Genomic DNA, 56857 nt, shown 5'->3' on the forward strand with positions numbered 1-56857 from the left:
AGACGTGAGCACCATTTCTGTCAGGAACGAGGACCGCGAGGTGCCGATGGGCCCCGTCGACCGGTTCTTCGTCTCCGGTCTCGGCGGGCAGGTCACCGACGAGACGACCATGTACATCGGCGGGATCGTCCGCATCCCCGGGACTCCGCCCGGCGTCGGCGACCTCCGCCGCCTGGTGGCCGCCCAGGCCCGGCGCGTCCCCGTGCTGAGCTACCGCGTGAACCGCGAGAAGCGCGCCTGGACCGTGTGCGACGGCTTCACACCCGGCGACCACGTGGTGGAGTGCCGGCTGCCGCCCGGGGCCGACGTGAAATCCCAGGCCCTGGAGCTGATGGCCCAGCCGTTCCCCGCCGACCGGCCGCCCTGGCGGCTGGCGCTCATCCACGGCTACCCCGAGGCGGGGGAGGAGGAGCAGTACACGCTGTGCTACGCCGCCGACCACGCCTTCCAGGACGGGATGTCGATCAGCGCGACCGTGCACGCGCTGTTCGGCGGCGGCGCCCTGCCCGTGCCGCGAGCCGACGAGTACTTCACCGCGATCCGCCCCCGCCGCTGGCCCGCCCCGTCGGACCTCGCGGTGCCCCTGCGGCGCGTGCCGGTCCTGGAGCAGTTGCGCGGCCCGTTCACCGGCCGGCGCGAGATGCTGACCTTCCGCTTCGACCAGGACGCGCTCAACGCCACCGCCAAGGTGACCGGGGCGACCCGCAACCAGGTGTGCCTGGCGGCGCTGACCGGGGCGCTGCGCGACTGGGCGCCCGCCGAGTGGGCCGCGCCGGTCGGCCCGGGCCGCCGCCGCGGCCTGCCCGTCGCCGTGCCGCTCAGCCTGCGCGCCGGACGCGGCAGCGGATGCCTCGGCAACCAGGTCACCGGCCTGCACATCCACCTGCCGTGCCACCGGCCCTCGCCGGTCGAGCAGCTCGACCGGATCGTCGCCCAGACGACCATGGAACGCCTGCAACGCCACCGCGAGCTGCACCGCGCGCTCCTGCCCCGGCTGCCCTACGCGGCGGTGCGCCCGCTCCTGGCGAGGCTGTTCGACCCGCGCTACACCGCCATGTTCATCACGACTGTGCGGATGGGCCCGCTCCGCCTCGGCGACCTGCCCATCCGGGACGTCTGGGGCATTCCGCCGCTGCTGCCCGCCCAGCCGCTGATGATCGTGCTCTTCCAGTACCGGGACGGGATCATGCCGTCGCTCCTGTTCGACACCGCCGTGCCGGGCTGCGACCGGCTCGCCGAGCTGTGGAGCCGCCACGTGGGCGTCCTGCACGACGCCGTCACCGCGCCGTCACCGCGCCCTGACGGGCGACCCCGTACTGACGAACCCCCGGAGGAGTCACCGTGGATCTGATCACGTTCGTGCGGGGCGGCCTGCCGGACGAGCCGCACGCGCGGCTGCGCGAGGCGATACCCGCCGCCTTCTTCGGCTACCCGCGCGCCCTGCCGCCGCCGGACCGCCACGCCCTCACCTACGAGCGCTTCCGGCACGCCGGCACCGCCGCGCCGCCCGCCCGGGAGCTCCTGGAGGACCCGCGGGCCCTGTGCGCGCTGCTGGAACGGGCCGCCGTCGCCGACCCGGCGCTCTTCCACGTCATGCTGCTGCACTACACGCTGACGCTGGTGCCGATCCTGCGCTTCGGCGACGAGCGCACCGAGCCCGTACGGCGGCAGCTCGAAGGCATGGAACGCTTCGGCGTCGTCGCCATGACCGAGGCAGGGCGCAGCAACAGCCACCTGATGCCCGCCACCGTCGCCCGCCTCGACGCCCGCGACGGCTCCTTCGTCCTGACCACCCCCGACCCGGCGGCCGTGAAGTTCCCCACCACGGCGGGCCACCCGGCCGTCCCCAAGCTCCTCACCGTGTACGCCCGCCTGGTCGACGACGGCGGCGACCGGGGCGTCTTCCTCTTCCTGGTGCCGCTCGGCGACGGCTCCGTGCCGGACGGCGTCACGGTGCTGCCCGCCGCCGACAACCACGCGCTGCCCCTGGACTGGGCGGCCGTGCGCTTCGACGGGCTCCGGCTGCCCGCCGGGTCGTGGCTGGCGGCGGGCGCGCGCGTCACCGACGCCGGCGTCGTCCACGACCCCCTGGCGGCGACCCGGTCCGCCCTGTCGATGTGCGCGGCCCCGTACGTGTGGCGTGGCGTCATCGCGGCGAGCGCGGCCGTCACCCGCGCCGGCGCCGCCGCGCTGACCCGGCACTCCGCGGGCCGCCCCACGCAGGGGCGGCTGGCCCGCGGCCGCCCGCTCATCGAGCACCGCAACCAGCAGGAGGCCGTGCTCACCGCGCTGTCCAGGGCGTACGCGCTGACCGCCGTCGCCAACCGCGTCAAGACCGGCGTGACCTGGACGGAAGGCGGCGCCGAGTCCGCCCCGATCTGGGCCCCGTGGGCGTCCGTCGACCTGATGCTGCCGCTGCTCAAGGCCGCCGTCACCGCGCTGGCCGAGGAGACGGCCGGCCTGTGCCGCACCCACTGCGGCGCGCCCGGCTTCGTCGCCTCCGGCAGGCTCAACGGCTATCGGGGACTCGCGCACGGCTACATCAGCGCCGGAGGGGACAACCAGCTCATCCTCTTCGACGTCGCGCGCGCCATGGTCGAACGCGACCGCTACGAGCCCCCCGAGCCCGCCCCGGGCGCCCTCGACCTGTCGCTCGGCGGCTGCCTCGACGCCGCCCGCGCCCTGGAGACCCGCCTCCTGGACGACCTCGCCGCCCGCGTCGGCGCACCCGGCCCCTCCGGCGGCTGGGACCCGCACCTCCCACAGGCCGCCAGGACCGCGACCGCGCTGGCCGACCGCGTCGTCCTGGAGATCCTCCAGGACGGCCCGCCGCGCCTGCGGCCGCTGCTGAGCTGGTACGCCCTCGACTGGGCGGACCGCCGGGCCGGTCTCCTGCTGGACGAGGGCATCGCCACGCCCCCGCTCATGTCCCGGATCAGGGCGGCCCGCGACGAGCTGCGCGCCGAGCTGATGCCGCTGACCTCCGAGCTGGTCGACGCCTTCGAACTGCCCGAACTGCACGAACCTCCCCTTTGGAGCACCGCATGGACCTCACCGGCAAGTCAGCGCTGATCACCGGCGCCTCGCGCGGCATCGGCCGGGCGATCGCGCTCCGCTTCGCCCAGGCGGGCGCCGACGTCGCCCTGCTCGCCCGCGGCGCGAGCGCGCTGGAGGACGTCGCCGCCCTGGCCGGCAAGCACGGCGTCAGAACCCTCACCCTGCCCTGCGACGCGAGCTCCGTCAGCGCGATCGACGCCGCCTTCGCCCGGGCCGTCGACGGCTTCGGCCACCTGGACATCCTCGTCAACAACGCCGGCTCCGTCGGCGGCGCGGGACCGTTCCTGGACCTCACCGACGAGGACTGGCAGCACGTGCTCGCCGTCGACCTCACGGCGGTCGCCCGGTTCCTGCGGCTGTTCGGGAGGCACGCCACGGCGCGCGGCAGCGGCTCCGTCGTCAACGTCTCCTCCGTCGCGGGGGAGCGCGGCTGCCCGATGCTGTCCCACTACGGGGCGGTCAAGGCCGCCGTGAACTCCCTCACGCGCACGCTCGCCGCCGAATGGGCAGCCTCCGGCGTACGGGTGAACGCCATCCAGCCGGGCTGGGTGGCGACCGACCTGACCGCGTCCTTCCACGGCGACCGGCAGGCGTCCGAGGCGCTGATGCGCGCCGTGCCCGCCCGCCGCTGGGCCACCCCGGAGGAGATCGGCGACGGCGCCCTCTACCTGGCCGGCGACGCCGCCTCGATGGTGACCGGGACGATCCTGACGATCGACGGCGGCATGACCGCCTACAACGGCGGCCCCGCCCTGATCGACCTCCTCGCCCTCGGCCGCATCGACATGCCCTGACCCCCGGCCCCCTTCCGCAAGCCCCGGCGCTTCCAGCTCCCCTGAAACCCTGCCCCGGAGGCGCCCCAGCCCCCCCCTGAAGCCCTGCCTCCCTCTGGAGGCGCGTATGAGAGAGGTGAACGGCTTGATCTCCCAACCGGGAATCGGCGTGCTCGGCACCGGCGCCTACGTCCCCGACGCGGTGCGCACCAACGAGGAGGTCGCCGAACGGGCGGGCGTGCCGCCGGAGTGGATCGCCGAGCGGACCGGCGTGCTCCGGCGCCACGTCGCCGCCCCCGGCCAGGCGAGCTCGGACCTGGCCGCGCACGCGGTGCGGGCGGCGCTGCGCGACGCCGGGCTGGAGCCGGGCGACCTGGACCTGCTGATCCTGGCGACGTCCACGCCGGACGAGCTCGGCCCGTCGACCGCCTGCCGGGTCCAGGCGGCGCTCGGCGCGGAGAACGCTGTCGCGTTCGACGTCTCGGCGGCGTGCGCGGGCTGGCTGTTCGGCGCCCGGGTCGCGTGCGACTGGCTGCGCGCCGAGCCGAGGGGACGCCATGCCGCCGTCGTCGGCGTGGAGACGTACTCCCGCTTCCTCGACACCGGCGACCGCGCGACGGGGGTGCTGTTCGCGGACGGGGCCGGAGCGGCGATCCTCGGCCGGGTGCCCGGCGGCCACGGGTTCGGCCCGATCACGCTCGGGTCCGACGGCACCCGCGCCGGCGACGTGCTGATCCCCGGCGGCGGCAGCCGGTTCCCGGCCTGCCGCGAGACGCTGGAGCGGGGCCTGCACCTGATCCGCATGGACGGCCGGGCGGTGCGCAAGTTCATCCTGGAGATCTTCCCGCTGGCCGCCGCCGAGGCGCTGCGGAGATCGGGCCTGACCAGGGACGACATCGCGCTGGTCGTCACCCACCAGCCCAACCCGGTGCTGCTCCGGCAGGCGTGCGCCGAGGCCGGGTTCGACCCCGCCCGGCTGGTGATCGTCGCCGACCGGGTGGGCAACATCGGCGCCGGATCGCTGCCCTACGCCCTGGCGGGCGCGCACCGGCAGGGCAGGCTGAGCCCGGGTGACCGGGTGCTCGTCGTCGCGTTCGGCGCGGGGCTGACCTGGGGGAGCGGCGTGCTGACCTGGTCCGCCGGCGGATCGGGGTCGCCTTGACCGGGGCGGCGCAGGCGGGGCCGGTGTTCCTGGTCCCCGGCCAGGGCGGCGACCCGCGCGGCGCGCTGGCGGACGTCCACGACGCATCGCCCGCCGTCCGCGCGGCCTGTGACCAGGTGCTGGACGAGATCGAGGCGGTGATCCCGGACGCCGGGGCGGGGCTGCGCCGGGTGCTGCTCGACCGGTCGCGGTCCGTGCGGATGGAGCCGGGGGTGCCGCAGCTGGCCGGGTACGCGGTGTCGGTCGTCGTGGGCCGGGCGCTGTCGGCGCGGCTGACCCCGTACGCGATCGTCGGGCAGAGCTTCGGCGAGATCGCGGCGCTCGTCTGCGCGGGCGCGTTCGACGTCGCCGACGGCGCCCGCGCGGTGCGCGCGCTCAACGCGGCGTTCCGGCAGGTGGAGGGGCGCGGGGCGATGGTCCTGCTGCCGGAGCTCGGCGAGGAGGCGTGCCTGCGGCTGCTCGCCAGCGCCCGCCTGCCCGAGCTCCGGCTCGCCTGCGTCAACGCGCCGGACCAGACGATCGTGAGCGGCCCCGTCGAGGCGGTCGAGGCGCTGCTGGCGTTCGGTGGGACGCCGATGACCCGGCTCGCCGTCCCCTACGCCTCGCACCACCCCGCGCTCGGCGCGGTCGCCGGGCGTTTCCTGCGGGGGCTGCGCCCGCTGCGGCAGCGTCCGCTGCGGGTGCCGGTCCACTCGCCGGTCCACGGGCGCGCGTACGACGACGGCGAGGACCTGCGCCGGGCCCTGGCCGCCTGTGTGACGCAGCCGGTGCGGCTCCCCGAGACGCTGCGGCGTCTCGGCCCCGGCCTGCGGTACGTCGAGCTGAGCGCCGGGGACGCGGTCACCCGCTGCGTGCGCGCGACCTTGCCTGGCGTCCGCGCCTTCGCCCCGCTGGCCGGTGACCGGGACTGGCTGCTGGCCACGGCCGCCACGGGAAGCTGACCGGCTCACCGCCCTCCGGCGAGCAGCCCGTCCAGGTGCGCGGCCAGCCGGGCGGCCGACGGGTGGGCCCAGACGGCGGCGGGCGTGAGCGTGATGCCCAGCGCCTTGGCCAGCCGGTGCGCCAGCGCGACCGCGAGCAGGGAGTCGAGCCCGAGGTCGGTGAACATCGCGTGCGCGGGCACGGCCGGGGCCTGCGTGCCCAGCAGCGCGGCCAGGACGCGGACCACCACGTCCTGAACGAGCTGCGTCCTGGCGGGCCCGGGCGGGTGCGCCAGGACGGACTCGGCGTCCACGCCCGGCTCCGCGGCCTCCTGCCCGGCGCCCAGCTCGGCCAGGAGCGGGGCCTGACCGGCGGCGGGGAAGAGCCGGAACATCAGCTCCGGCTGGTAGGCGAACATCCCGGTGTTGACCCGGCCGTGGCGCAGCAGCTCGCCCAGCGCGGCGAACCCCTCCTCGGTGCCGATCGTCGCGAACCCCCGCCCGGCCAGGTCCGTCGCCCGCCCGGCCTCGCCCCACGCGCCCCAGCCGACCGAGAGCGCGGGCAGCCCGCGCCGGTGACGCCAGTGGGCGAAGGCGTCCACCCACGCCCCGGCCGCCGCGTAGCTCGCCTGTCCCGGGTTGCCGAGCATGGCCGCCATCGACGAGAAGATGACGAACCAGTCGAGCGCGGCGCCGGCCGTGGCCTCGTGCAGGTTCTTCACGCCGGTCACCTTGGGGTGCCACACGCGTTCCAGCCGCTCGGGGGTGAGCGAGGTCAGCGGCGCGTCGTCGAGGACCACGGCCGTGTGCAGGACGCCGCGCAGGCGCTCGCCCGCGGCGGCGACCAGGCGGCGCGCGGTGGCGGGGTCGGCGACGTCGCCCCGCACCACCTCCACCTCGCACCCGGCCGCGCGGACCGCCGCCACCGTCGCGCGCTCGCGCTCGCCGAGCTCGCCCCGCCCGCCGAGGACGACCCGGCCGGCCCCCGCCTCCGCCAGCCAGCGCGCCGCCTCCAGCCCCAGCCCCCTGGTGCCGCCGGTGACGACGTACGCGCCGCCGCGCCGCACCACGTCGTCCCGCTCGGGCGCCACGACCCGCACGCGCCGCCCGGGCTCGGGGAAGGTGAGCACGATCCGGCCGATGTGGTCGCCGGAGGCCAGCCGCTTCATCGCGGCAGCCGCCTCGGCCAGCGGGAACGCCGTGGTCCGCGGCAGCGGCAGCCGTCCGGCGGCGATCTCGGCGATCGCCTTGACCGCCGGGTCCCGGATGGCCGCCGGCCGCTCGACCGCCGCCAGCGCGACGTCGACGGCCGCGTACGTGTTGCCCCGGCGGAACGTCCTCAGGTCGACGCGGGCGCCCTCGTGCAGGTCGCGCTTGCCGATCTCGACGAATCGCCCGCCGGGCGCGAGCAGTGTCAGCGACGCGCGCATGGCGTCGCCGCTGAGCGAGTTGAGCACCACGTCGACGCCGCGCCCGCCGGTGACGCGCAGCACCTCGCCGGCGAAGCCGAGGCCGCGGGAGTCGAAGACGTGCTCGACGCCCTGCCGCCGCAGGTGGCGGCGCTTCTCCTCGGTGCCGGCGGTGGCGATGACCTCGGCCCCGAGCAGCCGCGCCACCGCGACCGCGGCCTGCCCGGTGCCGCCCGCCGCCGAGTGCACGAGCACCGTCTCCCCGCGCGCGAGCCGCGCCACGTCGGCCAGGCAGTGCCACACCGTGCCGTACGTGGCGGCCACCGGGGCGAACGTGACCGGGTCGGCGTCGGCCGGCAGGCGCACGGCCAGATCCGCGTGGACGAGGCAGTGCGAGCCGAGCGAGCCGGTCCCGTGCGGCGTCAGCGCCGAGATCCGGTCGCCTGGCCGCAGGTCCTCGACGCCCTCGCCGACGGCCACCACCACGCCGGTGGCGTCGGAGCCGAGCTCCGGCGTGCTGCCGTCCTCGGTCGGGTAGACGCCCAGGGCGATCATGACGTCGCGGAAGTGCACGGTGGCCGCCTGCACCCGCAGGAGCACCTGTCCGGGCCCCGGCGACGCGGGCGGCTTCCCGGTCGCCACCAGCCGCACGCCGTCGAGGCCACGCTCCGGATCGGCGCGCAGCACGTACTCCTTCCGCCCGGCGACCGCCTCGACGGTGCGCGAGGGCGGCGCGGGCCGCGCGCCCAGCGGGGCGGGCACGAGCCGCGCCACGTACCGCTGACCGGCACGCCAGGCGACCTCGGTCTCGTCGCCGCCGGCCAGTACCTCGGCCGCTACGGCGGCGAGGCCGCCGGCGGTGTCATCGGAGGTGCCGTCGGCGGTGTCATCGGTGTCCACCCAGCTCACGGCGGCGTCCGGCTGCTCGAAGGAGGCGACGCGCAGCAGGCCGCGCAGCGCGCACACGTCGGGGTCGACCGGGTCGCCGTCGAGCACCGGGCGGGCCAGGTGGCTCACCAGCCACAGGCGCGGCGGGCTGCCGGTCCGCGCGAGCGCGCCGAGCAGCGCGGTGACCTCGGTCAGCCTGTCCAGCCCGTCGAGCCGCCCGGTGGCGCACCAGACGACGGCCCGCGCGGCCGGATCGACGTCCTCGCCCGTCGTGTGCACGCTCACCGTTTCGGGGCGTCCGCGCGACAGGGCCTCGGCCAGGCGTTCCGCGGTGCGGTCCGGGTCGCCGGGCTCGCCGATCACCGCCCACCGTCCGGTGGCCGCCTCCCTCGCGCCGGGCGGGCCGGCCGGGCGCCAGGCGAGCTCGACCAGCTTCCCGTCCAGCGTGCGGGCCCGCGAGCCGCCGGAGGCCCGGACGAAGTGCAGGCCCTCCAGCGCGCCCAGCCAGCGGCCGTCCTCGGCGTACAGGTCGGCGCGGCCCGTCGCCGTGTCGCCGTCCGCCCGCACCTCGGCCCGGACCCAGGTGATCAGGCCCGGCTCGTCCGGCAGGACGATCGCCGCGATGCGGTCGGGCAGCCACGGCCGGCCGGGGCCCGCCGCGCCCTCGTCGTCCTCCACCAGGCCGACGGCCGCCGACAGGATGCAGCCGTCGAGCAGCACCGGGTGCACGCGGGGCGCCCCGGCGCGGATGACGGCCTCGCCGGGCACCCGCAGCCGGGTCACGCCGTCCGGGGTGACGGCCGCGATCGAGCGGAAGGCTGCCCCCGACCTCAGCCCCATGCGGGAGAGCGCCTCGTACAGGGCCTCCGGCTCGTCCTCGGCCACCACGGGAGGCACGAGCGGCGGCCGGTCGCCGGGCGGTCCGGAGCGGACGACGGACGCCGACGCGACGAGCTCCCACGTGCCGCCGTGCCGCCGGGAGATCTCCACGTGCGCCCGCTCGCCCGAGACCGTCGCGCTGACGTGGACCGGCACGCTCGCCCCGAGCGGCAGCAGGCGCTCGAACCGCACCTCGCTCACGCGCATCCGCCCGTTCGGGCACTCCAGCAGCTCACCGGCGGCCGACAGGACCAGCTCGACGTACGCCGCCCCGGGCACCACCGGGCTGCCGTGCAGCGTGTGCTGGCCGAGCCAGCCGACCCGGTCCGTGCCCAGGTCGGCCTCCCACACGTGCCGGGTGCGGTCGCCGGCGTCGGGGTCGTGCACCGCCACCCGCCCGCCCAGCCACATGTGGCCGGAGGCCGCTCGGCCGCCGCCGGCCGGCTCCCAGAAGCGCGCCCGGTCGAACGCGGTGGGCGGCAGCACGACCGGCGCGCCGCCGCCGTTGACGGCGTCCAGGTCGACCGGGGCCCCGGCCAGGTGCAGGGCCGCCGCCGCCCGGCACATCGCCGTCCGCCCGTCGAGGTCGCGTTCCAGGGACGCCACGGTGGTCACCGGCGCGCCCATCGCGGCGGCGGTCTCCTCCACCGCCTGCGTCAGCAGCGGGTGCGGCGACACCTCCAGGAACAGCCGCCGCCTGTCCTCGATCAGCGCCTGGCATGCCAGGTCGAAACGTACGGGATTGCGGAGGTTCGCGGTCCAGTAGGCGGCGTCGAAGACGACGGTACGGCGCGGGTCCTCGCTCGTGGAGTAGAACGGCACCTCCGGGGCCGCCCCCGCCAGCCAGGACACCTCCGCCGCGAGATCGTCGAGGATCGGCTCGACCTGCGGCGAGTGCGCCGCCACGACCACGGCGATCCGCCGGCAGAACACGCCGCGCTCCTGCCAGCGGCGCATGAGGTCCCGGGCAGCCTCGGCACGGCCCGCCACGACGGTCGAGGACGGCGCGGTGACCACCGCCACCGACACCCCCGGCACCCCTTCGATCTCGGCGGCGACCTGGTCGGCGGGCAGCGCCACGCTGACCATGCAGCCGCCCGCCACCCGCTGCAGCATCGCCGACCTGATCAGCGTGATCCGCATGCCGTCCTCGGGCGGCAGGATGCCCGCGGCGACCGCGGCGGCGGCCTCGCCCATGGAGTGCCCCACCACGGCGGCGGGCCGCACCCCCCAGCGCCGCCACATCGCGGCCAGCCCGGTCTGCACGGCGAACACCAGCGGCTGCACCTCGTCCATCCGCTCGCCGCACTCGCCGGAGGCCAGCCGCTGCCGCAGCGAGAACCCCGCCTGCGCGGTGACCAGCGGGTCCAGGCTGTCGATCGTCTCGGTGAAGGCGGGGTCGCGGTCCAGCAGCGGGCGGGCCATCCCCGCCCACTGCGACCCGTGCCCCGAGAACACCCAGACCGGGTCGCCCGCGTGCCCGGCCGCTCCCGTCAGCACCCGGTCGTCGTCGCGCCCTTCGGCCAGCGCCCGCAGCCCGGCCACGAGGTCGTCCCGGCCCTCGGCGAGCACGCAGGCCCGCCGGGCCAGCGGGCTGCGCCGCACCGCGAGCGTGTGCGCCACGTCCGCCGGCTCCGGGGCGTCCTCCGGGGACGCCTCCAAGTGGTCGGCGAGGCGGGCGCTGGTCGCGGCCAGGCCGCCCGGGGTCGCCGCCGACACCGGGTGGACGCGTGTACGGGCGGGGGCGGCGGACCGGCGGGGCCGCCGGGCGGGGGGCTCCTCGACGACGACGTGCGCGTTGGCGCCGGTTACGCCGAACGCCGACACGGCGGCGCGGCGCGGCCCCGGCGCGTCCTCCCACGGCGTCGTCTCCGTGGGCACGTAGAACCGGGTGTCCTCGGCCCGCACGGCGGGGTTCCACCGCTGGAAGTGCAGGTTCGCCGGGATCAGGCCGGTGTGCACGGCCGTCGCCGCCTTGATCAGCCCCAGCACCCCGGCCGCGCTCTCCGGGTGCCCGATGTTGGTCTTGAGCGAGCCGAGCGCGCACGGCCGATCGGCCGCCCCGTACACGTCGTCGACCGCGGCGAACTCGATCGGGTCGCCGACCGGCGTGCCGGTGCCGTGCGCCTCGACGTACTGCACGTCGCCCGGGGACAGGCCGGCCACGCGCATCGCCGTGCCCAGCACCGCCCGCTGCGCGGCCCGCGAGGGCTGCGTGATGCCCCGCACCCGCCCCGCGTGGTTGATCGCCGTGCCGGTGATCACGGCGAGGACCCGGTCGCTGTCGCGCACGGCGTCGGGCAGCCGCTTGAGCACGACCATCCCGCAGCCCTCGCCCCGGACGAACCCGTCGGCGCTCTCGTCGAACGCCGCGCAGCGGCCCCGCGCCGACAGCGCCCCGGCGCGGGCGAACCCGATGATGCCCGCCCACTCCAACTGGATCGTGACCCCGCCCGCCAGCGCCAGGTCGGTCTCGCCGTCGTGCAGCGACCGGCACGCCAGGTGCACCGCCACCAGCGAGGACGCGCACGCGGCGTCCACCGCCAGCGAGGGCCCGTTGACGTCGAGGAAGTACGAGATCCGCCCCGGCGCCCCCGACGTGACGGCCGAGATCCCCTGGTAGATGTCCACGTCGTGCAGGGTGAACCGCTTGGCGTAGTCGGTGCTGGAGATGCCGACGAACAGGCCGGTGGCCGAGCCGCCGAGAGAGCGGGGCGCGATCCCGGCGTTCTCCAGCGCCTCCCACCCGGTCTCCATCAGCAGCCGGTGCTGCGGGTCCACGGAGGAGGCGTCCTTGACGGGGATGCCGAAGAACGCGGGGTCGAACAGCTCGATCCCGTCGAGGAACGCGCCGTTGCCGAGCATCCCGGTGGCGGCCAGGTCGGCGGGGACGACGCGCTCGTGCTCCGCCCACCGCGGGCCGGGCTCGGACCCGGCCACGGCGTCGCGCTTGTCCAGCAGCAGGCGCCACAGGCCGGCGGAGTCGGTCACGCCGCCCGGCGCGCGGCACGCGGTTCCCACGATGGCGACCGGGACCTGCCGGCGGTGCTCGTTCGGCGGGCTCACATGCGTGTCCTCTCTGTCGGCGGGCATTCAGGCCAGGCGGCCGAACGCCCGCAGGGCCGCGCGGGCCACCGGATGGCGGACCAGCGCGGGGATCGTCGTCTCGCCGTTGACGTAGCGGTCGAACATCCGCCACACCGGCGGCACCCTGGTAAGGGCGCCGTGCACGAGGCCGGGACGCCGCGTGAACAGGTCCATGACCTGCCGGGAGGCCGCCATCTCGGCGCCGAGCGTGGCGGTCACCGTACGGGTGTAGTCGTCGGCGGCCCGGGTGACGGCGGCGTCGTCGGCCGCGGCGGCGATCAGCGCGGCCGCCTCGCCCGCCCAGGCGCCGGAGCGCAACGCGAACGAGATGCCCTCGCGTGACCACGGGTCGCACAGTCCCGCCGCGTCACCGGCCACGACGACCCGGCCCCGGGCGAGCGGCGAATCGGGGTGGCGGCAGCGCGTCAGGTGGCCGGTGTCGTGCAGCGGCTCGGCCTCGGCGAGCCTGTGGCGTGTGAGGAAGTCGCGCAGGTAGGCGCGGGTGGCCTCGCCCTGGCCGCGGGAGGCCACCACGCCGGCGGTGCAGATGTCGCCCTTGGGGAACACCCAGCCGAACGAGCCCGGCAGCGGCCCCCACTCGATGAGCATCCGGCCGCGCCAGCGGGCGGCCGCGTCGTCGCCGACCGGCACCTCGGCCTCCAGCGCCAGGTCGATCTGCTCGCAGCGCACCCCGACGTGCCCGGCGATCCGGCCGGCGCTGCCGTCCGCGCCGACCAGGGCCCGGGCGCGGATCGTCTCACCCCGCGAGGTCCGTACGCTGACCAGCCCGTCGTCCTCCAGCCCGGCGATCGGCGTGCCGTCGCGGACCTGGGCGCCCGCGTCGGCGGCGGCGACGGTGAGGGCGGCGTCCAGCTCGTCGCGGAACACCATCTGGATCGGCTGCTCCCCGGCGGAGGTGAGCGCGCGGCGCCTGCGTCCCTCCCAGGTGAACTCGAACGTCCGGGCGACGTCCCGGACCCGGACCGGCAGGCCGTCGGGCAGCGCCGCCCGGGCGCCGCCGATCAGGCCCCCGCCGCACGTCTTGTAGCGCGGGATGGTGGCACGTTCCAGCAGCAGCACCGCGCATCCCGCCTCGGCCGCCACGCGGGCCGCCGTGGCGCCCGCGGGACCGGCGCCGACGACCACCACGTCCCAGACTCCGTGGATGGCGATCACCCCCTCCTTCCCGACGGTAACCGTCCGTGAGGAGCCGCCGGAACGCCCGGGAAGGCGAAGGGTTGATAACCGGAGAGTGACGAATTGATTACGAAGAGTGTTCGGAGCCCTCGCGCAGCTCCCTGGTCGCCGAGCGGTAGGCGCGGGCGACGCCACCGAGCATGCCCAGCATCAGCGGTACCTGCTCCGGCGAGTAGTGTGCGGCGATCTTCTCCAGGTGCCGCTCGGAGGCGATCCGGGTGGCGTGGTAGGCGGCCATGCCCTCCTCGATCGGCTCCACGGTGACCGTGCGCCGGTCGCGGCGGCCGCGCACCCGCCGCACGTAGCCGGCCTTCTCCAGCCGGTCGATGAGCCGGGTCGTGGAGGCGGACGGCAGGCCCAGCTCCTCGGCGATCGCCCCGACCGCGAGGGGGCCGCGCATCTCCAGCAGGATGAGGGCGGCCACGTCCACGTGGTGCACGCCGAGCCGGTCGGCGATGGCCTCGATGTGCAGCATGACCGCGATCAGGAACTCGCGGAAGACGTCCTCTTCTGGATGCTTGTCGGTCACCCGGCCCAATGTACTTCACATCGATGTATCTTTGAATCGGAGAGATTCCGGTTTGGAGAGATAATGGACGTTCTAGTCATCGGCGCGGGTGTGGGCGGCCTGGCCGTCGCCCGGAGCCTGCTGGCCGCCGGGCACCGGGTGCGGATCTTCGAACGAGCCGAGTCCATGCGGACCGGCGGCGCGGGGCTGAGCATCTTCAGCAACGGCGCCGCCGTGCTGCACGACCTCGGCGTCAGCCTCGACGGCGCGGGCGGGAGGTTCGACCGGATCGACGCGATGACGTCGGACGGCCGGCTCCGCCTCCGCTCCGACATGACCCACGCGGAGGCGCGCTACGGCTTCGCCAACAAGTCGGTCTCGCGCCGCGTCGTGCTCGAACGCCTGGCCGAGGGGCTGCCCGGCGACCTGATCCGTTTCGGCACGGGCTGCCGGAGCGTCACCCAGGACGCCGACCGGGTCACCGCCGTCTTCGACGACGGCTCGACCGCCACGGGTGACCTGCTCGTCGGCGCCGACGGCCACCACTCCGTCGTCCGGCGCGAGCTGTGGGGCGACGTGCCCATCCGGACGGCCGCCTTCGGCACCTGGCAGGCGCTCAGCCGGATCGACATCGACCTGGCCCGCACCCACGTGCACCTGATGATCACCGGCCGGGAGGGCGCGTGCGGGCTCATCCCGGCGGGCGACGGGAACCTGCAGTGGTGGTTCGACGTGCGGTGGAAGCCCGGCGACCCGCGCCCCGCCGCGCCGCTCGCCGAGCTGAGGCGGCGCTTCGGCCACTGGGCCTCGCCGGTGCCCGAGGTGCTCGCCCAGGCGTCCGAGTCCGACCTGGACTTCTTCGGCCACCACTGGCAGAAGGTGCGCCGCGAGTGGGGCAAGGGTCGCGTCACCCTGGTCGGCGACGCCGCCCACCTCATGCCGCCGACCCTCGGGCAGGGCGCCAACCAGACGTTCGAGGACGCCTGGGTGCTCGGGCGCGAGCTCGCCAAGGGCGGCGACGTGGCGCAACGGCTGCGCGCCTACGAACGGGCCCGCTACAAGCACGTCTCCCTGGTGTCCAGCCTGGCCCGGCGCAGCCCGGCCAACTGGCGGATTCCGCCGGTGATCGGGCGGCTGTTCTCCGAGACGTCGCAGAGCGGGATGCTCGCCCGGTTCAGCAACCGCCTCACGGCCGCCGCCTCCCCCTGAGCGCCGCCCTCACCGGGCCGGTCGCAGGTCCTGCGTCCCGATGACGCGCAGCAGGTCGAGCTTCTCCTTCGCGTCGGTGCCCTCGGTCGGGAAGAACGCCAGCACCTTGAGGTCCGCCTCGGGCGTGAGCAGGACCTCGCAGGTCAGGTGCAGCAGCCCGACCTCCGGGTGCGCGAACCGCTTGCGGTCGAACCGGCGCACCGCCACCTCGTGCCGCTCCCACAGCTCGCGGAACTCGGCGCTGCGCCTCAGCAGCCCGCGCACCAGCCGGACGACGTCCTCCTCGCCGGCCCGGCGCGCGTACGTCGCCCGCAGGTCGGCGACGTGCGCCTGCGAGTGGCGCGGCCAGTCCTCCTCCGGGAAGCGGTCGCGCGCGCCCGGCTCGGTGAACCACCGCCAGACGATCTGCGCCTGCCCGGGGCGGCGCGGGCCTAGCACGACGTCGGCGAGCGCGTTCTGCCACAGGACCTCGTTCAGGTCGGTGCAGATGCACACCGGCACGTCGGTGAGCCGGCCGGCCAGGCTGATCAGGCCGGGCCGGATGTGCCGGCCCGCCCGGCGCGCCGGGGGAGCGAGCCCGGCCAGATGGTAGAGGTGGTCGCGCTCGTCCAGGTCGCAGCGGAGCGCCCGCGCCAGCGAGGCCACGATCGGCTCCGACGGGTTCGCGCCGCGCCGCTGCTCCAGCCGGGCGTAGTAGTCGGCGGACATGCCGGCGAGCTGTGCCACCTCGTCCCGCCGCAGCCCCGGCGTCTGGCGCCGCACGCCGGCCGGCAGACCCACGTCCGCGGGGCGCAGCAGCTCGCGGCGCCGGCGGAGGAAGTCGGCGAGCCCGGCACGGTCGATCACGCCTCCAGTCTAGGGATGAGGCCGCGCCCAGCCAGGGACAGTCCGTCCCTGGCTGGGCCGTGCCTGGCTGCGCTGCGCGGCGGTGCGCACAGTGGGAGGCATGACGACGAAGACCCAGCTCACCGCCCGCCGCCTCGGCCGCACCGGCCCCGCCGTCTCCTCGCCCGGCCTCGGCGCGATGGGCCTGTCCGGCGCGTACGGGCCCGTGCGCGACGACGACGGCGTACGCGTCCTGCACGCCTACCTGGACGCCGGCGGCACCCTCCTGGACACCGGCGACTTCTACGGATCCGGGCACAACGAACTGCTGATCCGGCGCGCGCTGGCCGGGCGGGACCGGGACGAGGTCGTGCTCTCGGTCAAGTTCGGCGCCCTGCGCGGCCCCGACGGGAGCCACGCCGGGTTCGACGCCCGCCCCGCCGCCGTGCGGAACTTCCTGACGTACTCGCTCCGGCGGCTCGGCGTCGACCACGTCGACGTCTACCGCCCGGCCAGGCTCGACCCGGCCGTCCCCGTCGAGGAGACCGTCGGCGCCATCGCCGAGCTGGTCGAGCAGGGGTACGTGCGGCACGTCGGCCTGAGCGAGGTCGGCGCCGCGACCGTCCGCCGCGCCGCGGCCGTCGCCCCCATCTGCGACGTGCAGCTCGAATACTCGCTGTTCAGCCGGGGGATCGAGGACGAGATCCTGCCCGCGTGCCGCGAGCTCGGCATCGGCGTCACCGCGTACGGGGTGCTGTCGCGCGGCCTCATCGGCGGCGGGACCACCGGCGGCATGCGGGCGGCGTCGCCGCGCTTCCAGGACGGCAACCGCGAGCACAACGCCGCGCTGGCCGCGCGGCTGGCGGACCTGGCCGCCGCCAAGGACGCCACGATCGCGCAACTGGCGATCGCCTGGGTCGCCTCCCGCGGCGAGGACATCGTGCCCGTCGTGGGCGCGCGGCGCCTCGACCAGGTCGGCGCGCTGGTCGACAGCGTCCGCGTCTCCCTCGGCGACGACGAGCTCGCCCGGATCGAGGAGCTGATCCCGCGCGGCGCCGCCAAGGGCGACCGGTACCCCAGCCGGCACATGGCCGACCTGGACAGCGAACGGCCGCTAGGATGATGCCATCATCTGAATGTTGACAGCATTGGGCAAGGTGGGTCGGGCATGGCGACAAGGCATCTGTACGTGGCGAGGCACGGGTCGGCGGACGCGTTCGGGACGCTCACCGACGTGGGCCACCGGCAGTCCGAGCTGCTGGGGGACCGCCTCGCCGCCCTGCCGGTCGACGCCGTGTGGCACTCGCCGCTGCCACGCGCCGTCCGGTGCGCCGAGATCGTCGGCGGGCGCCTGCCAGGCGTCCCCGTACGCGAGGCCGCCGAGCTGGTGGACCACGTGCCGCACGTGCCCGAGGAGATGCCCGCCGAGTGGGCGGGGTTCTTCGACGGGTACGACCCCGCCGAGGCGGCCGAGGGCGCGAGGCTCGCGGCGGCGCTGGCCGACCGGTTCGCCAGGCCCGCCGAGACCGAGACCCACGAGGTCCTGATTACGCACGCCTACCAGGTGGCCTGGCTGGTGCGGCACGCCCTCGACGCGCCCCCGGCCCGCTGGCTGGGCCTCAACTGCGGCAACGCCGCGCTCACCGCGATCGACTTCCACGACCGCGCCGCCCCTGCGGTGCTGCTCTACAACGACATGGGCCACCTCCCGCCGGACCTCCGCTGGACCGGCTTCGGCCCCCGCATCCGCCCCTGAGCCCGCACAGCCCCGGCGGGGGCGCAGGGCTCAGGGCGTACGGGACCGGCCGGGCCTCAGGGGGTGCGGAGGGCGGCGTGGGCGGCGGCGAGGCGGGCGGCCTCGTCGCCGGCGGGGTCGCCGCCCGACACGTCGTCCGCCCAGGCGAGCAGGCGGCGCAGGTGGGGGCCGGCTTCGTCCGTGGAGACCGGGGCGGAGCCGAGGGCGACCTCGCCGCCGGAGCCGTCGATCGTGACGAGCGCGCCCTCCTCGATGACCCGGCCCCCCGCCGTCACCGAGCCGGCGCCGACGACCAGCCCGGCGACGCCGACGACGGCGGGCTTGCCCATCGACCGGGCGACGACCGCCGCGTGGCTGGCGGGCCCGCCGCGCGCGGTGACGATCCCCGCCGCGGCGGCCAGGCCGCGCATGTCGTGCGGCGACGTCTCCGGCCGCACGAGGATGACCGGCCCCGAGGCGGCCATCCGCACCGCCGCCTCGGTCGACGTCGCCACCCTCCCGGCCGCCACGCCCGGGCACGCGCCGACGCCCCGGGCCACGACGGCGGCCCGCGCCGAGGCCGCCAGGCGCGGCGTGCGCACGTGCCGGAGCTGCTGCGGCGACACCCGCAGCAGCGCCTCCCGCCGGCTGATCAGCCCCTCGCCGGCCAGCTCGGTGGCGACGCGGACGGCGGCCCCGCCGGTGAGCCCGCCGGGCCGGACCTGCAGCATCCACAGCTCCCCGGCCTGGAAGGTGAACTCGGCGTAGCACGCGTCCCGGTAATGCCGCTCCACCCGGCGCAGCGCGCCGGCCAGCGCGGCCCACACGGCGGGCTCCCGGCCGGCCAGCTCGCGCAGGGGGAGGGTGAGCGACCGGCCGGAGACGACGTCCTCGCCCTGGTGGCCGAAGAGCACGTCGCCGAACGGGGTGTTCTCGCCCGTGGTGGGGTCGCGGCTGAAGGCGACCCCGGTGCCGCTGCGGCCGTCGCGGTTGCCGTACACCATCGCCTGCACGATCACGGCCGTGCCGAGGTCGTGCGGGATGTCGTGCAGCTCCCGGTACGTGCGCGCCCGCGGCGTGTCCCACGACGCGAAGACGGTCCGGACCGCGAGCTCGAGCTGCGCGGCGGGGTCGCCGGGGATCGCCAGGCGCGCGTCGCCGGTGGCGGCGGCGAGGCTCGCCAGGAACCGCCGCCGCGAGTCCTCGGCGAACCGGACGTCGCCGGTCTCGGCCGCCAGCCCGGCCGCCGCCTCGGCGGTGAGGCCCAGGTTGAGCACGGTGTGCATCATGCCGGGCATCGACACGCCCGCCCCGGAGCGCACCGACACGGCCAGCGGCGTCCCCGGCCCGCCGAACCGGCGTCCCGTCGCCGCCTCCAGGTCGCGCACGGCGCTCGCGAGCTCGTCGGCGAGCCCGCCGGGCAGCCGGCCGTCGCGCAGGAACGCCCGGCACGCCTCGGTGGTGACGACGAACCCGGCGGGGACCGGCAGCCCGAGCCGGTGCAGCGTCACCAGGCCGTGCGCCTTGGCGCCGATGACGGCGGCGCTCTCCCCGGTCCGCGCGGAGAGCGGGCGGATCCACCTCATCGGGGGATCCCCAGCGTCACGAGCAGGTCCTCGTGCAGCTCGGCCCACACCGCGTGGTAGGAGGCGGTGCCGTCGGCCAGGTAGCGCCGTTCCCCCGCCCGGGCCCGGCCGAGCGCCTCGGCGAGCCGGACCCGGTAGCGGCCGAAGCGCGGCAGCGCCCCGGCCAGGTCGGCGCAGACTGCCTCGGCCCGCCGGTCGAGGTCCTCGAAGCGGGCGACGACGCGGGCGTCGTAGGACGGGTCGCTGTGGTCGTTGGCGGTCAGGACGCCGTCGACGGGCCGGAGCTGCCAGGCGGCGCAGAGGTCGAGCAGCTCGGGGTTGAGCACGAGGAAGCGCTCGAACGCGGCGAGCAGCGCGGGACGGGTCCCGGCCGACTCCAGCTCGGCGGCGATCCGCTCGGCGTTCGCGGCGCGGCCGGCGTCGGTCAGCCCCCATGCGGCGAAGGCGCCGGACGTGCGCGTGACCAGCCCGGCGACCGCGAGGTCGATCAGCTCGGACTCGGTGGTGGCCTCGTCCAGTCCGGTGGCCACGGCCAGCCGCTCGACGGCGCACCAGCCGGCGCAGCGCAGCGTGTGCAGCAGCACCGCGCCGTGCTCGATTCCGGGAAGCCCGGTCCCGGGGAGCCCGCTCATGCGCCGGCCCCCCGAGGGTCGTGCGCGCTCTCGCCGGTGGCCGCGGCGTAGGCGGCGCCCCGGCCCTGGCTGCGGGCGACGACCATGCCGTCGCGGACCCGTACGGCCGCTTCCGTCTGGTCGTCGTACCCGTTCACGCCGAGGGCGGCGGCGGCCACCGCGCCGTCGCTCACGATCAGGCGTACGTGCCCCCACGCCTCGGGCGGGAACACGCGGCGCAGGCACGCGGTGAGGTCGCTGACCCGGAGCCGGACGAGGCTGCCGGTCTCGGCCGGGTCGGCGGTGACGACGGCCACCGTGACCTGCTCGCCGGGCCGGGCCGAGCGCACGGCCTCCTCGGCGGCCGACAGGCGCCGCGCGCCCAGCGCCACGACGAGGCCGTCGGCGCCCAGGTCGGCGGGCCTGCCGGTGAGGTGGTCGAGCAGTCCGGTGGGCGGGTCCCACGGCTCCCGGCACCGCTCGGCGAGCCCGACGAAGGTCAGGTACGGCGGGTCCCACGTGTCGCCGAGGCCGCGCTCGCCCGCCAGCCCGGCCAGGTGCTCGCAGGCGAGCGCCCGGTCGAACGGGTCGCCGAAGCCGGGCGCCAGCTCGGCCATGAGGCCGGAGCCGTTCAGCATGGTCAGCACCAGCTCGGCCAGGCGGACGCGGCGCGGGGCGCGGGGGTCGGGCTCGCACGACTCCAGGCCGAGGGCGAGCAGCAGCGCTTCCAGGCGGGCGAGCTGCGCCAGCACGGCGCGGCCCGGCTCGTCGTCGACGACGCCCACGAGCGAGCGCAGTTGCAGGCGGCCTCCGGCGGCGGGGTCGTCGACGAGGGGCAGCCGCTCCAGCCACGTCCTGGCGAACGCGCCGAGCGCGCCCGGCAGCGACGCCGTGGGGCTGGGCGCGGCCGTGGGCGCGTTCTCCACCAGGTCGACGAGCACGGCCAGGTAGAGCGCGCGCTTGCTGGGGAAGTTCGAGTAGACGGCGCCGCGGGTCAGGTCGGTCCGCTCGGCGATCCGGTCGACCTTGGCCGCCGCGTAACCGTGCTCCACGAACTCCTCCCGCGCCGCCGCCAGCACCGCCGCGCGCGTGCGCGCCTGCTGCTGGGCGCGTGTCAGCCGGACCATCGCCACACCTCTCCTCCGACGACTGCAATTCAAATGTTCATGCAATCCAGATGATAGCGTCATCCGAGATGTGATGCGGTCATCGTGACAGCCGCAGCAGCATCACCCCGTACATCAGCTCCGCCGGGCAGAGGCCCCACTGTTTGGAGTCCTCCGAGCCCGGGTGCTCCCCGAGCAGCACCAGCGCCCCCGGCGGCACCCGGTCGGGCAGCCCGGCAGGCGCCCACGGCGGCATCGGGTCGCCGGGCGCCGCGGCGACCCGCTTGACGTACCAGCCGGTCCCGGCGGGCCCGGCCCAGCCCGTGCCCGGCGCGGGCCGCCGCACGACCACGATCCGGCCCGCCCGCACCCGGCGGCGGCCGCGCAGCACCAGCAGGACGTCCCCGTCGGACAGGGCCGGCGACATGCTGCCGCCCCGCACGGTCACCGTGGACAGCAGCAGCCGCGCCGCCACCGCGCCCCCGGCCAGCAGGACCACCGCGCAGGCCAGGAACAGGCTCACTCGGCGGCCACCGGGTCCTCGCGGTAGCCTGCCGCCTGGGTGCGAAACAGCCGGGCGTACGCGCCGTCCGGCGACGCGGTGAGCGAGGCGTGGTCGCCGCTCTCCAGCACGCGGCCGTCCTGCACGACGACGATCCGGTCGGCCCGGCGCACGGCGCTCAGCCGGTGGGAGACCAGCACGCTGGTGGAGCTCGCGCGCAACTCCCGCAGCCGGTCGTGGACCGCCGCCTCGGCCACCGCGTCGAGGCCGGAGCTGGGCTCGTCCAGGATCATCAGGTCGCGGCCCTGCCGCATCAGCCCGCGAGCCAGCGCCAGGCGCTGCCACTGCCCTCCCGACAGGTGCACGCCGCTCGCCGGGCCGTCGCCGTCGTCCTCCTCGCCCGCGTGGAAGACCCGGCTCAGCAGCGTCCCGTAGCCCGACGGCAGCCGCTCGACGACCTCGTGGACCCCGGCCCGCCGGGCGGCGGCGCGGATCCGGTCCCGGTCGCCGAGCGCGGCCAGGTCGCCCAGGCCGATGTTCTCGGCGGCGGTCAGGTCGTAGTCCATGTAGTCCTGGAACACCGCGCCGATCCGCTCGCGCAGCCGCGCCACCGGGACGTCCCGCACGTCCACGCCGTCCCACAGGATGCTGCCGCGCTGCGGGTCGTAGAAGCGGCAGAGCAGCTTGACGAGCGTGCTCTTGCCTGCGCCGTTCAGCCCGACGATCGCCACGCTCGTCCCGTACGGGATCGTCAGGCTCAGCCCGCGCAGCACCCACGGGGAGTCCTCGCCGTAGCGGAACCACACGTCGCGCAGCTCGATCCCACGTGCGAGCGGGGCGAGCCCGCGCGGCCGGGCGGGCACGGGCAGGTCGTCCGCGACCCCTGTCACCGCCAGGTAGTGATGGAAGACCAGCGCCGACTGGTGCCCGGCGGCGATGCCCTGCACCAGGGCCGCCAGCCCCGACTGGACTCCGGCCAGCGACGCGATGAAGATCGACACGTCGCCGACGCCGATGCTCCTGCCCGCCGCGGCGTGCACCGCCCACACCAGCCCGCCGGCCGACAGCAGCGCGCCGAGCACGGCGAGGGACACCTGGACGCGCACCACGCCGCCCTCCAGCCGGTCCTCCGCACGGTTGGCGGCGCGCAGCTCGGTGAGCATCCGGCCCTTCAGGAAGCCGCCCAGCCCGAACAGGCGCACCTCCTTCGCCGCCTGCAGATCCGTGAGCAGCATCTGGTAGAAGAGCTTGCGCCGCATGCCGGGGCTCGTCCGCCACATCAGGCCCGCCCGCCGCCTGCTCAGCGCCAGGTGGGCGGCCATCGCCGGGGCGGCGGCCAGCACCGCGACCCCCGCCATGACCGGGCTGATCGCCACCAGCGCGCCCAGGAACCCGAGGACGCCGAGCGCCCCCTGCACCGTGGCCAGGCCCATCTGGACGAGCTGGTCCGGGGCGTGCTCGGCCGACTGCTGAGCCAGCCGCAGCCGGTCGTGGAAGCGCGGGTCCTCCAGCCGCGCCAGGCCGCTCATCCCGTTGACGGCCTCGAACAGCCGGTCGTGCGACCGCAGCCCGATGGCCCGCCGGGCGCGCCCCTGCGCGTACGCGGTGACGGCGGAGGTCGTGGCCAGCGCCACGCCCAGGGCGCCGATCCCGGCCGCCACCCACACCAGCGCGCCTGCCCTGGGGGAGGGGGAGGCGAGCTCGTCGAGCGCGACCTTGGTCAGCCAGGCGGCGGCCACCGGCGCCGTACCGCCGACCACCGCCGTGACGCCCTGCACGAGCAGCATGCCGGGGCAGGACCGCCAGGCCAGGGCGTACGCGGCCGCCATCGCGCGCAGGATGGAGACGCCCTCCGCGCCGTCGCCGCCCCTCACCGCGCCGCCGTCTCCCCGTCCCGCGTGTCCATCCGTACGCCGTCCCGTACGTCCCGTACGTCGTCCGGGGCGTCCAGCGCGGCCAGGCCGACGCCGGCCGTCACGGCGATGCCGTCGGCGTCGTAGTGGGCGAACCCGGGGTAGTAGCGCGCCCCGAACCGGGCCCCGACCGGCGCGTCGAGGAACTCGGGCACCACGTGGTCGGCGAGGTCGCGCAGCCGGGCGGCCAGCTCGCTCCCGGCCGCGTCGACGCCGACGACCGTGGCCAGCACCCGGCCGCCCGCCTCGCGGACGCGCCGTGCGCGCTCGGCGAAGGCGGGCAGGCTGTCGTCGCAGCCCGAGCAGTCCAGCGACAGGAACGCCACCAGCGCGGGCCGGCCGATCAGCGTCTCGCGGGTGACTGCCGAGCCGTCGGCGGCGACGGCGGAGAACACGGGCATCCGGCTGCCGGGCGCGATGCCCAGATCCGGCGCGCCGTCGTGGCCTTCGTGGCCGTGGTGGTCGTGGTGGTCGTGGGCGTCCGGCGGGGAGCTCGTCAGGCTCCGCCAGCGGCGTACCAGGGCCAGGGTCAGCACCGCGTTCAGCGCGGTGATCGCCGTGACCAGGACGAGTCCTGCGGCAAGGTGTTCCACGGAGGTCCCTTCCGGCGCCGCCTCAGCGGCCCCCGGCCGACGAGGGAGAGGCGAAGAGCGAGGCGAGGTCGTCGACGAAGACGATCAGGACGGTGAGCACGCCGGCCGAGACCACGGCCAGCACGATCCCGGGCACGGTGGGCGGCATCCCGCCGCCCGCCGTGAGCGCCACGGCCGCGCCCGTGACCGCCGCCGCCAGGAGCACCGCGTTGCGGGCGATGTGCCGGACGCCGAGCGGCGCCTCGCTCGCGCCGAAGCAGGCGCAGGTCACCCGCTTGCCGCGCGCCACGACCAGCACCGGGACGGCCGTCAGCCCGAGACAGAGCGCCGTCGCGGCCACGAACCCCGCCGTGACCGTGGGCGGCAGCGCCAGCAGGAGCGCGACCAGCAGCTCGGCGGCCGGGACCAGCACGGCCAGCGGTCCGCGCAGCCGCGCCGGGACGACGTCGAAGCCCGCCAGCGAGGCGGCGAACACCCGCGGGGAGCGCAGCTTGGCCACCGCCGCGAGCGCCAGCACCGCCACCAGGGTGAGACGGCAGGCGAGCGAAACGTACAGCACGAAAGCTCCAGGAAGCTCCGGGAAAGGGGGGCACGCGCGCGGCCGCTCTGGCGGGTGCGGCCGCGCGCGTTGAGCTCACGCGGGGATCAGCAGTAGTTGTGGCTGTAGCTGTACCAGGCGCCGCAGTGCTTCACGCAGGCGCCGTTGAGCGAGCAGGTGCGGCCGAAGCACACACCGCCCTGGACCTTGTACTCCATCCACGACTCGGGGGTGCATCCGGCGTCGGCGGTGGCCTTGGGGAGCAGGGTCTCGACCGCGCGGGTGACACGCCGGGTCAGGCTCTGGATCATGCCTCTCCTCTGGGGTGAGTGGATCGGTTTTCCGCACGCGGGCTCCGGACCACGGATAGGGGGTGTTCACCGTGGCCGGCAGCCCGCGCGGGCTTGGGGGGTGGCCTCCGGGAGGCGCTAGGGGGCGACCAGCTCGGTCCGCAGGGCGGCGACGCCCGCGCCCGCCGTGGTGACCACGCCGTCGGGGCCGTACCAGGCGTAGGTCGGGTAGTTCCTGGCGCCGTAGCGTCGGGACAGCTCGGCGCGCGCGTCCTCGGCGATCACGAGGTCGACCGTGTCGCGGAGCATCGCGGCCAGTTCGCTGCCGGCCGCGTCGTCGCCGTGCACGATCGCCAGGGAGATCCCCCCGGCGGCGCGCAGCCGCTCGGCGTGCGCGGCGAACAGCGGCACCGCCGTGACGCACGCCTCGCACGTGAGCGAGAAGAATCCGACCAGGGACTCCTTTCCGAGCAGCGTGCGCTCGGTCACCGTGGCGCCGTCGAGGGCTTCGGCGGAGAAACTCGGAATTCGATCGATGGTCCGGACGATTCCCCGGCCGCCCGCGCCTCCGGCCGGTCCCAGCTCGCGCCACCGGCGGAGCAGGACCAGCAGGATCGCCAGGTTGACCAGGCCGATCACGCCGACGAATACCAGTCCCACGACAGCGAAAATCACGACAGGCGTCCTCCGAGCCTAGGGGCATCGGTGGCGGGGGCCACGCGTCGATGATCTATCAAAAAGAACGTGACCGCAATGCCCAGTTTGGGGTGGAGTTTCCGCCTGTCAAATGCAGAGTTTGGATATCGGGGATGAGTGGGTAAGAACTCTTTTCCTCATTTACGCCTGCCGTCACCCGGCGGGGGAGGCCGGGCGCGGGGCTACTTGCTGTGCGCGATCTGGATGAGGTTGCCGCAGGTGTCGTCCAGGACGGCCGTGGTGACCGGGCCCATCTCCAGCGGCTCCTGGGTGAAGGTGACGCCGAGCGCGCGCAGCCGTTCGAACTCGGCGGTCACGTCGTCCACGGCGAACGACGCCGCCGGGATGCCGTCGGCGGCCAGCGCCGCCTTGTAGGGCTTCACGGCGGGGTGGCCGTCGGGCTCCAGCAGCAGCTCGGTCCCGTCGGGCGCCTCGGGCGAGACGACGGTGAGCCAGCGGTCCTCGCCCAGCGGCACGTCGTTCTTCTTCACGAAGCCGAGCACGTCGGTGTAGAAGCGCAGCGCCTTCTCCTGGTCGTCGACGAAGACGCTCGTCAGGTGGATCCTCATGGGTTCTCCTCAGATGTGCGGGGCTTGAGCCACCGGGTCATGGCGCGCTCAAGCGGTTCGGTGTCGAGGTCGTGGAACTTGTAGCGGCCCTGGCGGCGCGTCCGGACCAGGCCGGCCGACTCCAGGACGGCCAGATGCTGGCTGATCGCCTGGCGGGTCAGGCCCGATCCGTGCTCGGTCACCAGGCGCGCGCAGATCTCGAACAGCGTCTGGCCGTCCCGTTGCACCAGCGCGTCGAGGATGCGCCGGCGGGTGGGATCGGCCAGGGCCTTGAAGACATCATCCGCCATGCACCCCACAATAGGCAAGTCGTCACTTGCCTATCAAGCGGTCAGCCGAGGAGGTCGGCGTGCAGGGCGCGCAGCACCGCGTTCGTCCGGTCGCGCGCCCCCAGCTTGAGCAGCACGGTCGAGACGTGGTTCTTGACCGTGCCCTCGGCCAGGAACAGCGCCTGCGCGATCTCCCGGTTGCTGTAGCCCTCCGCGACCAGCCGCAGCACCTCCAGCTCCCGCTCGGTGAGCGGCTGGACGGCGGGCAGGCCGGTCCCGTCCGGCGGACGGCGGCGGCGCACCGCCCGCATGAGCCGGTCGGTGATCGACGGCGAGATCAGCGTCCCCCCTCCGGCCAGCACCCGGATGGCCCCGGTCAGCCGCTCCAGCGTCACGTCCTTCAGCAGGTAGCCGCCCGCGCCCGCGCGCATCGCGTCCAGCACGAGCGTGTCGTCGTCGAACGTGGTCAGCACGAGCACCGGCGGCGCGCCGCCCGCCCGCTCGCGCAGCGCGTCGAGCGTCCAGAGGCCGTCGTGACGCGGCATGCGCAGGTCGAGCAGGACGACGTCCGGGGCGTGCTCCTCGATCGCCGCCAGCGCCGCCATGCCGTCGTCGGCCTCCCCGGCCACCTCGATGTCCTCGGTCAGGTCGAGGAGGCTGCGGATGCCCTGCCGGACCAGCGTCTGGTCGTCGACGACGATCACCCGGATCGCCTGGGTCACCCCGGTCACCGCCCCGGCACCGTGGCGGTCACGCGGAACCCGGAGCTGCCGTCGAACCGCACCTGGCCGCCCACGGCGTCGACGCGCTCGCGCAGGCCGCGCAGCCCGTTGCCGAGCCGCAGCAGCGGGCTGCCGCGCCCGTCGTCGGCCGAGGTGAGCCGGACGCCTCCGTCGGGCGCGCTCTCGATCCGGACGCGCAGCGAGGTCGCTCCGGCGTGCCGGATCGTGTTGGTGACGATCTCCTGCACGACGCGGACGAGCGTCAGCGTCACCTCCTCGCAGGGCCGCACGTCGTCGTCGATCCGCAGGTCGACGTCCAGGCCGGGGATGTCACGCACCACGGCGCGCAGCGACGCGCGCAGCTCGGGGGCGTCGGCGCGGAGCCGGCCCACGGTGGCGCGCACGTCGCTCAGCAGCGTGCGGGCCACCTCGCCGGCGCGTTCGACGTGGGCGCGGGCGGCGTCGCCCTCCTGGTGGCGGGCGACCTCCAGCTCCAGCGTGAGGGCGGTGAGCTGGTGCCCCATGAGGTCGTGCAGCTCGCGGGAGATGCGCAGCCGTTCGTGGGCGCGGGCGGTGTCGGCCAGGATGACGCTCGCCGCGCGCAGCTCGACGTGCGCCTCCGCCAGCTCGCGGCGCATCCGCTGCTCCCGGAGGATCGACAGCGAGCTGAGCAGCCCCGCCACCTGGATCAGCAGGTAGAGCAGCGTCTGCAGGCCGATCGAGGCGGCATCGGCGCCGGCCAGGCCCGCGGTCACGGCGATGACGACGCTGTTGAGCGCGATCACCGCCGGGGCGGCCCAGGGCGGGGCCACGTACGCGCCCATGGTCGCGGTGCAGACCAGCAGGATCGGCAGCCATCCGGCGTTCGGCGCGGTCAGCAGCGTCAGCCAGCCCAGCACGATCGACGCGCCGTAGCACGCCCGCGACAGCAGGGGGCGGCTGTCCTCCCAGAGCGCGGCGCCCATCAGCGTGGCCAGCAGGAGCGCGAACTGCACCCCCCACACCGGCAGCGGGACGCGCGTCCCGGCCGCGCCGAGCAGCGTCGGGGTGCCCACCGCGACACACACCAGCAGCATCGCCAGGCCCGCCCACGTGTCCGGCTCGATTCGCCGCATGACGCCACTGTAATGGCGACTCCCGCCAGTCCGGGGGTGCCGAAAGTCACGGCCGCCGATGCTGACGATCGGCACAGGCGCCGGTCGGCGGCCCCCGTCTAACGTCCGGGACATGTCATCAACGCCCGCCGTCGAGGCGGAACGACTGCACAAGCGCTACGGGCCCAAGGTCGCCGTCGAGGACGTCAGCCTGTCGATCGACGCCGGGGAGATCTTCGGCATCCTCGGACGCAACGGGGCAGGCAAGACGACCACCGTGGAGCTGATCGCCGGGCTGCGGCGGCCCGACCGCGGCGCGGTCCGCGTCCTCGGCCTGGACGCGCGGCGCGACCGGGCCCGGCTGCGCCAGGTCCTCGGCGTCCAGTTGCAGGACGCCACCCTGCACGCCGCGCTCACCGTGTCCGAGCTGGTCCGCCTGTACGCGACCTTCTACCGCGACCCGGTGCCGGCCGGGGAGCTGATCGAGTCGGTCGGCCTGACCGCCTCGGCCCGCAACCGGTTCGAGAGCCTGTCCGGCGGCCAGCAGCAGCGGCTGTCGATCGCGCTCGCCCTCGTCGGGCGGCCCCGCGTGGTGATCCTCGACGAGCTCACCACCGGGCTCGACCCCGAGGCGCGCCGCCAGATGTGGTCCACCGTCGAGCGGATGCGCGACTCCGGCGTGACCGTCCTGCTCGTCAGCCACGCGATGGAGGAGGTCGAGCGGCTGTGCGACCGGGTCGCGCTGCTCGACGCGGGCCGGGTCGTCGCCCTCGGCTCGCCTGCCGGGCTCGTCGAACGCGCCGGGTTCGCCCAGCGGATCACCTTCCACGCGGCGACGCCCGTACCGGAGGGCCTGCTGGAAGGGCTTCCCGGCGTCGAGCGGGTGCGCGCCGACGGCGGCCGGGTCGTCGTCGAGGGGCACGGCGAGCTGCTGCAGGCCGTCAGCGTCGCGCTCGTGCGCGCCGGCGTCGTGGCCACCGAGACCCGCAGCGAGCGGGCCGGGCTGGAGGACGCGTTCGTCGCGCTGACCGGGCACCGGCTCGGCGCCGAGGAGGAGGATCGCCGATGACCGACGTCACCGCGCACCGGCCGGGCCCGCGCGCCTTCGGCACGCTGCTGGTCTGCGAGCTCAAGATGGTGGCCCGCGACACCGCCGGGCTGATCGTGCCGATCGGCCTGCCGATGCTCATCCTGGTGATGAACGCCTCCGCCGCCGGGGGTCAGAGCGTCGGCAACGGCCGGACCGCGCTCGACGTGTACGTGCTGCCGCTGGTGTTCACGATGGTCGCGGCCACCACCGGCGTCGTCAACATGCCGAGCTTCCTGGCCTACTACCGGCGCAGCGGCATCCTGCGCCGCCTCGGCGTGACGCCCGCCTCGCCGCTGATGGTGCTGGTCGCGCAGGCCGCGGTCGGGGTGGCGCAGATCGCCGTGGGCATCGCCGCCGCCTGGGTGCTCGCCCTGCTGGCCTTCGGCGCGAACCCGCCCGTGCGCGCGGGCGCCGCGGTCGGCGTGCTGGCGCTGATGGTGGCCGCCATGTACGCCACCGGGCTGATCGTCGCGGCGCTGTCGCCCACGCCGAACTCCGCCGTGGCGATCGGCCTGACCCTGTTCTTCCTGCTGGGGGCCACCGGCGGCATGTTCGGCGGGCGCGACAGCCTGCCGGGGCCGGTCGCCGCGGTGGGGGAGTGGCTGCCGTTCGGCGCCGGGGTCGAGGCGCTGTCGGCGGCCTGGGCGGGCGCCCCGGTGCAGGGCGCCCACCTGATCGGCCTGGCCGGCTGCGTGGTCGTGGGGACGGCCGTCGCCTCAGCCTTCTTCCGCTGGGACTGACCCGCTCACGGCTTGCTGAGCTTGATGAGGAGGGCGTCGTGGTCGGTGTGCGTCATCCCGAACGTGGAGCGGCCGGTGAAGGCGAAGTCGTTGCTGAAGATCACGTGCTGGACGTCGCCGTCGCCCTTGCGGACGTTGCCCGCGGGCACGCACTTCTGGACGTTCTCCGGGTCGGAGGTGTCGTACTCCAGGTTGAAGTCACCGCCGACGACCGTCTTGCCGGAGATGCCCTCCTCCGACCTGATGTACGGCACGGCGTCGAACATCAGCGCCCGGCACTGCGCCAGCGCGATCGCCTCGCTCGCCGCGCTCAGGTGGGTGGCGCACGACAGGTGGTCGCCGATCGCGTACGCGCAGGCGAACGTGCGCACCTCGTTGCCGCTGTCCTGCGTCGTGTACTGGCCGGCCCAGCCGTCGGCCCCCTGCCACAGGTCCGCGGGGACCCGGCCGAGCACCGCGTTGCCGTACGTGCCGCCGTTCGTGCAGGTGATCGGCTGGCCGGTGGCCTTGTTGAGCGCAGGCTGGAAGACGGAGTACGTCCAGTCGTCCGGCCACGCCTCGGCCAGCGACGGCTGCAGGTAGTCCGGCAGGTCGACGGAGCAGATCTCGTTCAGCGTCACCAGGTCGGGGGCCAGCACGTAGATCAGGTCGCCGCCCTCGAAGACGGCCTGCCCGTCGGCGTAGCAGGCGGCCTTGCCGCTGTTGCACAGGTTGAGCTGGAGCTCGTGGAACGCCCGCGCGGCCCGCGCCCGCTGCGGCGAGGCGGTCCTGGCCGTGCCGCCGCGGGCCTTCGCGGTCAGCTCCGCGGCCTTGGCGCCCATCGGCGGGAGGCTCGTGACGGCCAGCGGCTCCACCTTCACGGGCGCGGCCCCGGCGGCTACCAGGCGCGGGTGCGCCCCGCCCACACGTTGCGGGCGCGCAGCAGGGTGTCGCCGGTGGGCCCCGGCAGCTGGTCGGCCCAGCCGGCGTCGCCGGGCCCGTCCAGCCCGGAGGCGTACGAGCCCATCTGCAGGTTGATGATGAGGCGCTGCGGGACGCCGGCCCAGTTCCTGCCCCGGTGGGTGGCCACCCACGTGCCGTCGAGGTAGTAGTCGATCATGACGTCGGGGCCCTGCTTGTACATCCACACCCGGTACGTGTGCCAGGCCGCCGGGTCGGCGACGGGGACCTTCGCCCGGGTGACGAAGTGGTCGCCGCCGGACTCCTCGCCCTCGTCGCCGCTGGAGGTCTTGTTCCAGGTGTTGAAGAGGTTCGTGGAGTCGCCCACGTACTCCAGGATGTCGCTCTCCGGCGGCCACGCCGGCCACTCGCCGGTTGTCCAGAACGCCGGCCAGACGCCCGGCCCGGTCTGCGCGCTGAACTCGCCCTCGATGTCGTACTCGGGGAACTGGTCGTCGACCAGGATCAGCTCCTTGGCGTGGACGGCGCCCGAGCGGTACCAGAGCGGGGCGTGCGGTGCGTGGGGGCTGGTGCCCTGCGCCGCCGCGAGCCGGGTCGCCGTCAGGGTGAGCACGCCTTCCGACAGCGTGATCTGGCCGGCGTGCATCAGCGCGGCGCCGTTGTGCGTGTCCGCGTCGCCGTCCCACGGGTAGAGGCGGTTCCACTCCTGGTCGAACGCGGCCCAGCTGCTGAAGGAGGACTTCTCGATGATGTTCTCCCACGTCGCCTCGGCGCGGCGGGGCCGGGGGCCGGGCGGCGAGGCGGCGGCCCGCACCCCGGTGGGGAGGGCGGCCAGCCCCAGGGACAGGCCGCAGACGGTCAGGAGCCGTCGCCGGTCGATGCCACGCTCAGCCATGGTGCCCTTCACCGGGGGTCAGTGATCATGGTCAACCGGCATAAGTATGCCCCAGGACGCGAGGTTCCGCGAGAGGGGGATCGCCGGCCCCTGACCGAGGTGCGGGAGCGCGCTCCGAGGGCAGGAGATCGCCATGAAAGGGAAACTCCTGCTGAAGACCGCGCTCGGGGTCACCGCCGCCGCCGTCGCCGGAACGCTCGCCACCGACGCGCGCTCCGCCTGGTACCGGCGGCTGGCGAAACCGTCGTGGCAGCCCCCGCCGCAGGCGTTCGGCCTGGTGTGGACGCCCCTGTACGGGCTCATCACCTACGCCGGCGTCCGGGCCCTGTCGAACGGGCGGGAGGAGGACCGGCGGGCGTTCCGCGGCGCGCTGGCCGCCAACCTGCTCCTCAACGCCGCCTGGCCGGCCCTGTTCTTCCGGGCGCACGCCCCGCGCGCGGCGCTCGCCGAGATCGCCGTGCTGAACGCCTCCAACGCGCTGCTCGTCCGCCGGGGCTGGACGGCCGACCGCCGCGCCGGGCTGCTCCTGCTGCCCTACGCCGGATGGACGCTGTTCGCCACCGCGCTCAACGCCGCCATCGCCCGCAAGAACCCCGGAGCCTGAACAGCCGGGTCAGGCGGACCCGGTCAGGAACGCGCGGATCTCGGGGACCAGGTCCTCGTGCGCGTCCTCCAGCACGTAGTGCCCGGCCCGCGGGTAGACGCGCACCCGGGCCGCGGGCAGGCGGCGGCGCCACTCGGCCAGCACGGCCGGGTCGAACACCGGGTCGCGCAGCCCCCACCCGACGAACGCGGGCAGCCCGGCGAACAGGTCCAGCCGCCGGGCGGTCCCCTCCAGCAGCGGCCACGCCGGATCGCCCGGCCGCAGCGGGATGTCGTGCACGAACCGCTGCACGGCCACCCGGTGCGCGGGCCGGTCGTACGGGGCCAGGAAGGCCGCCCGCACGTGCGCGGGCATGCGGCGGCGCACGCCGAGCGGACGCCAGGTGGCGGCCCGCGCGAACAGGTTGTGCCGCAGGAACAGCCGCGCCCCCAGCCGGGTGCGGCGCAGCACCCACAGCGGCGCCCGCAGCGGCAGCCGGACCCGTTCGCCGTGCGGGTTCGGGAAGGCCGCCGTGTTGAGGATGACCAGGCGGGCGACCCGGCCCGGGTGGCGGCAGGCCCACGCCATGCCGATCGGCCCGCCCCAGTCGTGCATGACCAGCGTCCATCCCCGGCCGGGCGCGCCCCGGCGGGCGATGAGATGCCCCACCAGCGCGTCCAGGTCGTCGACGCGCGAGGCGAGCGTGTGCTCGTACTCCTCGGCGGACGGCTTGTCCGACAGGCCCATGCCGAGATGGTCCGGCGCCACGCAGCGGAACCGGTCCCGCAGCGCCGCGACCGGCCGCCGCCACAGGTAGCTCCAGGACGGGTTGCCGTGCACGAACAGCACCGGCGGCCCCGCCCCCTCGTCCACGTAGTGCTGGCGCAGCCCGCCCCGGGACGGATGCGCGTACCAGTGGGACGTGAACGGGTAGCCGGGGAACCGGGTCACGGGGCCTCCGAGAGGTGCGCGGCCAGGCGGGCCAGCCCGTCGGCCATGCTCACGCGCGGCCGGTAGCCGAGGTCGCGGCGCGCGGCCGAGATGTCGAACCAGTGCGCGGTCGACGCCTGCTCCACCAGGAACCGGGTGAGCGGCGGTTCCCAGCCGTCCCGCACACCGGCCAGCCGCTCCAGGACGAAGGCCGCCGCCCGCGCCGCCCGGACCGGCAGCCGCCGCCGCACCGGCGGCAGCCCGGCCGCGGCCAGCAGCGCGTTCACCCACTCGCCGAAGCCGCACGGCTCGCCCTGCGTGACGAAGTACGCCCGCCCGCACAGCGGCGACCCGGGCCGCAGCCGGTCCAGGGCCAGCACGCAGGCGTCCGCCGCATTGTCCACGTAGACGGTGTCGATCGTCCGGTCCTCGCGGCCCAGCAGCCACAGCCGCCGCCGGTTCGCCACGAACCCGGGCAGGAAGTGCGGATCGCCCGGCCCCCAGACCAGGTGCGGGCGCAGCGCCACGGCCGGGACGGGCCCCGCCAGCACGATCCGCTCGGCCATCGCCTTCGTGCGCGGGTAGGCGGCGGTGAAGCGGGTGGCGTACGGGACGGACTCGTCGACGCCCTCCAGGTCGCGCCCGTCGTGGACGACGCTCGGCGACGACACGTGCACCAGCCGCGCGCCGCCGGCCGCGCACGCGTCCAGCACGTTGCGGGTGCCGTCCACGTTGACCTCGCGGAAGTCCCGGTAAGCGCCGTACGTCCCCGTCATGGCCGCGCAGTGCACCACGGCCTCGCAGCCGTCCACGGCGGCGCGCACGGCGGCCGGGTCGCGGACGTCCGCCAGGCACTGGGTGACGCCGAGCGCCTCCAGCCCGGCGTGCCGGCGGCGGTGCAGGGCGCGCACGCTGTCGCCGCGCCCGGCCAGGAGGCGGCACACGGCCAGGCCGAGGAACCCGCCGCCCCCGGTCACCAGAACGTTCACAGCCGCCGCCCGGCCCAGACGCCGAGCAGATCGCGGCGGATCTTGCTGTTGTGCCGGGCGTCCACCGGGAACCGCGGATGCGCCAGCACGTCGCGCAGCCCCGCCGTGGCCGGGTGCCGCGCGGCCTCCGCCAGCAGCGCGGCCCGTGCCGCGCCGGGCCGGACGCCGTCCTCGGGCTCCACCACCAGCACCGGGCGCGGCCCCGCGCCCACCAGCGCGACCCGGCGCGCCCCCGGCGTCCCCGCCAGCAGCGTTTCGACGTGGTCGGGGTACAGGTCGCCGCCCGGCGCGCGGACGCGCTCGGACCTGCGGCCCGCGAACCACAGCCGGCCGTCCTCGTCCAGCCGGCCCAGGTCGCCCATCCGGTGCCAGACCCGGTCGCCGTCCGCGATCCTGGCCAGGGCGGTCGCGTGGGGATCGTCCAGGTACGGGTCGCTGACGGCGGGGGAGGAGACCACGATCTCGCCGACGGCGCCGGGCGGCGCCACCAGGTCGTCGTCCCACCGGGCGATCGGGTCGTCGGTGACCCCGATGACCCGGACCTCGACCCCCGGCAGCGGCGTGCCCAGACAGGTGCCCATCCCCGGGTGCGCGGCCAGCGCCGCCGTCAGCTCACGCCCCTCGATCGCGGCCACGGGCAGGCACTCGGTCGCCCCGTACACCGACAGCACCCGCGCCCCGCCGGGCAGGCAGGCGCGCACGCGCTCCAGCGTCGGCAGCGACAGCGGCGCGCCCGCCACGGCCACCGTGTCCAGCGAGCCGAGCACCAGCCCCCGGGCCGCGCAGTGCCGGGCCAGCCGGTCCAGCAGCGCGGGCGCGGCGAACGCCGCCGACACCCGGTAGCGGCGGATGTCCTCGGCCAGCGCCGCCGGGTCGAACCGCAGCGGGTGGCGCGGGTCCAGGTCGGGCAGCACGGCGGTCGCGCCGAGCGCTGCGGCCCCCAGCGCGAACGGGACGAACGTCGACAGGACGGACGCGCCCGCGCGGACGGCGTCCAGCCCGGCGAGCAGGTCGAGCTGCGCCGTCAGATGCCGGTGCCGCAACGGCACCCCCTTCGGCGGGCCGGTCGACCCGGACGTGTACGCGATCAGCGCCAGATCGTCGGGCCCGGGCGCGGGAGCGGTGGCGCGGGCGTCGGCACGGGGGGTGGCGCGGGCGGTGGCACGGGCGTCGGCAGGGGCGTCGGCGCGGTCGTCGGCGCGGTCGTCGGCACGGGCGTCGGCACGGGCGGTGGCTCGGAGGCCGTCGAGGGTCGGGCCCGGCCAGAACCGGCGCGGCCCGACCGTGATCGTGACGCGGCTGGTGCGCCGCGCCCAGCCCAGCGCCAGCCGGGCCGCCTGGGCGAGCGGCACGCCGATGAACGCCTCCGGCTCCGCCCGAGCCAGGCACCGCCGCACCGCCGCCCACGGCAGCCCAGGATCGACCATGACCGGCACCGCCCCCAGCCGCAGCAGCGACAGCGCCAGCACGCCGAGCTCCACGCCCGGGAACACCAGCAGCACCGTCCGCATGCCCGGACGCACTCCGGCGAGCGCCAGCGCTGCCGTCGTCTCCCGCACCGCCTCGGCCGTCTCCGCGTAGCTGACCGCGTGCGGCGCCCGCCCGCCCACCTGGCAGGCGACCGCGTCCGGCCGGTCGGCGGCCCACCGCTCGGCCCGGGTGACCAGCTCGCTCACCGGCGCTGGCGTCACCACCGCACCACCACCGTGCCGGCGCTGAACCCGCTCGCCAGCCCGACGAGCGCGACCAGGTCGCCGCGCCGCACCCGCCCCGAGGCGACCGCCTGGGCGAGCTGGACCGGCAGCGTCGCCGCCACCAGGTTGCCGTGCTGGGCGATGGTGACGACCACCTTGCCCTGCGGGATCCCGACGTGGTCGCAGAACTTCCACAGCGCGGGCAGCGACGCCTGGTGCACGCACACGGCGGCGAAGTCGTCCCAGGTGAGGCCGAGCGCGGCGAGCGGGTCGGTGAAGACGGCGTGGTCGGTCGCCTCGATGCCGCGCACCAGCTCGACGGCGTCGACGGTGAGCGGCCGGATGACCGGCCAGTCGGACGCCGGGTCGGAGGTCAGGTTGAGCAGCGGCACGGTGGCGGCGTCCCACCCGAGCGACTGGGCGGCGAACCGGTGGCCGAGCACGCCGGGCTCCACCGAGGGCTCCAGCAGCAGCGCGGCTCCCGCGTCCGACACCGTGTAGGCGGCGGCGATCGTCAGGAACTCGTCGGCCCCGGACAGCGTCCACGGCATGAACGCGGTCGGCAGCTCGCCGCAGCAGATCAGCACCCGCCGGTGGCGGCCCGTGACGATGAGCGCCTCGGCCACCTGGATCGCGTTCAGCACGCTGTTGCAGGCGTTGCGCACGTCGAACACCGGGCAGCCGGCGCCCAGCTTCGCCGCCACGATGTGCGCGGTCGCCGGTTCGATGAGGTCGATGGTCACCCCCGCGTAGACGAGCAGGTCGAGGTCGCGCGCGTGCAGGTCGCGCTCGGCCAGCAGCGCGCGGGCCGCGTGCGCGGCCAGGTCGGACGGCATCTCGTGCGGCGGCGCGACATGCCTGCGCCGCACCCCGCTGGCCTTGTGGATCACGCTCCGGGGCAGGTCCATCCCCGGGTTGCGGGCGGCGAGCCGGTCCTCCAGCTCGGCGGTGGTCATCGTGGTCTCGGGCAGGTGGGCGGCCACTCCGGCCACCCGGGCGTGAACGGCGGTCATGCGCCTCCTCCTCAGGAAGCCGGGCGCGAGGCCTGCAGCCCCAGGTGGAGGAGCACCGTGCGGGCGATGTCGCTGACGGTCCCGGCCCCGCGGATCAGCTCCATCGGCGGGATGTCCACCGCGAACGCGTGCCGCATCGACAGCAGGAGCTGCGTGGCCATGAGCGAGTCGAGGCCGTACTCGTCCAGCCGCCGGTCCGGGTCGATGTCGGCGGCCGGGACCAGCAGCACCGACGACAGCAGCTCGGTGATCTGCTCGACGACGTACGCGTGCGCCTCCTCGGCGTCCATCAGGGCCAGCTTCCCCAGCAGGTCCTCGACGTCGGGGGCCTGGTCGGCGCCGGGCGGCAGCACCGCCGACAGCCACGGCCGCCGCAGCCCCGGGAGCGCCTGGAGCAGCCTGGCCCAGTCGCAGCGGCCGATCACGGCCACGTCGGAGCCGTCGGCCAGCATGTCGTCCACGGCGGCCAGCGCCACGGCCGGGTCCATGGAGCCGATGCCGAGCCTGGCCAGCGCCTCCGCCTGGGTGCCGTGCGCCAGCACGCCGGTGCCGGCCAGCGCGCCCAGGCACACCGCGAGCGCGGGCAGGCCCCGGGCCCGCCGCCGCCTGGCCAGCGCCTCCAGGAACAGGTTCGCCGACACGTACGGCGACTGCCCGATGTTGCCGATCGTCGTCAGCGACGAGTACAGCACGAACGCCTCCAGCGGCAGCCCCGCCGTGAGCTCGTCCAGCACCAGCGCACCCGCGATCTTCGGCCGCAGGACCTCCCGGAACCGGTCGTCGGACAGGTCCGCGAGCGCGGCGTCGTCGAGCGTCATGGCGGCGTGCACGACGCCGCGCACCGGGTGCCCGGCCTCGTCGAGCTCGCGCAGCAGGCGGGCCACGGCGTCGCGGTCGGCGACGTCGGCCGCGTGCGCCGTGGCCTCCGCACCGAGCCCGCGCAGCTCCGCCAGCAGCGCGTCCGCCTCCGGCGTGGCCGCGCCGCGCCTGCTGACCAGCGCCAGCCGCCGCACCCCCGCCCCCGCCAGGCGCCGCGCGGTCTCCGCGCCGAACCCGCTCAGGCCACCCGTGATCAGGTACGTGCCCGAGCCCCGCCGCACGGCGGGACGGAAGCGCACCAGGCCGGGTTCGTCCCGCGGATCCAGCGAGACCACGACCTTCCCGATGTGCCGGGAATGCCGCATGAGCGCGAACGCGTCCGCCACGCGCTCCGCCGGGAACACCGTGTGCGGCAGCGGACGCATGTCCGTCACCGTCAGGAGCGTCGCCATGTGCTCGGCCATCAGCGCCGGGTCCTTCCACATGAGCGTGCCCACGTCCACGCCGTAGAACGCGATGTTGTCCCCGAACGGCCGCAGCGCCAGATGCCGGCTCTCGTAGATGTCGCGCTTGCCCAGCTCGACGAAGCGCCCGCCGTGCCGCAGGCACTCCAGGCTCCGGCTCACGGCCTCCCCGGCCAGCGAGTTCAGCACGATGTCCACGCCCCGCCCGCGGGTCAGCTCCCGCACCTGCTCGGCGAAGCGCAGGCTTCGCGAGTCCAGCACGTGCGCCGCCCCCAGCGCCCGCAGCAGGTCCCGCTTGGCCTCGCTGCCCGCCGTCGCGATCACGTGCGCCCCGGCCGCCCGCGCGTACTCCAGCGCCGCCAGCCCGACCCCGCCCGCGCCGCCGTGCACCAGCACCGTCTCACCCGCCCGGATCCTCGCGCAGTGATGCAGCGCGTGATGAACGGTCGAGTACGGCATCGGCAGCGTGGCCGCCCCGGCGAAGCCGAGCCCGTCCGCGATGCGGATGGCCGTCCACTCCTCGATCACCGCATGGCTGCCGAACCCCACCGGCCCGGCCGCCGCCACCCGGTCCCCCGGGCGCAACCGCGTCACGCCCGGCCCCACGGCCACGACCGTCCCGGCGCACTCCAGGCCCAGCTCGTGCCCGCCGAACACGGCCTCCACGGCCTCCGACGGCAGCAGGCCCACCGCGAACATGACGTCCCGGTAGTTCAGCCCGATCGCCCCCACCTCGACCAGCGCCTGCCCCGGGCCCGGCTCCGGCCGCGCGGTCCGCTCCCACACGAGCTCGTACGCCAGCCCCGGATCCCGCACCGCCAGCCGGTACGCGTCCCCTGCGGCCGCCCGCACGGCCGGCGGCGCCGACCGCACCAGCCGAGGCGTGAACCGCCCCGCCCGCGCCAGGAGGATCTCGTCGTCGTCGCCCGGCTCCAGCAGCTCCGCCGCCAGCCGCTCCGCGTCCCGGCGCGCGTCGCCGCCCCGGTGCAGGCACACCCGCCGGGCGTCCAGCCGCGGCTGCTCGTTCCCCAGCGACCGCACCGTCCCCCACGTGGCCGCGTCCTCCGCGTGCACCTCGCCGCCCTCCGGCTCAGGCAGCGCCCCGCACGGCCGGACCACCAGCCACAACCGCACCGGCAGGCTCTGCGGCAGCTCCTCACAGGCCACCGCCAGCCCCCGAAGCACCCCCGCCCGCCGTACGACCCGCCCCACAACCTCATGCGGCACGCCGACGCCCAGCGCCCCGCCACCCTCGGCCCGCCCGGCGGCCTCCAGCGGCTCGCCGACCTCCGGGGGTGTGGTGGCTGACCGCGGCTCGGTGGCGTCTGAGGGCGCGGGGGTGTCCGGTTCGGCAGGCTCTCCCAGGATCAGGGCGTACGTGATCCTGTCGGCTGTGGAGGCGTGGGCGGCCCACACGGCGGCGTCGTCGCCGGGAGGGGCCACCACCGCCTGGCCGCCGCGCTCCCGCAGCAGCGCCGCGAGCTCGGCGACCACCGGGTCGCCGGCATCCTCCGCGATGAGGACCCAGGTGCCCTCAGCCCCGCCGTCAGGCAGCGCCGCCCGGTCCGCGGACGCGCCGGCGGGGGAGGTCGCGAGCAGCACCGAGAAGCCGCCCACGTCAGGGTCCTCCTCGGGCCCGGCCCGCACCACATCGGCGTAGCCCGCCTCGGCCAGCAGCTCCGTCCACTGCCGCGCGGACCGCGTCGGCGCGTCCGGCGGCGCGTCCCGGAACTCCGGCGTCAGCTCCGGCAGCGGCAACGGCGGCCCCTCCCGGTGCGGCACCGCCGCGAGCAGCTTCCCGCCGGGCGCGAGCAGCCGCCCCAGCCCGCGCAGCGCCCCGGCCACGTCCCGGGCCGCATGCAGGCACCCGCCCGCCACCACCAGGTCGAACGCGCCTTCCGCATACCCCTGCTCGCCCGGGTCCACGTCCAGGTCGAGCAGCCCGAAGTCGACGACGTCCGCCCCGGACAGCCGCTGCCGCAGCCGGGCCAGCGCCGGTTCCGCCACGTCGGTGACGGTGTAGCGGGTCCGGTCGACCGGCAGGACCGGCAGCAGCGCCGCCGTGGTGCCGCCGGTGCCCGCCCCCACCTCCAGCACGCGCAGCGGCCGATCCACCGGCCACCCCTGGACGACCTGCTCGACCAGCGCCCGCGCGATCCGGTTCGCGAACAGGCTCACCGGCCCGATGTCGTGATACTGCTCCAGCAGGTCGGCGGCCCCGTCCGCGCCGAGCACGTCGGCCGCCTCGACCTTCCCGGCCAGCACCTCCCGCAGCCGCGTCGCGGCCCGCACCGCCAGCGCCGTCTGCGCCGGGAACGCCGCCCCCGCCTCTACCAGCCTCCGCAGGTCCGGCGCACCCCCGACCAGGCGTACGCTCCCGTCGCCGTGCCGCTCCAGCACCCCGTACCGCTCCAGCAGCGGCAACGCCGCCCGCACCAGCTCCCGATGCCGTGGCTCCCGGCACACACCGATCAGCCCCTCCACGTCCAGCCCTCCGCCGCCCGGCCGGCTCGCGCCGGTCGGCCGGCTCCCGGTCGGCGACGCGCTCTCGGCGCCCGGCGCGCTCTCGGCCGCCGGTACGTTCTCGGCGGCCGGTTCGGCTTCGCCGGTGGTCAAGGCCGCCAGCGCCGCGGCGAGGGCGTGGGCGGAGGTCTCCTCCAGGAGGGCCGCGTACGCCGGATAGCGCAGGTCCCGCCAGGCCGAGCGCGCTTCGGCCAGCCGGTCGGCCGCGCCGGCGAGCAGGGCGGCCGGAGAGGGGCCCGGCCAGGCGGCGGCGGGGTCGGTGGGGCGGGGGGCCGCGCGCAGCTCGACGTGGTAGCGCTCGGGCCGGGTCGTGTGGGTGCCCGGCATGCGGCGCAGCCGGACGCCGTCCATCTCGGCCGCCACCCGGCCGTCCGTCCCGGTGATCGTGATGTCCCAGCACACCTCCTCCAGGCTGCTGGAACGTTCCCGTACGTGCAGGAAGCCCTCCGGGTCCGGCCTGCCCCACACGCGGACGGCGCCGATCGCCGCGGGCATGTAGCCGGTGCCGTCCACCAGCAGGTCCACCAGCCACAGCACGCCCGCCTGGAGGGCGCTGTCGAGCAGCACCGGGTGTGCCTCGTAGCGCTCGTCCTGCTGGTCCGGGCAGGTGTACGCGCCCAGCACCTCACCCGGCGCCCGCCACAGCCCCGTGAGCACCCGGAACGTCGGCCCCCACGCCATCCGCCCCTCGGCCGCCCGCGCGTAGTAGGCGGGCACGTCGACGGGCTCGGCGACGCGGGCGCGCAGCTCGGCCAGGTCGAGCGGCGGCGGGGCGGTACGCAGCAGCGGCCGCACCCGCGCCCGGAAGTGCTCGCGCGAATGCTGCCCGCGCCGATTCGTGCTCGACACGGTGATCATGCCCGTCTCTGCGGACAGCGACGTCTGCACGCAGACCGGCTCCCCGCTCGGGGGCGGCACCACCAGGGCGCGGGTGATGCTCGCCCGGTCGATCTCGACCGCGTCGGCCGCCTCCGGGATCGCGTGCCGCCCGGCGGCCAGCGCCATCTCCAGGTAGCCGGTCGCGGGCATCACGGCGGCCCCGGCCGCCCGGTGGTCGTTCACCCACGGCACGCGTACCTGGTCGATCTCCCCGTACCAGGACGGTTCGAGCGTCGGCAGCCGCTGGCCCAGCAGCGGGTGCACGATCGCCGGGTCGCCGATGGAGCGCGCCCAGCTCAGTGGGCCGCCGGTCCAGTGGCGCTGCCGCTGCCACGGGTAGGCGGGCAGCGACCGCACCACGCCGGGGCGCGGGAAGTACCGGTCCCAGTCGATCTCACCCCCGGCCGCCACGACCCCCGCCACCGCCGCCCCGACCGCCGCCGGCCCCCCGGCCACCACAGCCCCGGCTGCCACCCCCACCGGAGCATCCGTGGCGAGGGTTTCCCCCGGGCCGTCCGCCGGAGCGGGGTGCGCGCCGTTCGCGGGGGCGCCCTCCGTCCCGGGATCAGGCGCGTCTTCCGCGCTGCTCGCCGGGGCGTCTTCCGCGCTGTCCGTGGTGGCGTCTTCCGTGCCGCCGTCACCCGGGGCCTCGTTCGCGGGACCCGCCGGGGACTGGTCCGCTCCCACGGAAGGGGTGTCCTCCGCGCCGTTCGCGGGGGGCTGCGGGGTGTCGGGTGCGGGGTCGGTTGCAGGGGGGCGGTGAAGGGTGGGGATGAGGGCGGTGCGGGTGTGGGCGGCGGCGGAGAGGCGGCGCAGGTAGGAGCGGAGCACCGGGTGGGGCCCGACCTCCACCAGCACGTCGTACCCGTCGGCGAGCACCCGGTCCACCGCCTCCGCGAACCGCACGGGCCGCCGTACGTTCTGCCACCAGTACGTGGCGTCGAGCTCCTCGCCGGTCAGCGTCTCGCCCGAGACCGTCGACACCATGGGGATCCGCGCCCGAGACGGCCGCAGCCCCTCCAGCGCCGCGCAGAGCGGTTCGCGTACGGCGTCCATGGCGGCGCTGTGGAACGGATACTCCACGTCCAGCTCGCGGTAGAAGACCTCGCGCGCCGCCAGGTCCTCGCCCAGCAGCTTGAGCGCGCCCTGGGGCCCGGCGACGGTCACGTCCCGGGCGGTGTTGACGGCGGCGACCTCCACGCCGGGGTAGCCGGCGAGGAGCTGCCGGGCCTCGGCCTCGGGCAGCCCGACGGCCGCCATCCGGCCCTGGCCGCGCGTCGCCGACTGCGCCAGCCCGCGGGCGGCGATCACCCGCGCGGCCTGGGCGGCCGACAGCGCGCCGGAGGTGTACGCGGCGGCGACCTCGCCGACGCTGTGCCCCAGCACCGCCCCGGCCCGTACGCCCGCCGCCTCCAGCATCGCCGCCACCCCGGCCTGCACCGCGAACAGCAGCGGCTGGGCCACCTCGGTCGCCGACAGCCGCCACCGGTCCGGCGGCAGCTCCAGCTCGCGCAGCACCGACCAGCCGAGCCGGTCGGCCAGCTCGCCGTCGACGGCCTCGACGGCCTGCCGGAACGCGGGTTCGCCGAGCAGGTCGGCGCCCATCCCGGCCCACTGCGACCCGTTGCCGCAGAACACCAGGGCGACCCGGCCGCGCTCCACGGCCTCGCCGGTGACCGCCTTGGGCGCCGATGCGCCCGTCCGGGCCTCGTCCCCGGTCGCGTACAGCCTGGACAGGCCGCCCGCCGCCTCCGCGGGGGAGGCGGCGAGCACGACGGCGCGGTGCCGGTGCAGGCCGCGGCGGCGCGCGGCGGTGTAGGCGACGTCGTAGAAGCCGTCCGCGCCTACCGTCTCCAGGTGCGCGGCGGCGCGCGCGACGGCCTCCGTCAGCGCGCCGCCGGAGCGCGCGGACACGACGACGGGCACCGGGACGGCCCCCTCCACCCGCCCCGGCACCCCGGACGCCCCCTCCGACGACGACCCCACCGACGGCGGCGCGGCGACGGCCACGTGCACGTTCGCGCCGCCGAACCCGAACGAGTTCACCCCCACCACCGTCCGCCCGCCCGTCTCGGGCAGCGGGCGCGGCTCGGTGACGATGCTCAGCCCGAGCCCGTCGAAGTCGATGGCGGGGTTCGGCACCGAGGCGTGCAGGGACGCCGGGATCGTCCGGTGCCGCAGCACGAGCAGCGCCTTGAACAGCCCCGGCATGCCGGAGGCGGGCTCCAGGTGGCCGAGGTTCGTCTTGACCGAGCCGATCGGCAGCGGGCCGCTCGACCGGGCCGTGCCGAGCGCCCGTCCCAGCGCGCCGCACTCGGCGGGGTCGCCGGCCTGCGTGCCGGTGCCGTGGGCCTCCACGTACGCGACCTCGTCGGGGTCGACGCCGGCCTTCCAGTACACCTGGCGCAGCAGCGCCTCCTGCGCCTCGGTGCTCGGCAGCGCCAGCCCCATCGTGCGGCCGTCGTTGTTGGCGGCGGCGCCGACGATGACGCCGTGCACCCGGTCGCCGTCGGCGAGCGCGTCGTCCAGCAGCTTGAGCACGACCACGCCGCCGCCCTCGGCCCGGACGAACCCGTCGGCGTCGGCCGAGAACGCCCGGCACCGCCCGGTCGGCGACAGCATCGCCGCCTGGCTGAACCCGATGAACCCCATCGGGTTGAGGAGCACGTTCACGCCGCCGGCCAGCGCCGTGCTGGCGGAGCCGTCCGCCAGCGCCCGGCAGGCCCGTTCGACCGCCTGCAGCGCCGACGAGCACGCGGTGTCGATGCTCATGCTGGGCCCGCGCAGGTCGAACGCGTGCGACAGCCGGTTCGCGGCGATCGACAGCGCCATGCCGGACATCGTGTACGGGCCCATCCCGCCGGGTTCGAGCGCCTGCAGCACCCCGTACGACGGGTCGGAGACGCCGACGAACACGCCCGTGTCGCCGCCCGCCAGGCGGGCCGGGTCGATGCCGGCGTCGTCGAACGCCTCGGCCGCCATCTCCAGCAGCAGCCGCTGCTGCGGGTCCATCGAGGCGGCCTCCTTGGGGGAGATCCCGAAGTAGGCGGCGTCGAAGCCGGTGACGTCGTCGAGGAAGCCGCCGGCCCGCGTGTAGCTGTGGTCGAGGCGAGGGATGGACTCGTCGACGTACCGGTCGGCCTCGAAGCGGTCCGGCGGCACGGTGCCGACCAGATCGTCGCCGCGCAGCAGCGCCTGCCACAGTCCGTCGAGGTCGCGGATGCCGCCGGGGAGCCGGCACCCCACGCCCACGATCGCCACCGCCTGGCGCGGCCACGCCTGCCCGTTCCCGCCTGCGCTCATTCCGTCACCCTTCCGCTCGTCCGCGCCCCCATGGCACCACAGCCGTACGTGACCGAATAGCGACTGTTCGTGTTCCTCCCTGGTGACGGTGATGCCTCCCGTTAAGGGATGGTGTGGTGGGCTTTGGAAATCTGGCCAGTGTCGCCGAGAGTAGTCAATTGTGTGCGATGGGTCTCTATACTGTGGCGTGCCGGTTCGCCCGTTCCGGCGACCACACCGCACCTGAGCGGAGGCGGGGCGTGATGTCAGGTGAGCCGGTGCCCGGCCCGGCGGGCGGCACCCGGTGGCGCCGCTTCGCCGCCGTGCTCGTCCCCGCGCTGGCGGCGGCCGCGCTCCTCGTCGGCCTGACCGGCACGGGCGGCGTGGCGGCGTCCTTCGCCCTGTCGGGCGAGCGGTTCAAGGTGTCGGCGGACCGGCTCGTGGGGGAGGGGTTCGCCCAGTACGGCGACGTGGCCGCGACCACCGCCGGGCAGCGGCCGGTCCTCGTCTCGGTGATCGGCAGGGCGCGGATCACCGGCCTGTGCCAGTCCGCGCTCGTCCGCACCCCCGCCGGGCCCGTCACGTTCCTGGTCAGGGCGGGCGACGGTGAGCGGCCCGTGGAGGTCACGAACCTGGTCATCGACCTGCACCAGCTCTCCGGCGACGCCGAGTTCGGCGACATCGAGATCGGCGTCGACGCCGCCACCCTCGGCGCCCCCGCCGGGCGGACCGGCCGCCGGGGCGACATCGGCCAGCGGGCCGACACCGTGCGCATCACCGGCCTGCGGCAGACCGCCTACGCCGTCAACGCGGGCACCTTCCGGCTCAACGGGCTGCGGCTGAGCTTTCTGCCCGGCGACCACGAGTGCTTCTGATCATGGCCCGATTCCGCCGGTGGCGCCGTAGCCGTCCCTTCTGGGGAGGGCTGTGGGTGATCGCCGGTGGGGCCGTCATCCTGCTCGCGCCGCTCGCCCCGCTCCCGCTCCTCGTCCGGCAGGGCGTCGCCGGGATCTCCGGCTACCTGGCCGGGCTGCTCCTCGTCGCCGCCGGGCTGCTGAGCTGGTGGCAGCTCGGGCAGCGGGTGTTCCTCGGGATCACCGCCATCGCGCTGTCGCTGGGGTCCTTCGTCACGTCCAACTTCGGCGGCTTCGGCGTCGGCATGCTCGCCGGGCTCACCGGCGGCGCCCTGCTGTGCGCCTGGACCCCCGCCGCCCGCCGGGAGCGTCCGGCGCGTGACCCGCTGCGGGCCCTCGCCGCCGTCCCCGTGGCCTTCGCCCTCGCCCTCCCGCACCCCGCCACACCCGCTGAGCCCGCCGAGCCCGCTCGGTCCGGCCTCACGGCCGCGCGGCTGACCGTGCACGGCGCGCGGATCGAGGTGGTGCGCCGGCCGGCGGGCGCCCGGCTCAAGCTGTCCATGTCCGCCGTCGAGATCACCGACGGCCTGCACTGGACCGGCGGCCCCGGCAGGGCCGCGCGGCAGCGCTTCGCCCGGCTGAGCCTGTCGGGCGGCGTCGTCCTGTACGTGTCCCGCCTGCGCGCCAAGGTCGGCGGCGTCCCGCTCACGCTCACCCCGGTGCTGCCCCTGCCCGCCCTGCCGCTGCCGTCCATGACGGTCACGGACGTGGAGGCCGACCGGCCCCTCGTCCGCGCCGCCCGCGCCCGGCTCGACGGCCTGACGCAGCGGGCGCTCACCCGCCCCTGACGCAGCGGGCGCTCAGCCGCCCCTGACGCGCCGGGGGTCGATGTGCACCTTCGGCCCGGGCCCGGCCCCGGCCGGACGCCGCCCCGCGAGCACCCCGGCCGTCTCGCCGAGCCCGACGGTGGCGGCCACGAGCGGGCGGGGGTCCACGGAGCCGTCGGCGTAGGCGGCGACGGCCCCCGCGAGCCCGGCGGACCCGCCGAGGACGCCGACGACGGTGACGTCCCTGAGCACCAGGTCGCGCGTGTCGAGCGTGGACGGGCTGCCGGACAGGCCGATGCAGACGACGCGCCGGCCGGGTTCGGCGAGCCGCGCCGCGAGGGCGGGCAGCCCGGCGGCGTTGGAGGCGTCGACGACGGCGTCCCAGGGCGCCGGCGGCAGCGACTCCCGGGTCCAGAGGCGGTCGAAGCCGAGCCGCCGGGCGGGCTCCAGGGAGTCCTCGTCACGCCCCATCAGGTGGACGCCGATGCCCCTGGCCCGCGCGAACAGCGCCACGAGCAGGCCGATCGTCCCCGTGCCCAGCACCAGCAGCCGCTCGCCCGGTTCCAGCGCGGCGGCGCGGACGGCCCGCAGCGCGTTGCCGCCCGGCTCGGCCAGCGCCCCCGCCGCGGGGTCCACGGCGCCGGGCAACGGGTGCAGCGCCGTGACGGGCACCGCGACCTGCTCGGCGAGCGCGCCGGGGCGGCCCCGGCTGATCCCGAGCTCCGCCACGTCCGCGCACACGTGGTGGCGGCCCGCCAGGCAGCGCGCGCACCGGCCGCAGCCGAGCATGGTGTCGCCGGTGACGCGCCGCCCCAGCCAGGCCGGGTCGACGCCGTCGCCGGTCGCGCTCACCCGGCCGCACCACTCGTGGCCGGGACGCAGCGGATACCGGGACCGGCCGGTGCGCAGGTAGCTCATCCGGCCGCTGAACAGCTCGGCGTCCGTGCCGCACACGCCGGCCCGCTCGACGTCCACCACCACCTCGCCGGGCAGGGCGGCGGGCGGCTCGACCTCCTGGACCTCGGCCCGGCCCGGCCCGGTCAGGACGAGCGCCCGCACTACCGGGGTCCGACGACGCGCTGACGCTGGCGGCCCAGGCGGTCGATGCCCAGCTCGACGACGTCCCCGGGCCGCAGCCAGACCTGCGGGTCGCGGCCCATGCCGACGCCGGGCGGGGTGCCGGTGTTGATCAGGTCGCCGGGCTCCAGCACCATGAACTGGCTCAGATGGTGCACGATCACATACGGGTCGAAGATCATCGTCTTGGTGGAGCCGGTCTGCCGCCGTACCCCGTTGACGTCCAGCCACAGGCCGAGGTCGCGCACGTCCGGGATCTCGTCCGAGGTGACCAGCCACGGCCCGGCCGGGTTGAACGTCTCGGCGGACTTGCCCTTGGACCACTGGCCGCCGCGTTCCATCTGGAAGGCGCGCTCGCTCACGTCGTTGACCACGCAGTAGCCGGCGATGGCGTCGCGTGCCTCGTCCGGCGAGTCCAGGTAGGAGGTGCGGCGGCCGATGACGACGCCCAGCTCGACCTCCCAGTCGGTCTTGGCGGACCCGCGCGGGATGCGCACGTCGTCGTGGGGTCCGACGAGGGTGTTGGGCGACTTGGTGAACAGGATCGGCTCGTCCGGCACCGGCAGCCCGGCCTCGGCGGCGTGGTCGGCGTAGTTGAGGCCGATGCACAGGATCTGGTGCGGCCGGGCGATCGGCGCGCCGATCCGCTCCCCGGCGAACGGCCGGCGCTCGCCCGTGGCGACCCGTTCGGGCAGCAGGGCGATGCGGCCGGAGCCGAAGAACCGCTCGTCGAAGTCGGGCGTGACATCGGAGACGTCGACGTAGTGGGCGTCGTCCACGCGGACGACGGGCTTCTCGGCGCCGGGCGCGCCGATGCGCATGAGTTGCACGAGCGGTTCTCCTCACGGACCGGCCGGGCACGGGCGGCCCGCGGCCGTTCCGGACGTTAGACGCTCGGCCCGCCGAACGGAAGATCCCCTCCGGTCTACATGTGGGTGCGAGCCGACCAGAGCTCGGGGAAGACCACGCGGGTCATGCTGCGCTCCAGCCAGGCCAGCCCGTTGGAGCCGCCGCTGCCCGGCTTGGCGCCCATCGACCTGCGCACCGCCGCCACGTGCTGGTAGCGCCAGTCGCCGAACCGCTCGGCGACCTCGGTCAGCGCGTCGCCGAGCGACCTGAGCAGGTTGGCGGGGGACTCGTCGCGGTAGACCGCCACCCAGGCGCGCTCGACGGCCTCGTGCGGCTCGTACTCGGCGGCGTGGTCGCGGCCGAGCACGTCGGCGGGCAGGTCGTGGCCGTGCCGGGCGAGCAGCGCGACGGTGTCGTCCCACAGGCTCGGCTCGGCGAACGCCCGCCGCAGCGCCTGCCCGCCGGGGCTGCGCCTGAACGGCCGCAGCAGCGCCTCGCTCTTCAGCCCGAGCCTGAACTCCACCAGCCGGTACATGCTCGACTGCAGCCCCGACGCCTCGCCGAGCAGGTCGCGGAAGCGGTTGAAGTCCGACGGCGTCATCCAGCTCAGCCCGCGCCAGCTCCCGTTCAGCCCTTCCAGGTGCAGGCCGGTGCGGCGCAGCGCGGCGACGGCGTCCGGCACCCGGTCGGCGCGCAGCGACTCCTGGGCGCCGCGCAGCTCGTGGGCGACGAGCTTGAAGTACAGCTCCATCACCTGCGTGATCACCAGGAACGACATCTCGCCCGGCGCGTCGCTGAGCGGCCGCTGCAGGTCGAGGAGGGCGCCGGTGCCGACGTAGGAGTCGTACGGGGTCTCCTGCTCGAAGTCGAGGGTCGGCAGCCCGCCCCCGGCCCTGGCCCGCTCGGCCCGTTCACCGGCTGAGACCGGACGTACGCGTGGCATTGCGGCACTCCTCTCGCTTTGTCGGTCCTCTCATGATGCCGAGGCGGCACCGGGTGACGGAATGCCGATGAAATGGCCGTTCCCGGCTCCGGCCTTATATTCGGTACGGATATCGGCCGGGTCACCTTGTGAACGAAAGAGCGTGTGATGGACGCCATGGATTGGGAGCTGCTGCGCGAGCTCCAGGAGAACGCGAGGCTCTCCTTCAACGAGCTGTCGCGCCGCGTCCACCTGTCGCCGCCGGCCGTGGCCGAGCGGATCCGGCGGCTGGAGGAGACCGGGGTGATCACCGGCTACCACGCGGCGGTGGACCCGGGCCGGGTCGGCTGGGAGGTGGCCGCGTTCGTGCAGCTCACCTGCTACGGACCGACGTGCGTGCTGCGGGACCCCGAGGTGGCCGCCTGGCCGGAGATCCGGGAGATCCACCGCGTCACCGGCGACGTGTGCAGCATCCTCAAGATCGCGGTCCCGTCGATGGCGGCGTTCGAGGCGCTGATCGACCGGCTGGCCGTCTACGGGAAGCCGTCGAGCACGATGATCTTCTCGAGCCCGCTGGCGAACCGGCCGGTCGTCGCGGCGCCGCCCGCCCGCTGACCGGGGGCGGGCGGCGTACCCGATCAGGCCGGGCGGGTGGAGCAGCCCAGGCGGCGTCCCGTCCGGGCGAGCGCGTCCAGGAAGGCCGTCCGCGTCGCGGCGGCGAAGCCGACGAACATGCGGTTGGCAAGCGGCACGGCCCAGCGGGCCACCCGCGCCACGTTGAAGACGCGGTGCACGAGCAGCGCCCCCTGCGGGTGCGGCTGGACGCTCCACTCGCCCCGGTACCACCAGCCGCCCTGGAAGGCGACGGTGCGGTCCCGGACCTCCACGGTGGTCGTGTGACCGGGCGCGTCCTGGACGGTGAAGCGGCCGGTGCGCCTGCCGTCGGGCAGCAGCTCGTCGGCCACGGCGGCCCACACGGTGGCGACGGGCGCCTCGACGACCCCGGCCACCTCGGCGAGCAGCGTCTTCTTCGTCATGACGCCACCCGGGTGTTCTGGAAGGAGGCGAAGCGCCAGCCCTCGGCGGTGCGCACGGCGGTGTAGCTGACGACCGAGTCGCGCAGGTCGCCGCCCACACTGGTGCCGCCCCGCGCGATCACCAGCACGGCGCCGTCGGCCAGCGGCTTGACCAGGACGTCGCCCGGGGCGGGCATGGTGGAGCCCTTCAGCGGCCCCTCGAACAGCCACCGGTGCGAGGACTCGATCTCCTCCCGGCCCCTGCTGTGGCTGCCGGTGAAGGTGATGTAGTCGGCGTCCTCGGTGAAGAGGGCGGCGTAGGCGGTGGCGTCGCCGGCGTTCCAGGCGCCGGCGAGATGGGTGAGCATGGTGACGATCTCCGCGTCGGCGGACATGGCGCAACTCCTCATGGTCGCGGCGCCTATCCTGGGGATGCGACTCCAGGCAGGGCAGGCGCCTTGTCGGTGGTCCGGCTGCCAGGGTGTTGGCGCACCCTGGCAGCCGTCTGGTCATGGCTGGCCGAGCACCCTGTCGAGCTGGTCGAGCTGGTCGCGCCGGGAGGCGTCGGACCAGCCGAGCTCGCCCGACTCCAGTCGGCCGATGAGCTGCCTGACCCAGGCCAGCTCGGTCTCGGTCAGCGCCCGCTCGTAGTCCAGCTCCAGCGCCAGCACGTCGGGCAGGCCGCTGTCGCGCAGCGCCTTCAGGTGGCCGTTGAGCGCGGTGACGCTCCCTTCGAGCGCCGCCGCCCGGGTGCGCAGCGACTGCAGCGCCTCGGGCACCGGCAGGACGCCGATGAGCGAGACGGCCGCGGTGAAGACGCGGCGCTCGCCGCCCGGGTTCTCCAGCAGCGCCCGGAGCCGGGTCGCCAGCTCCTGGCGGCCCTCGCCGGTGATCTCGTAGATGGTGCGCTCGGGCCGGCGGCCCTCGCGGCTGGTCTCCACGGGAACGATCAGCTCCTCGCCGGCCAGCTTGTCGACCGCGTGGTAGAGGCTGCGCGGCAGCCCCGTCACGTAGTCCTTGTGCGTGTCGAGGATGAACCGGTGCAGCTCGTACGGGTGGGCGGGACGTACCGACAGCATGGCCAGCACGGTCAGGCCGACCAGGTCGGGACGTCGTGCCATGACTCTCCTTTTCTTAGTGCAGTTTGCACTATAGCTCAGGAGTATCGCTATAGTGCAAACTGCCATATAGAAGGAGGCATCATCATGAAGATCATGGTCATCGGCGCGACCGGCCGGACCGGCAAGCACGTGCTGGCCCAGGGCGTCCGGCGCGGACACGAGATCACCGCCTTCGCCCGCCGCCCCGAACTCCTCACCGGCACCGCCGAGCTGGCCGGCGTGCACCAGGGCGACGCGCACGACCTCGACGCCGTGCGCCGGGCCGTACAGGGACAGGACGCCGTCATCGCCGCGGTCGGCGGCAGCCGGATCGCCGCCACCCTCATCACCGCCATGCGCGAGCACGGCGTCCGGCGGGTGGTGATGACGAGCAGCCGCTCCGTCCCCGCCACCAGGCCCCGCCTCGCGGTCACGCTCGCCTGGCTGATCTTCCGCGAGGCGTACGCCGACCTCGCCCGCGCCGAGGGCATGCTGCAGGTCAGCGGCCTCGACTGGAGCATCGCCCGCGCCACCATGCTCAACGACAAGCCGCCCGCCGGGCGCGTGCACGTCGACTTCGAGGCCAACGCCACGGGCGGCGCGGCGCAGCTCTCCCGCGCCGACTACGCGATGGCGCTGCTCGACACCGCCGAGGATCCCGCCCTGATCGGCAGGGCCCTCGGCATCTGCGGCCCCCGCCTCACAGGAGGAAGGTGAACAGCGGCGAGCCCGGCGGGATGCGCTCGACCGTGAGCGGACCGGCCTTCATCCGGGCCAGCAGGCTGTCCAGGTCACCCGCCCGCTCCAGCTCGATGCCGACGAGCGCCGGACCGGTCTCGCGGTTGTTCTTCTTGACGTACTCGAAGGCGATGATGTCCTCGCCCTCGCCCAGGACCTCGTCCAGGAAGTGGCGCAGGGCCCCGGGCCGCTGCGGGAACGTCACCAGGAAGTAGTGGCGCAGCCCGATGTGGACGAGCGAGCGCTCCAGCACCTCGTTGTAGCGGCTGACGTCGTTGTTGCCGCCCGACACCACGCACACGACGGGGCCTTCGGGCGCGTACGGCAGCACCTCGCGCGCCGCCGCGCCCGCGAGCGCCCCGGCGGGCTCGGCGATGATGCCGTCGGCCTGGTAGAGGTCCAGCATCTCCGTGCACACCGCGCCCTCGTCGACCGCGACGACCTCGTCCACCAGCTCTTTCACCAGCGGGAACGTGGCCTCGCCGACCCTGCCGACGGCGGCGCCGTCCACGAACGTGTCGAGCTCCGGCAGCGCGATCGGGCCGCCGTGCCGCAGCGCGGCCCGCATGCTGGCCGCGCCCGCGGGCTCGGCGCCGACGATGCGGGTGGCGGGCGCGTGCTCGCGCAGCCAGACGGCGATGCCGCTGATCAGGCCGCCGCCGCCGACCGGGACCACCACGGTGCCCGGCGGCTCGCCGCACTGCTCCAGGATCTCCAGGCCGACCGTGCCCTGCCCCGCCATCGTCCGCACGTCGTCGAACGGGTGCACGTAGACGGCCCCGCCACGGCCGCTGTCGGCGTGCGCGGCGTCGCTCGCCTCGTCGTACGTGCCGCCGCCCACCACGACCTCCACCCGGTCGCCGCCGAGCGCCGCGATGCGCTCGCGCTTCTGCCTCGGCGTGGTCGACGGGACGTACACGCGGCCGTGGATGCCCAGCCGCGCGCAGGCGAACGCGACGCCCTGCCCGTGGTTGCCCGCGCTCGCGCAGACGACGCCGCGCCGCCGCTCCTCCTCCGTGAGCGAGGCGATCAGGTTGAACGCGCCGCGCACCTTGTAGGAGCGGCAGACCTGCGCGTCCTCGCGCTTGAGCAGCACCCGGCCGCCCACCAGGCCGGACAGCCGCTCGTTGGGCTCCAGCGCCGTGCGGCTGGTCACGGGGCGCAACCGCTCGGCCGCCCGGCTGATCATCGAGGCGGTGAGACGGTCGCTCATGCACACTCCAGGGACGACGGCGGACCCAGGTACGTTAGCACCCGCTACGGCCACGACCAGCACGTTCCGGCGCGACGGCAGCGCCGCAGGCTACCCGAACGGGGGCTCGAAGGGGGCGTCCTTCACCCGGTCGTGGATCCGGCGCAGCCATGGCTCCCGGGTCGCCCCCAGCCGCTCCAGCGTCCCGGCGAACACCCTCCCGTCCGGCCGGAAGGGCAGGCGCGGGAGCGGCGGGGGCGGGTCGTCACGCCGGACGCCGTCGGGCAGCCGGGGCGAGGCGAACAGGAGCCGCCGGTCGTCGGCGAACGCCAGACGCGCCCACACCCCGGCCGCCAGCGGCACCGCCGCCGCCGTCGCGCCCGGCCACACCGCGCCGGTCTGCGGATGCCGTGGCACCAGGGCCAGGTCCGCGACCGGCTCGGGCACGCCGGGCCCGGCCAGGGCGAGACGCCGTTCCGGCAGGCCCCGGGGGAGCAGGCCGTCGATCGCCGGCCGGAACGCCCGGGCGACCGGCCCGTCGGGCACGGTCACCCGCCGCCCTTCCGCGGCCACCATGAGGTGGGCCAGCGCCGCCGCGATCGCCGCCTCCCACGCCGGGCTCCAGCACCCGGCCGGCTCGACGGGCGGCGTGCCCGGCAGCTCCGTCCAGTCCATCACCCGCTGGACGGGCCCCGCGACGGCGACCGGACGCACGGCGTCCGGCTCCAGCCACACCACCTGCCAGTGGCCGCAGTCGTCGACCCGGGTCGCCACCGCGCCGCCGCAGCCCGCGCACGCCAGGTTCGGGCCGTACCGGCCGTCCCAGCCGCAGCAGCAGCCGCCCAGCCGGTCGGTCAGCACGACCGTGCCGCGGACGTCGCCCGGCGCGAGCCCGATCCTGCCCGGTGGGCCGTCGAGGTGGAGGGTCAGCAGCCGGACGCCGCCTTCCTCCTCGGGCGTCTCCGGCCGCCACGGCCGCCCGTTCCCGGGGTCGACCGTGTACGTGCCCGGCTCCAGGAGGGCGGGCACCAGGTCGTGGCCGTACTTCTGCCCGGCGTGGTCGGGAAGCTCCACCCGCGACACCTTCGCGGTCAGCACGGCACCGCACCCGGCGCAGGCGAAAGCGAGCAAGCGGCCTCCTTCACGGCGACGTGATCATCTTGCCGCACATCCCTCTTGCGCCGATCCGGTTTCGCCTGCCCGGAGTCCGGCGTTTTGGCATCATGACACCGACCCGGAGACGATCTCTACGCGGAAGCGGTGTCATGCCTCATCCCCTGCGCGACGGCGACCCGACCCAGATCGGCCCCTACCGGCTGCGCGCGCGGCTCGGCGGGGGCGGGATGGGCCAGGTGTTCCTGGGCCGCTCTCCCGGCGGGCGGCTGGTGGCGGTCAAGGCGGTGCGCCCGGAGCTGGCCGACAACGCGCACTTCCGGCGCCGTTTCGCCGCCGAGGTGGAGGCCGCCCGCAAGGTCGGCGGCTTCTACACCGCCCAGGTCGTCGACGCCGGCGCCGACGCCGACCCGCCGTGGCTGGCCACCGCCTACATCCCCGGCCCCTCCCTGCACCAGGCGGTCGACGAGCACGGGCCGCTCCCGCTGGAGTCGGTCGCGGTGCTGGGGGCCGGGCTGGCCGAAGGGCTCGCCGCCGTGCACGCCTGCGAGGTCGTGCACCGTGACCTCAAACCGGCCAACGTCATCCTCGCCGAGGACGGGCCCCGCCTGATCGACTTCGGGATCGCCCGCGCGCTGGACGCCACCAGCCAGACCCAGACGGCCGCCGTGCTGGGCACCGCCGCGTTCATGTCGCCCGAGCAGGCCACGGCCCAGCCGGTCGGGCCGGCCTCGGACGTGTTCTCGCTGGGCTGCGTGCTGGCCTACGCCGCCACCGGCCGGGGCCCGTTCGGCGACGGCCCCGTCCACGCGATCGTCTACCGGGTGGTGCACGCCGACCCCGACCTGACCGGGGTGCCCGCCCCGCTGGCCGGGCTGGTCGCGGCCTGCCTGGCCAAGGACCCCGCCGCCCGGCCGGGCCTGGAGCAGGTGCTGGACCGGCTGTCCGGCCTCGCCTCCGCGGGCGACGGCCCCGGCCCGGTGCGCTGGCTGCCCGAGACGCTCACCCAGGTCATCGCCGATCGCCGGACCCTGGCGCTGACCGCGCTCGAACAGCCGGCGCCCCCGCCGCCGCCCGGCCCGGTGGCCGGGCCGCCGTTGCTCGTCAACGAGCGGCGGCACCTGCGCGGCGGCCGCCCGCTGTATCCGGCCACCGGGTACGAGATCGCCGTGTACGTCCTGCTGGCCCTGTTCGCGCTGGTATCGGGGGCCGCGGCGATCCACCAGCTCACGGTCGGCGAGCACGCCGAGCAGATCGGCCTGCTGGAGGCGTACGAGGAGATCCGCGACCCCGTCGAGGAGGTCGCCATCCCGCTGATGGTCGTCCAGGCCGTCCTCGGCCCGCTGCTCGTGGTGTGCTGGCTGCTCTGGTTCGCGCGGGTGCGGGCGGTCGCCGAACGGCTGGCGCCCGGCAGGCTGCGCTACCGCCCGGCCATGGCCGTGTACGGCTGGTTCGTCCCGCTGGCCTGCCTGGTGCTGCCCAAGCAGATCGCCGACGACGTCTGGCACGCCTCCAGCCCGCCCCGGCACGACCGGGCGATGGCCCCCGCCGGGCTCCTGCACGCCTGGTGGGCCGTGTGGCTGGCCACCTTCCTGACCTGGCCCGTCTTCTGGCTGCCGTGGACGGAGTTCTTCCGCCAGGGGGACGTGGAGTACGAGCTGGACGACGAGTCGTACCACCTGTACGACCTGGAGCCGATCGGCTGGGCCATCCTCGTCACGCACCTGCTGGCGGTGCCGGCGGCGGTCGTCACCGCGCTGTACGTGCGGCGGCTGAGCGCCATGCAGGCGGCCAGGCTCAGCGGGTCAGCGCACTCGGGGGCACGCCGCGTACCCGCTTGAAGGCGGTGCTGAACGCGAACCCGTCGGCGTAGCCGACCCGCCTGGCCACGGCGGTCACGGTGGCGCCGGGCACGCGCAGCAGGTCGGCGGCGGCCGTCATGCGCCACTCCCGCAGGTAGACCAGCGGCGGCTGCCCGACCAGCTCGGCGAAGCGCCGGGCGAACACCGCCCGCGACATCCCCACCTCCGCGCCCAGGGCCGCCACCGTCCACGGGCGGGCGGGCTGCTCGTGCATCAGCCGCAGCGCCCGCCCGATCCGGGGGTCGGCCAGGGCCCGGTAGCCGGGCGGGGCGTCGACGCCGGGCTGGGCGAACCACGCCCGCAGCGCCCGCACCAGCAGCAGGTCGAGCAGCCGGTCCAGGATGACCTGCTGGCCGGGCTCCTGGCCG

The 56857-nt window shown here is 75.7% G+C and carries 49 protein-coding genes (1 of these 49 only partly in view); 16 read left to right on the forward strand and 33 right to left on the reverse strand.

Going from position 1 to position 56857, the window contains the following annotated elements; genetic code table 11:
- Nucleotides 1-4 precede the first annotated feature (4 nt).
- The 5 genes from AB0G11_RS35190 to AB0G11_RS35210 all read left to right on the forward strand — a co-directional run bounded on the left by AB0G11_RS35190 (nt 5) and on the right by AB0G11_RS35210 (nt 5933).
- On the forward strand, nt 5-1351 hold the full coding sequence (locus AB0G11_RS35190; protein WP_357591040.1) for a wax ester/triacylglycerol synthase domain-containing protein: 1347 nt from the start codon (nt 5-7) through the stop codon (nt 1349-1351).
- Nucleotides 1342-3072, forward strand: coding sequence for a hypothetical protein (locus AB0G11_RS35195; RefSeq protein WP_357591042.1), 1731 nt, complete (start codon nt 1342-1344; stop codon nt 3070-3072). Before AB0G11_RS35190 ends, AB0G11_RS35195 begins: the two co-directional genes overlap by 10 nt.
- Entirely contained in the window at nt 3045-3851 is an 807-nt protein-coding gene (locus AB0G11_RS35200; protein ID WP_219513247.1) for a glucose 1-dehydrogenase, read from the forward strand. The genes AB0G11_RS35195 and AB0G11_RS35200 overlap by 28 nt, the downstream gene beginning before the upstream one ends.
- Before the next feature lie 124 nt (nt 3852-3975).
- Complete coding sequence (locus AB0G11_RS35205) at nt 3976-4992, forward strand: ketoacyl-ACP synthase III (RefSeq protein WP_357591044.1); 1017 nt, start codon at nt 3976-3978, stop codon at nt 4990-4992.
- Entirely contained in the window at nt 4989-5933 is a 945-nt protein-coding gene (locus tag AB0G11_RS35210) for an acyltransferase domain-containing protein (protein ID WP_219513258.1), read from the forward strand. The genes AB0G11_RS35205 and AB0G11_RS35210 overlap by 4 nt, the downstream gene beginning before the upstream one ends.
- Nucleotides 5934-5938: 5 nt before the next feature.
- On the opposite strand, the gene AB0G11_RS35215 is transcribed toward AB0G11_RS35210, so the two are convergent.
- From AB0G11_RS35215 to AB0G11_RS35225, 3 genes are all read right to left on the reverse strand, one after another.
- Nucleotides 5939-12154, reverse strand: coding sequence for a type I polyketide synthase (locus AB0G11_RS35215; protein ID WP_357591045.1), 6216 nt, complete (start codon nt 12152-12154; stop codon nt 5939-5941).
- A gap of 27 nt (nt 12155-12181) precedes the next feature.
- A complete protein-coding gene (locus tag AB0G11_RS35220) occupies nt 12182-13351 on the reverse strand; it encodes a geranylgeranyl reductase family protein (RefSeq protein ID WP_357591046.1) in 1170 nt (389 codons plus the stop codon).
- Nucleotides 13352-13439: 88 nt separating this feature from the next.
- Nucleotides 13440-13901: a MarR family transcriptional regulator gene (locus tag AB0G11_RS35225; RefSeq protein ID WP_219510084.1), complete on the reverse strand. Its 462-nt coding sequence runs from the start codon at nt 13899-13901 to the stop codon at nt 13440-13442.
- Between the two features lie 63 nt (nt 13902-13964).
- Between AB0G11_RS35225 and AB0G11_RS35230 the strand changes: the two genes are divergently transcribed.
- Nucleotides 13965-15089, forward strand: coding sequence for an FAD-dependent monooxygenase (locus tag AB0G11_RS35230; protein ID WP_219510086.1), 1125 nt, complete (start codon nt 13965-13967; stop codon nt 15087-15089).
- A 9-nt stretch (nt 15090-15098) separates the two neighbouring features.
- On the opposite strand, the gene AB0G11_RS35235 is transcribed toward AB0G11_RS35230, so the two are convergent.
- The gene (locus AB0G11_RS35235; protein ID WP_357591048.1) at nt 15099-15935 is read right to left on the reverse strand and encodes a helix-turn-helix transcriptional regulator; all 837 of its coding nucleotides are present in this window, start codon (nt 15933-15935) and stop codon (nt 15099-15101) included.
- 100 nt (nt 15936-16035) lie between these two features.
- On the opposite strand from AB0G11_RS35235, the gene AB0G11_RS35240 reads away from it, so the two are divergent.
- Together AB0G11_RS35240 and AB0G11_RS35245 are read left to right on the forward strand one after the other, a co-directional pair.
- The gene (locus AB0G11_RS35240; RefSeq protein WP_357591050.1) at nt 16036-17037 is read left to right on the forward strand and encodes an aldo/keto reductase; all 1002 of its coding nucleotides are present in this window, start codon (nt 16036-16038) and stop codon (nt 17035-17037) included.
- A gap of 45 nt (nt 17038-17082) precedes the next feature.
- The gene (locus tag AB0G11_RS35245; RefSeq protein ID WP_219510089.1) at nt 17083-17670 is read left to right on the forward strand and encodes a histidine phosphatase family protein; all 588 of its coding nucleotides are present in this window, start codon (nt 17083-17085) and stop codon (nt 17668-17670) included.
- A 56-nt stretch (nt 17671-17726) separates the two neighbouring features.
- Here the strand turns inward: AB0G11_RS35245 and AB0G11_RS35250 are convergent, their stop codons facing one another.
- The 13 genes from AB0G11_RS35250 to AB0G11_RS35310 form a co-directional block, all read right to left on the reverse strand.
- Entirely contained in the window at nt 17727-19235 is a 1509-nt protein-coding gene (locus AB0G11_RS35250) for a pyruvate, phosphate dikinase (protein WP_357591051.1), read from the reverse strand.
- On the reverse strand, nt 19232-19867 hold the full coding sequence (locus AB0G11_RS35255) for a transcriptional regulator (RefSeq protein ID WP_219510091.1): 636 nt from the start codon (nt 19865-19867) through the stop codon (nt 19232-19234). The genes AB0G11_RS35250 and AB0G11_RS35255 overlap by 4 nt, the downstream gene beginning before the upstream one ends.
- Nucleotides 19864-20973, reverse strand: coding sequence for a TetR/AcrR family transcriptional regulator (locus AB0G11_RS35260; protein ID WP_219510092.1), 1110 nt, complete (start codon nt 20971-20973; stop codon nt 19864-19866). The genes AB0G11_RS35255 and AB0G11_RS35260 overlap by 4 nt, the downstream gene beginning before the upstream one ends.
- 79 nt (nt 20974-21052) lie before the next feature.
- A complete protein-coding gene (locus AB0G11_RS35265; RefSeq protein WP_357591053.1) occupies nt 21053-21475 on the reverse strand; it encodes a S26 family signal peptidase in 423 nt (140 codons plus the stop codon).
- Nucleotides 21472-23328, reverse strand: a complete 1857-nt coding sequence (locus tag AB0G11_RS35270) for an ABC transporter ATP-binding protein (RefSeq protein WP_357591055.1) — start codon at nt 23326-23328, stop codon at nt 21472-21474. The genes AB0G11_RS35265 and AB0G11_RS35270 overlap by 4 nt, the downstream gene beginning before the upstream one ends.
- Nucleotides 23325-23960, reverse strand: coding sequence for a hypothetical protein (locus tag AB0G11_RS35275; RefSeq protein ID WP_357591057.1), 636 nt, complete (start codon nt 23958-23960; stop codon nt 23325-23327). Before AB0G11_RS35275 ends, AB0G11_RS35270 begins: the two co-directional genes overlap by 4 nt.
- Before the next feature lie 22 nt (nt 23961-23982).
- Nucleotides 23983-24519, reverse strand: coding sequence for a MauE/DoxX family redox-associated membrane protein (locus AB0G11_RS35280; RefSeq protein WP_357591059.1), 537 nt, complete (start codon nt 24517-24519; stop codon nt 23983-23985).
- Between the two features lie 86 nt (nt 24520-24605).
- Nucleotides 24606-24809 carry a hypothetical protein gene (locus AB0G11_RS35285; protein WP_219510097.1) on the reverse strand — a complete coding sequence of 68 codons (204 nt, stop codon included), beginning with the start codon at nt 24807-24809 and terminating at the stop codon, nt 24606-24608.
- A gap of 117 nt (nt 24810-24926) precedes the next feature.
- Nucleotides 24927-25448 carry a TlpA disulfide reductase family protein gene (locus AB0G11_RS35290; protein ID WP_219510099.1) on the reverse strand — a complete coding sequence of 174 codons (522 nt, stop codon included), beginning with the start codon at nt 25446-25448 and terminating at the stop codon, nt 24927-24929.
- 218 nt (nt 25449-25666) lie between these two features.
- Nucleotides 25667-26053 carry a VOC family protein gene (locus tag AB0G11_RS35295; protein WP_357591061.1) on the reverse strand — a complete coding sequence of 129 codons (387 nt, stop codon included), beginning with the start codon at nt 26051-26053 and terminating at the stop codon, nt 25667-25669.
- On the reverse strand, nt 26050-26343 hold the full coding sequence (locus tag AB0G11_RS35300) for a metalloregulator ArsR/SmtB family transcription factor (protein ID WP_219510103.1): 294 nt from the start codon (nt 26341-26343) through the stop codon (nt 26050-26052). Before AB0G11_RS35300 ends, AB0G11_RS35295 begins: the two co-directional genes overlap by 4 nt.
- Before the next feature lie 41 nt (nt 26344-26384).
- Nucleotides 26385-27053, reverse strand: coding sequence for a response regulator transcription factor (locus AB0G11_RS35305; protein ID WP_308126002.1), 669 nt, complete (start codon nt 27051-27053; stop codon nt 26385-26387).
- Nucleotides 27050-28159, reverse strand: a complete 1110-nt coding sequence (locus tag AB0G11_RS35310) for a histidine kinase (RefSeq protein WP_219510104.1) — start codon at nt 28157-28159, stop codon at nt 27050-27052. The genes AB0G11_RS35305 and AB0G11_RS35310 overlap by 4 nt, the downstream gene beginning before the upstream one ends.
- 112 nt (nt 28160-28271) lie before the next feature.
- On the opposite strand from AB0G11_RS35310, the gene AB0G11_RS35315 reads away from it, so the two are divergent.
- Complete coding sequence (locus AB0G11_RS35315) at nt 28272-29207, forward strand: ABC transporter ATP-binding protein (RefSeq protein WP_357591063.1); 936 nt, start codon at nt 28272-28274, stop codon at nt 29205-29207.
- Nucleotides 29204-29968 carry an ABC transporter permease gene (locus AB0G11_RS35320; protein WP_219510106.1) on the forward strand — a complete coding sequence of 255 codons (765 nt, stop codon included), beginning with the start codon at nt 29204-29206 and terminating at the stop codon, nt 29966-29968. Before AB0G11_RS35315 ends, AB0G11_RS35320 begins: the two co-directional genes overlap by 4 nt.
- Before the next feature lie 5 nt (nt 29969-29973).
- Here AB0G11_RS35320 and AB0G11_RS35325 read toward each other — a convergent pair whose 3' ends face one another.
- Together AB0G11_RS35325 and AB0G11_RS35330 are read right to left on the reverse strand one after the other, a co-directional pair.
- Nucleotides 29974-30828, reverse strand: a complete 855-nt coding sequence (locus tag AB0G11_RS35325) for an endonuclease/exonuclease/phosphatase family protein (RefSeq protein WP_219510107.1) — start codon at nt 30826-30828, stop codon at nt 29974-29976.
- Nucleotides 30829-30845: 17 nt separating this feature from the next.
- The gene (locus AB0G11_RS35330; RefSeq protein ID WP_357591065.1) at nt 30846-31763 is read right to left on the reverse strand and encodes a family 16 glycosylhydrolase; all 918 of its coding nucleotides are present in this window, start codon (nt 31761-31763) and stop codon (nt 30846-30848) included.
- A gap of 133 nt (nt 31764-31896) precedes the next feature.
- Here AB0G11_RS35330 and AB0G11_RS35335 point away from each other — a divergent pair, with 133 nt between their 5' ends.
- Nucleotides 31897-32367: a TspO/MBR family protein gene (locus tag AB0G11_RS35335; protein WP_219510109.1), complete on the forward strand. Its 471-nt coding sequence runs from the start codon at nt 31897-31899 to the stop codon at nt 32365-32367.
- 9 nt (nt 32368-32376) lie between these two features.
- Here the strand turns inward: AB0G11_RS35335 and AB0G11_RS35340 are convergent, their stop codons facing one another.
- The 5 genes from AB0G11_RS35340 to AB0G11_RS35360 are packed head-to-tail and all read right to left on the reverse strand — an operon-like array spanning nt 32377 to nt 44960.
- Nucleotides 32377-33297, reverse strand: a complete 921-nt coding sequence (locus AB0G11_RS35340) for an alpha/beta fold hydrolase (RefSeq protein ID WP_357591066.1) — start codon at nt 33295-33297, stop codon at nt 32377-32379.
- A complete protein-coding gene (locus AB0G11_RS35345) occupies nt 33294-34265 on the reverse strand; it encodes an NAD-dependent epimerase/dehydratase family protein (protein ID WP_357591068.1) in 972 nt (323 codons plus the stop codon). Before AB0G11_RS35345 ends, AB0G11_RS35340 begins: the two co-directional genes overlap by 4 nt.
- Nucleotides 34262-35959, reverse strand: coding sequence for a fatty acid CoA ligase family protein (locus AB0G11_RS35350; RefSeq protein WP_219510114.1), 1698 nt, complete (start codon nt 35957-35959; stop codon nt 34262-34264). The genes AB0G11_RS35345 and AB0G11_RS35350 overlap by 4 nt, the downstream gene beginning before the upstream one ends.
- Entirely contained in the window at nt 35953-36972 is a 1020-nt protein-coding gene (locus tag AB0G11_RS35355; RefSeq protein ID WP_357591070.1) for a 3-oxoacyl-[acyl-carrier-protein] synthase III C-terminal domain-containing protein, read from the reverse strand. Before AB0G11_RS35355 ends, AB0G11_RS35350 begins: the two co-directional genes overlap by 7 nt.
- A gap of 11 nt (nt 36973-36983) precedes the next feature.
- A complete protein-coding gene (locus AB0G11_RS35360) occupies nt 36984-44960 on the reverse strand; it encodes an SDR family NAD(P)-dependent oxidoreductase (protein ID WP_357591071.1) in 7977 nt (2658 codons plus the stop codon).
- A gap of 242 nt (nt 44961-45202) precedes the next feature.
- Here AB0G11_RS35360 and AB0G11_RS35365 point away from each other — a divergent pair, with 242 nt between their 5' ends.
- Together AB0G11_RS35365 and AB0G11_RS35370 are read left to right on the forward strand one after the other, a co-directional pair.
- Nucleotides 45203-45814, forward strand: coding sequence for a DUF6230 family protein (locus AB0G11_RS35365; RefSeq protein ID WP_357591073.1), 612 nt, complete (start codon nt 45203-45205; stop codon nt 45812-45814).
- Nucleotides 45815-45816: 2 nt separating this feature from the next.
- Nucleotides 45817-46641, forward strand: coding sequence for a DUF6114 domain-containing protein (locus AB0G11_RS35370; RefSeq protein ID WP_357591075.1), 825 nt, complete (start codon nt 45817-45819; stop codon nt 46639-46641).
- 12 nt (nt 46642-46653) lie between these two features.
- Here AB0G11_RS35370 and AB0G11_RS35375 read toward each other — a convergent pair whose 3' ends face one another.
- The 3 genes from AB0G11_RS35375 to AB0G11_RS35385 all read right to left on the reverse strand — a co-directional run bounded on the left by AB0G11_RS35375 (nt 46654) and on the right by AB0G11_RS35385 (nt 49489).
- A complete protein-coding gene (locus AB0G11_RS35375; protein WP_357591077.1) occupies nt 46654-47679 on the reverse strand; it encodes an alcohol dehydrogenase catalytic domain-containing protein in 1026 nt (341 codons plus the stop codon).
- Nucleotides 47679-48527, reverse strand: coding sequence for a fumarylacetoacetate hydrolase family protein (locus tag AB0G11_RS35380; protein WP_357591079.1), 849 nt, complete (start codon nt 48525-48527; stop codon nt 47679-47681). The genes AB0G11_RS35375 and AB0G11_RS35380 overlap by 1 nt, the downstream gene beginning before the upstream one ends.
- Before the next feature lie 95 nt (nt 48528-48622).
- Entirely contained in the window at nt 48623-49489 is an 867-nt protein-coding gene (locus AB0G11_RS35385) for a tryptophan 2,3-dioxygenase family protein (RefSeq protein ID WP_357591081.1), read from the reverse strand.
- Between the two features lie 147 nt (nt 49490-49636).
- On the opposite strand from AB0G11_RS35385, the gene AB0G11_RS35390 reads away from it, so the two are divergent.
- Nucleotides 49637-50083, forward strand: a complete 447-nt coding sequence (locus AB0G11_RS35390; protein ID WP_357591083.1) for an Lrp/AsnC family transcriptional regulator — start codon at nt 49637-49639, stop codon at nt 50081-50083.
- A 23-nt stretch (nt 50084-50106) separates the two neighbouring features.
- Here AB0G11_RS35390 and AB0G11_RS35395 read toward each other — a convergent pair whose 3' ends face one another.
- From AB0G11_RS35395 to AB0G11_RS35405, 3 genes are all read right to left on the reverse strand, one after another.
- Nucleotides 50107-50505 carry a hypothetical protein gene (locus tag AB0G11_RS35395; RefSeq protein WP_357591085.1) on the reverse strand — a complete coding sequence of 133 codons (399 nt, stop codon included), beginning with the start codon at nt 50503-50505 and terminating at the stop codon, nt 50107-50109.
- Complete coding sequence (locus AB0G11_RS35400) at nt 50502-50879, reverse strand: SgcJ/EcaC family oxidoreductase (protein ID WP_357591087.1); 378 nt, start codon at nt 50877-50879, stop codon at nt 50502-50504. Before AB0G11_RS35400 ends, AB0G11_RS35395 begins: the two co-directional genes overlap by 4 nt.
- Before the next feature lie 114 nt (nt 50880-50993).
- Complete coding sequence (locus AB0G11_RS35405; protein ID WP_357591088.1) at nt 50994-51605, reverse strand: PadR family transcriptional regulator; 612 nt, start codon at nt 51603-51605, stop codon at nt 50994-50996.
- A gap of 84 nt (nt 51606-51689) precedes the next feature.
- Between AB0G11_RS35405 and AB0G11_RS35410 the strand changes: the two genes are divergently transcribed.
- Nucleotides 51690-52301: an NAD(P)H-binding protein gene (locus tag AB0G11_RS35410; RefSeq protein WP_357591090.1), complete on the forward strand. Its 612-nt coding sequence runs from the start codon at nt 51690-51692 to the stop codon at nt 52299-52301.
- On the opposite strand, the gene ilvA is transcribed toward AB0G11_RS35410, so the two are convergent.
- Together ilvA and AB0G11_RS35420 are read right to left on the reverse strand one after the other, a co-directional pair.
- Nucleotides 52285-53535, reverse strand: a complete 1251-nt coding sequence (ilvA, locus tag AB0G11_RS35415) for a threonine ammonia-lyase IlvA (RefSeq protein ID WP_357591092.1) — start codon at nt 53533-53535, stop codon at nt 52285-52287. The genes AB0G11_RS35410 and ilvA overlap by 17 nt on opposite strands.
- Nucleotides 53536-53625: 90 nt before the next feature.
- Nucleotides 53626-54645: a hypothetical protein gene (locus AB0G11_RS35420; protein WP_357591093.1), complete on the reverse strand. Its 1020-nt coding sequence runs from the start codon at nt 54643-54645 to the stop codon at nt 53626-53628.
- 134 nt (nt 54646-54779) lie between these two features.
- On the opposite strand from AB0G11_RS35420, the gene AB0G11_RS35425 reads away from it, so the two are divergent.
- Entirely contained in the window at nt 54780-56468 is a 1689-nt protein-coding gene (locus AB0G11_RS35425) for a DUF4328 domain-containing protein (RefSeq protein ID WP_357591095.1), read from the forward strand.
- Here AB0G11_RS35425 and AB0G11_RS35430 read toward each other — a convergent pair.
- Nucleotides 56425-56857: the final stretch of an AraC family transcriptional regulator gene (locus AB0G11_RS35430; protein ID WP_357591097.1), read on the reverse strand. Its footprint extends 500 nt past the window's final position; only the last 433 of its 933 coding nucleotides appear in the window; its start codon lies off the right edge, out of view; it ends in the stop codon at nt 56425-56427. The two genes, AB0G11_RS35425 and AB0G11_RS35430, sit on opposite strands and share 44 nt — an antisense overlap.

The sequence above is a fragment of the Nonomuraea sp. NPDC023979 genome (genome assembly GCF_040639085.1).
GTDB classification, from domain to species: Bacteria; Actinomycetota; Actinomycetes; order Streptosporangiales; family Streptosporangiaceae; genus Nonomuraea; species Nonomuraea ceibae.

What these genes read in the sequence shown, in the direction of transcription:
- AB0G11_RS35200 (WP_219513247.1), top strand. Translation starts at nt 3,045, where the DNA reads ATGGACCTCACCGGCAAGTCAGCGCTGATCACCGGCGCCTCGCGCGGC.
- AB0G11_RS35230 (WP_219510086.1), top strand. Translation starts at nt 13,965, where the DNA reads ATGGACGTTCTAGTCATCGGCGCGGGTGTGGGCGGCCTGGCCGTCGCC.
- AB0G11_RS35240 (WP_357591050.1), top strand. Translation starts at nt 16,036, where the DNA reads ATGACGACGAAGACCCAGCTCACCGCCCGCCGCCTCGGCCGCACCGGC.
- AB0G11_RS35245 (WP_219510089.1), top strand. Translation starts at nt 17,083, where the DNA reads ATGGCGACAAGGCATCTGTACGTGGCGAGGCACGGGTCGGCGGACGCG.
- AB0G11_RS35250 (WP_357591051.1), bottom strand. Translation starts at nt 19,235, where the DNA reads ATGAGGTGGATCCGCCCGCTCTCCGCGCGGACCGGGGAGAGCGCCGCC.
- AB0G11_RS35255 (WP_219510091.1), bottom strand. Translation starts at nt 19,867, where the DNA reads ATGAGCGGGCTCCCCGGGACCGGGCTTCCCGGAATCGAGCACGGCGCG.
- AB0G11_RS35260 (WP_219510092.1), bottom strand. Translation starts at nt 20,973, where the DNA reads ATGGTCCGGCTGACACGCGCCCAGCAGCAGGCGCGCACGCGCGCGGCG.
- AB0G11_RS35285 (WP_219510097.1), bottom strand. Translation starts at nt 24,809, where the DNA reads ATGATCCAGAGCCTGACCCGGCGTGTCACCCGCGCGGTCGAGACCCTG.
- AB0G11_RS35295 (WP_357591061.1), bottom strand. Translation starts at nt 26,053, where the DNA reads ATGAGGATCCACCTGACGAGCGTCTTCGTCGACGACCAGGAGAAGGCG.
- AB0G11_RS35300 (WP_219510103.1), bottom strand. Translation starts at nt 26,343, where the DNA reads ATGGCGGATGATGTCTTCAAGGCCCTGGCCGATCCCACCCGCCGGCGC.
- AB0G11_RS35310 (WP_219510104.1), bottom strand. Translation starts at nt 28,159, where the DNA reads ATGCGGCGAATCGAGCCGGACACGTGGGCGGGCCTGGCGATGCTGCTG.
- AB0G11_RS35315 (WP_357591063.1), top strand. Translation starts at nt 28,272, where the DNA reads ATGTCATCAACGCCCGCCGTCGAGGCGGAACGACTGCACAAGCGCTAC.
- AB0G11_RS35320 (WP_219510106.1), top strand. Translation starts at nt 29,204, where the DNA reads ATGACCGACGTCACCGCGCACCGGCCGGGCCCGCGCGCCTTCGGCACG.
- AB0G11_RS35330 (WP_357591065.1), bottom strand. Translation starts at nt 31,763, where the DNA reads ATGGCTGAGCGTGGCATCGACCGGCGACGGCTCCTGACCGTCTGCGGC.
- AB0G11_RS35335 (WP_219510109.1), top strand. Translation starts at nt 31,897, where the DNA reads ATGAAAGGGAAACTCCTGCTGAAGACCGCGCTCGGGGTCACCGCCGCC.
- AB0G11_RS35355 (WP_357591070.1), bottom strand. Translation starts at nt 36,972, where the DNA reads ATGACCGCCGTTCACGCCCGGGTGGCCGGAGTGGCCGCCCACCTGCCC.
- AB0G11_RS35360 (WP_357591071.1), bottom strand. Translation starts at nt 44,960, where the DNA reads ATGAGCGCAGGCGGGAACGGGCAGGCGTGGCCGCGCCAGGCGGTGGCG.
- AB0G11_RS35365 (WP_357591073.1), top strand. Translation starts at nt 45,203, where the DNA reads ATGTCAGGTGAGCCGGTGCCCGGCCCGGCGGGCGGCACCCGGTGGCGC.
- AB0G11_RS35370 (WP_357591075.1), top strand. Translation starts at nt 45,817, where the DNA reads ATGGCCCGATTCCGCCGGTGGCGCCGTAGCCGTCCCTTCTGGGGAGGG.
- AB0G11_RS35385 (WP_357591081.1), bottom strand. Translation starts at nt 49,489, where the DNA reads ATGCCACGCGTACGTCCGGTCTCAGCCGGTGAACGGGCCGAGCGGGCC.
- AB0G11_RS35390 (WP_357591083.1), top strand. Translation starts at nt 49,637, where the DNA reads ATGGACGCCATGGATTGGGAGCTGCTGCGCGAGCTCCAGGAGAACGCG.
- AB0G11_RS35395 (WP_357591085.1), bottom strand. Translation starts at nt 50,505, where the DNA reads ATGACGAAGAAGACGCTGCTCGCCGAGGTGGCCGGGGTCGTCGAGGCG.
- AB0G11_RS35400 (WP_357591087.1), bottom strand. Translation starts at nt 50,879, where the DNA reads ATGTCCGCCGACGCGGAGATCGTCACCATGCTCACCCATCTCGCCGGC.
- AB0G11_RS35405 (WP_357591088.1), bottom strand. Translation starts at nt 51,605, where the DNA reads ATGGCACGACGTCCCGACCTGGTCGGCCTGACCGTGCTGGCCATGCTG.
- AB0G11_RS35410 (WP_357591090.1), top strand. Translation starts at nt 51,690, where the DNA reads ATGAAGATCATGGTCATCGGCGCGACCGGCCGGACCGGCAAGCACGTG.
- ilvA (WP_357591092.1), bottom strand. Translation starts at nt 53,535, where the DNA reads ATGAGCGACCGTCTCACCGCCTCGATGATCAGCCGGGCGGCCGAGCGG.
- AB0G11_RS35425 (WP_357591095.1), top strand. Translation starts at nt 54,780, where the DNA reads ATGCCTCATCCCCTGCGCGACGGCGACCCGACCCAGATCGGCCCCTAC.